The 56,496-nt window shown below is 66.7% G+C and carries 54 protein-coding genes and 2 tRNA genes (2 of these 56 running past the window's edge); 31 read left to right on the forward strand and 25 right to left on the reverse strand.

Annotation, left to right across the window (positions count from 1 at the left end):
- From ABIB54_RS07970 to ABIB54_RS08005, 8 genes are all read right to left on the reverse strand, one after another.
- Positions 1-14: the 5' portion of an alpha/beta fold hydrolase gene (locus ABIB54_RS07970; RefSeq protein WP_354574979.1), read on the reverse strand. Its footprint begins 793 nt before the window's first position; the window shows 14 of its 807 coding nt (coding positions 1-14); its start codon is at positions 12-14; its stop codon lies off the left edge, out of view.
- A gap of 49 nt (positions 15-63) precedes the next feature.
- Entirely contained in the window at positions 64-846 is a 783-nt protein-coding gene (locus ABIB54_RS07975; protein WP_354574980.1) for an ATP-binding cassette domain-containing protein, read from the reverse strand.
- A complete protein-coding gene (locus ABIB54_RS07980) occupies positions 843-1,715 on the reverse strand; it encodes an ABC transporter ATP-binding protein (protein WP_354574981.1) in 873 nt (290 codons plus the stop codon). The genes ABIB54_RS07975 and ABIB54_RS07980 overlap by 4 nt, the downstream gene beginning before the upstream one ends.
- Positions 1,712-2,587, reverse strand: coding sequence for an ABC transporter permease (locus tag ABIB54_RS07985; protein ID WP_354574982.1), 876 nt, complete (start codon positions 2,585-2,587; stop codon positions 1,712-1,714). The genes ABIB54_RS07980 and ABIB54_RS07985 overlap by 4 nt, the downstream gene beginning before the upstream one ends.
- Complete coding sequence (locus tag ABIB54_RS07990; protein WP_354574983.1) at positions 2,584-3,543, reverse strand: ABC transporter permease; 960 nt, start codon at positions 3,541-3,543, stop codon at positions 2,584-2,586. The genes ABIB54_RS07985 and ABIB54_RS07990 overlap by 4 nt, the downstream gene beginning before the upstream one ends.
- A complete protein-coding gene (locus ABIB54_RS07995; protein ID WP_354574984.1) occupies positions 3,540-4,340 on the reverse strand; it encodes a FadR/GntR family transcriptional regulator in 801 nt (266 codons plus the stop codon). The genes ABIB54_RS07990 and ABIB54_RS07995 overlap by 4 nt, the downstream gene beginning before the upstream one ends.
- Complete coding sequence (locus ABIB54_RS08000; protein ID WP_354574985.1) at positions 4,337-5,608, reverse strand: M20/M25/M40 family metallo-hydrolase; 1,272 nt, start codon at positions 5,606-5,608, stop codon at positions 4,337-4,339. Before ABIB54_RS08000 ends, ABIB54_RS07995 begins: the two co-directional genes overlap by 4 nt.
- A 598-nt stretch (positions 5,609-6,206) precedes the next feature.
- Positions 6,207-6,277: transfer RNA gene (locus ABIB54_RS08005), tRNA-Gly, on the reverse strand.
- Positions 6,278-6,436: 159 nt separating this feature from the next.
- On the opposite strand from ABIB54_RS08005, the gene ABIB54_RS08010 reads away from it, so the two are divergent.
- The 3 genes from ABIB54_RS08010 to ABIB54_RS08020 all read left to right on the forward strand — a co-directional run bounded on the left by ABIB54_RS08010 (position 6,437) and on the right by ABIB54_RS08020 (position 8,973).
- Positions 6,437-6,510, forward strand: a tRNA-Pro gene (locus tag ABIB54_RS08010).
- A gap of 69 nt (positions 6,511-6,579) precedes the next feature.
- A complete protein-coding gene (gene tig / locus ABIB54_RS08015; RefSeq protein WP_354574986.1) occupies positions 6,580-7,995 on the forward strand; it encodes a trigger factor in 1,416 nt (471 codons plus the stop codon).
- A gap of 63 nt (positions 7,996-8,058) precedes the next feature.
- Entirely contained in the window at positions 8,059-8,973 is a 915-nt protein-coding gene (locus tag ABIB54_RS08020; RefSeq protein WP_354574987.1) for a hypothetical protein, read from the forward strand.
- Here ABIB54_RS08020 and ABIB54_RS08025 read toward each other — a convergent pair.
- Positions 8,907-9,548 (reverse strand): amino acid deaminase, encoded by a 642-nt coding sequence (locus tag ABIB54_RS08025; protein WP_354574988.1) that lies wholly within the window; start codon positions 9,546-9,548, stop codon positions 8,907-8,909. The two genes, ABIB54_RS08020 and ABIB54_RS08025, sit on opposite strands and share 67 nt — an antisense overlap.
- Before the next feature lie 128 nt (positions 9,549-9,676).
- On the opposite strand from ABIB54_RS08025, the gene ABIB54_RS08030 reads away from it, so the two are divergent.
- Genes ABIB54_RS08030 through ABIB54_RS08055 form a run of 6 tightly spaced genes read left to right on the forward strand, consistent with a single transcriptional unit; the run spans position 9,677 to position 14,629 of the window.
- Complete coding sequence (locus ABIB54_RS08030; RefSeq protein ID WP_354574990.1) at positions 9,677-10,420, forward strand: HAD family hydrolase; 744 nt, start codon at positions 9,677-9,679, stop codon at positions 10,418-10,420.
- Positions 10,417-11,403, forward strand: coding sequence for a phosphate/phosphite/phosphonate ABC transporter substrate-binding protein (phnD, locus tag ABIB54_RS08035; RefSeq protein WP_502917103.1), 987 nt, complete (start codon positions 10,417-10,419; stop codon positions 11,401-11,403). The genes ABIB54_RS08030 and phnD overlap by 4 nt, the downstream gene beginning before the upstream one ends.
- Positions 11,404-11,405: 2 nt before the next feature.
- Positions 11,406-12,188 (forward strand): phosphonate ABC transporter ATP-binding protein, encoded by a 783-nt coding sequence (gene phnC / locus ABIB54_RS08040; protein ID WP_502917104.1) that lies wholly within the window; start codon positions 11,406-11,408, stop codon positions 12,186-12,188.
- Positions 12,185-12,979, forward strand: a complete 795-nt coding sequence (phnE, locus tag ABIB54_RS08045; RefSeq protein ID WP_354574992.1) for a phosphonate ABC transporter, permease protein PhnE — start codon at positions 12,185-12,187, stop codon at positions 12,977-12,979. Before phnC ends, phnE (ABIB54_RS08045) begins: the two co-directional genes overlap by 4 nt.
- Complete coding sequence (gene phnE / locus ABIB54_RS08050) at positions 12,976-13,788, forward strand: phosphonate ABC transporter, permease protein PhnE (protein ID WP_354574993.1); 813 nt, start codon at positions 12,976-12,978, stop codon at positions 13,786-13,788. The genes phnE (ABIB54_RS08045) and phnE (ABIB54_RS08050) overlap by 4 nt, the downstream gene beginning before the upstream one ends.
- Entirely contained in the window at positions 13,772-14,629 is an 858-nt protein-coding gene (locus ABIB54_RS08055) for a MurR/RpiR family transcriptional regulator (RefSeq protein ID WP_354574994.1), read from the forward strand. Before phnE (ABIB54_RS08050) ends, ABIB54_RS08055 begins: the two co-directional genes overlap by 17 nt.
- A gap of 141 nt (positions 14,630-14,770) precedes the next feature.
- Here the strand turns inward: ABIB54_RS08055 and ABIB54_RS08060 are convergent, their stop codons facing one another.
- Complete coding sequence (locus tag ABIB54_RS08060) at positions 14,771-15,559, reverse strand: SDR family NAD(P)-dependent oxidoreductase (protein WP_354574995.1); 789 nt, start codon at positions 15,557-15,559, stop codon at positions 14,771-14,773.
- A 78-nt stretch (positions 15,560-15,637) separates the two neighbouring features.
- On the opposite strand from ABIB54_RS08060, the gene ABIB54_RS08065 reads away from it, so the two are divergent.
- From ABIB54_RS08065 to ABIB54_RS08075, 3 genes are all read left to right on the forward strand, one after another.
- Positions 15,638-16,234, forward strand: coding sequence for a TetR/AcrR family transcriptional regulator (locus ABIB54_RS08065; RefSeq protein ID WP_354574996.1), 597 nt, complete (start codon positions 15,638-15,640; stop codon positions 16,232-16,234).
- A gap of 93 nt (positions 16,235-16,327) precedes the next feature.
- A complete protein-coding gene (locus ABIB54_RS08070) occupies positions 16,328-16,927 on the forward strand; it encodes an ATP-dependent Clp protease proteolytic subunit (protein WP_354574997.1) in 600 nt (199 codons plus the stop codon).
- A gap of 16 nt (positions 16,928-16,943) precedes the next feature.
- Positions 16,944-17,609 (forward strand): ATP-dependent Clp protease proteolytic subunit, encoded by a 666-nt coding sequence (locus ABIB54_RS08075; protein WP_354574998.1) that lies wholly within the window; start codon positions 16,944-16,946, stop codon positions 17,607-17,609.
- A gap of 79 nt (positions 17,610-17,688) precedes the next feature.
- Here ABIB54_RS08075 and ABIB54_RS08080 read toward each other — a convergent pair whose 3' ends face one another.
- From ABIB54_RS08080 to ABIB54_RS08090, 3 genes are all read right to left on the reverse strand, one after another.
- Positions 17,689-18,333: a copper resistance CopC family protein gene (locus ABIB54_RS08080; protein WP_354574999.1), complete on the reverse strand. Its 645-nt coding sequence runs from the start codon at positions 18,331-18,333 to the stop codon at positions 17,689-17,691.
- A 3-nt stretch (positions 18,334-18,336) separates the two neighbouring features.
- Positions 18,337-19,071 (reverse strand): YcnI family copper-binding membrane protein, encoded by a 735-nt coding sequence (locus ABIB54_RS08085; RefSeq protein ID WP_354575000.1) that lies wholly within the window; start codon positions 19,069-19,071, stop codon positions 18,337-18,339.
- Positions 19,072-19,177: 106 nt separating this feature from the next.
- A complete protein-coding gene (locus ABIB54_RS08090; RefSeq protein ID WP_354575001.1) occupies positions 19,178-19,798 on the reverse strand; it encodes a hypothetical protein in 621 nt (206 codons plus the stop codon).
- Positions 19,799-20,031: 233 nt separating this feature from the next.
- Here ABIB54_RS08090 and clpX point away from each other — a divergent pair, with 233 nt between their 5' ends.
- Entirely contained in the window at positions 20,032-21,309 is a 1,278-nt protein-coding gene (gene clpX, locus ABIB54_RS08095) for an ATP-dependent Clp protease ATP-binding subunit ClpX (RefSeq protein WP_354575002.1), read from the forward strand.
- Positions 21,310-21,564: 255 nt separating this feature from the next.
- Positions 21,565-22,707: a benzoate/H(+) symporter BenE family transporter gene (locus ABIB54_RS08100; RefSeq protein ID WP_354575059.1), complete on the forward strand. Its 1,143-nt coding sequence runs from the start codon at positions 21,565-21,567 to the stop codon at positions 22,705-22,707.
- 63 nt (positions 22,708-22,770) lie between these two features.
- Here the strand turns inward: ABIB54_RS08100 and ABIB54_RS08105 are convergent, their stop codons facing one another.
- A complete protein-coding gene (locus tag ABIB54_RS08105; protein WP_354575003.1) occupies positions 22,771-24,810 on the reverse strand; it encodes a M3 family metallopeptidase in 2,040 nt (679 codons plus the stop codon).
- 99 nt (positions 24,811-24,909) lie between these two features.
- On the opposite strand from ABIB54_RS08105, the gene ABIB54_RS08110 reads away from it, so the two are divergent.
- Positions 24,910-25,527 carry an ArsR/SmtB family transcription factor gene (locus tag ABIB54_RS08110; protein ID WP_354575004.1) on the forward strand — a complete coding sequence of 206 codons (618 nt, stop codon included), beginning with the start codon at positions 24,910-24,912 and terminating at the stop codon, positions 25,525-25,527.
- A gap of 67 nt (positions 25,528-25,594) precedes the next feature.
- On the forward strand, positions 25,595-25,843 hold the full coding sequence (locus ABIB54_RS08115; RefSeq protein ID WP_354575005.1) for a hypothetical protein: 249 nt from the start codon (positions 25,595-25,597) through the stop codon (positions 25,841-25,843).
- A gap of 90 nt (positions 25,844-25,933) precedes the next feature.
- On the opposite strand, the gene ABIB54_RS08120 is transcribed toward ABIB54_RS08115, so the two are convergent.
- Both ABIB54_RS08120 and valS read right to left on the reverse strand, forming a co-directional pair.
- The gene (locus tag ABIB54_RS08120) at positions 25,934-26,161 is read right to left on the reverse strand and encodes a hypothetical protein (protein ID WP_354575006.1); all 228 of its coding nucleotides are present in this window, start codon (positions 26,159-26,161) and stop codon (positions 25,934-25,936) included.
- A gap of 2 nt (positions 26,162-26,163) precedes the next feature.
- Positions 26,164-28,740, reverse strand: a complete 2,577-nt coding sequence (gene valS / locus ABIB54_RS08125) for a valine--tRNA ligase (protein WP_354575007.1) — start codon at positions 28,738-28,740, stop codon at positions 26,164-26,166.
- Between the two features lie 197 nt (positions 28,741-28,937).
- Between valS and ABIB54_RS08130 the strand changes: the two genes are divergently transcribed.
- Positions 28,938-30,170: an amidohydrolase gene (locus ABIB54_RS08130; RefSeq protein WP_354575008.1), complete on the forward strand. Its 1,233-nt coding sequence runs from the start codon at positions 28,938-28,940 to the stop codon at positions 30,168-30,170.
- Here the strand turns inward: ABIB54_RS08130 and ABIB54_RS08135 are convergent.
- From ABIB54_RS08135 to ABIB54_RS08155, 5 genes are read right to left on the reverse strand one after another with little or no spacing between them, the layout of a single operon-like run.
- Entirely contained in the window at positions 30,157-31,803 is a 1,647-nt protein-coding gene (locus ABIB54_RS08135) for a glycoside hydrolase family 13 protein (RefSeq protein WP_354575010.1), read from the reverse strand. The genes ABIB54_RS08130 and ABIB54_RS08135 overlap by 14 nt on opposite strands.
- Before the next feature lie 52 nt (positions 31,804-31,855).
- Entirely contained in the window at positions 31,856-33,421 is a 1,566-nt protein-coding gene (locus ABIB54_RS08140) for a dipeptide ABC transporter ATP-binding protein (RefSeq protein WP_354575012.1), read from the reverse strand.
- The gene (locus tag ABIB54_RS08145; protein WP_354575013.1) at positions 33,418-34,215 is read right to left on the reverse strand and encodes an ABC transporter permease; all 798 of its coding nucleotides are present in this window, start codon (positions 34,213-34,215) and stop codon (positions 33,418-33,420) included. The genes ABIB54_RS08140 and ABIB54_RS08145 overlap by 4 nt, the downstream gene beginning before the upstream one ends.
- The gene (locus ABIB54_RS08150) at positions 34,212-35,186 is read right to left on the reverse strand and encodes an ABC transporter permease (RefSeq protein WP_502917105.1); all 975 of its coding nucleotides are present in this window, start codon (positions 35,184-35,186) and stop codon (positions 34,212-34,214) included. The genes ABIB54_RS08145 and ABIB54_RS08150 overlap by 4 nt, the downstream gene beginning before the upstream one ends.
- Positions 35,171-36,802, reverse strand: a complete 1,632-nt coding sequence (locus tag ABIB54_RS08155; RefSeq protein ID WP_354575014.1) for an ABC transporter substrate-binding protein — start codon at positions 36,800-36,802, stop codon at positions 35,171-35,173. Before ABIB54_RS08155 ends, ABIB54_RS08150 begins: the two co-directional genes overlap by 16 nt.
- Before the next feature lie 64 nt (positions 36,803-36,866).
- Here ABIB54_RS08155 and ABIB54_RS08160 point away from each other — a divergent pair, with 64 nt between their 5' ends.
- Together ABIB54_RS08160 and ABIB54_RS08165 are read left to right on the forward strand one after the other, a co-directional pair.
- Entirely contained in the window at positions 36,867-37,481 is a 615-nt protein-coding gene (locus ABIB54_RS08160) for a TetR/AcrR family transcriptional regulator (protein WP_354575015.1), read from the forward strand.
- Positions 37,482-37,630: 149 nt separating this feature from the next.
- Positions 37,631-37,906 (forward strand): DUF5652 family protein, encoded by a 276-nt coding sequence (locus ABIB54_RS08165; RefSeq protein ID WP_354575016.1) that lies wholly within the window; start codon positions 37,631-37,633, stop codon positions 37,904-37,906.
- A gap of 3 nt (positions 37,907-37,909) precedes the next feature.
- Here the strand turns inward: ABIB54_RS08165 and ABIB54_RS08170 are convergent, their stop codons facing one another.
- On the reverse strand, positions 37,910-38,860 hold the full coding sequence (locus tag ABIB54_RS08170; protein WP_354575017.1) for a cation diffusion facilitator family transporter: 951 nt from the start codon (positions 38,858-38,860) through the stop codon (positions 37,910-37,912).
- A 244-nt stretch (positions 38,861-39,104) separates the two neighbouring features.
- Here ABIB54_RS08170 and ileS point away from each other — a divergent pair, with 244 nt between their 5' ends.
- The 4 genes from ileS to ndk are packed head-to-tail and all read left to right on the forward strand — an operon-like array spanning position 39,105 to position 44,718.
- Positions 39,105-42,503, forward strand: a complete 3,399-nt coding sequence (gene ileS, locus ABIB54_RS08175) for an isoleucine--tRNA ligase (protein ID WP_354575019.1) — start codon at positions 39,105-39,107, stop codon at positions 42,501-42,503.
- The gene (locus tag ABIB54_RS08180; protein ID WP_354575021.1) at positions 42,496-43,887 is read left to right on the forward strand and encodes a bifunctional folylpolyglutamate synthase/dihydrofolate synthase; all 1,392 of its coding nucleotides are present in this window, start codon (positions 42,496-42,498) and stop codon (positions 43,885-43,887) included. The genes ileS and ABIB54_RS08180 overlap by 8 nt, the downstream gene beginning before the upstream one ends.
- The gene (locus ABIB54_RS08185) at positions 43,884-44,294 is read left to right on the forward strand and encodes a DUF4233 domain-containing protein (RefSeq protein WP_354575022.1); all 411 of its coding nucleotides are present in this window, start codon (positions 43,884-43,886) and stop codon (positions 44,292-44,294) included. Before ABIB54_RS08180 ends, ABIB54_RS08185 begins: the two co-directional genes overlap by 4 nt.
- Positions 44,295-44,301: 7 nt before the next feature.
- The gene (gene ndk, locus ABIB54_RS08190; RefSeq protein ID WP_354575023.1) at positions 44,302-44,718 is read left to right on the forward strand and encodes a nucleoside-diphosphate kinase; all 417 of its coding nucleotides are present in this window, start codon (positions 44,302-44,304) and stop codon (positions 44,716-44,718) included.
- 88 nt (positions 44,719-44,806) lie between these two features.
- On the opposite strand, the gene ABIB54_RS08195 is transcribed toward ndk, so the two are convergent.
- Together ABIB54_RS08195 and ABIB54_RS08200 are read right to left on the reverse strand one after the other, a co-directional pair.
- Complete coding sequence (locus tag ABIB54_RS08195; RefSeq protein WP_354575024.1) at positions 44,807-45,697, reverse strand: DsbA family protein; 891 nt, start codon at positions 45,695-45,697, stop codon at positions 44,807-44,809.
- A 104-nt stretch (positions 45,698-45,801) separates the two neighbouring features.
- Positions 45,802-46,803, reverse strand: coding sequence for a vitamin K epoxide reductase family protein (locus tag ABIB54_RS08200; RefSeq protein WP_354575025.1), 1,002 nt, complete (start codon positions 46,801-46,803; stop codon positions 45,802-45,804).
- 420 nt (positions 46,804-47,223) lie between these two features.
- Between ABIB54_RS08200 and ABIB54_RS08205 the strand changes: the two genes are divergently transcribed.
- The 4 genes from ABIB54_RS08205 (at position 47,224) to ABIB54_RS08220 (ending at position 53,192) form a co-directional block, all read left to right on the forward strand.
- A complete protein-coding gene (locus ABIB54_RS08205) occupies positions 47,224-49,944 on the forward strand; it encodes an Rne/Rng family ribonuclease (protein ID WP_354575026.1) in 2,721 nt (906 codons plus the stop codon).
- A 99-nt stretch (positions 49,945-50,043) separates the two neighbouring features.
- A complete protein-coding gene (locus ABIB54_RS08210) occupies positions 50,044-51,015 on the forward strand; it encodes a permease (RefSeq protein ID WP_354575027.1) in 972 nt (323 codons plus the stop codon).
- Positions 51,008-51,787 carry a TIGR03943 family putative permease subunit gene (locus ABIB54_RS08215; RefSeq protein WP_354575028.1) on the forward strand — a complete coding sequence of 260 codons (780 nt, stop codon included), beginning with the start codon at positions 51,008-51,010 and terminating at the stop codon, positions 51,785-51,787. Before ABIB54_RS08210 ends, ABIB54_RS08215 begins: the two co-directional genes overlap by 8 nt.
- Complete coding sequence (locus ABIB54_RS08220; protein ID WP_354575029.1) at positions 51,768-53,192, forward strand: hypothetical protein; 1,425 nt, start codon at positions 51,768-51,770, stop codon at positions 53,190-53,192. Before ABIB54_RS08215 ends, ABIB54_RS08220 begins: the two co-directional genes overlap by 20 nt.
- Before the next feature lie 104 nt (positions 53,193-53,296).
- On the opposite strand, the gene ABIB54_RS08225 is transcribed toward ABIB54_RS08220, so the two are convergent.
- Complete coding sequence (locus tag ABIB54_RS08225) at positions 53,297-53,569, reverse strand: DUF4031 domain-containing protein (protein WP_354575030.1); 273 nt, start codon at positions 53,567-53,569, stop codon at positions 53,297-53,299.
- Between the two features lie 105 nt (positions 53,570-53,674).
- On the opposite strand from ABIB54_RS08225, the gene ABIB54_RS08230 reads away from it, so the two are divergent.
- From ABIB54_RS08230 to obgE, 4 genes are all read left to right on the forward strand, one after another.
- Positions 53,675-54,238, forward strand: a complete 564-nt coding sequence (locus ABIB54_RS08230) for a hypothetical protein (RefSeq protein ID WP_354575031.1) — start codon at positions 53,675-53,677, stop codon at positions 54,236-54,238.
- 143 nt (positions 54,239-54,381) lie between these two features.
- Positions 54,382-54,690 (forward strand): 50S ribosomal protein L21, encoded by a 309-nt coding sequence (gene rplU, locus ABIB54_RS08235; RefSeq protein ID WP_185200925.1) that lies wholly within the window; start codon positions 54,382-54,384, stop codon positions 54,688-54,690.
- Positions 54,691-54,707: 17 nt separating this feature from the next.
- The gene (gene rpmA / locus ABIB54_RS08240; RefSeq protein WP_185200924.1) at positions 54,708-54,962 is read left to right on the forward strand and encodes a 50S ribosomal protein L27; all 255 of its coding nucleotides are present in this window, start codon (positions 54,708-54,710) and stop codon (positions 54,960-54,962) included.
- Between the two features lie 133 nt (positions 54,963-55,095).
- On the forward strand, positions 55,096-56,496 hold the 5' portion of the coding sequence (gene obgE, locus ABIB54_RS08245) for a GTPase ObgE (protein ID WP_354575032.1). The gene runs 156 nt beyond the window's last position; 1,401 of the gene's 1,557 nt are visible here — the first part of the coding sequence; its start codon is at positions 55,096-55,098; the stop codon falls past the right edge of the window.

The raw sequence follows: 56,496 nt of genomic DNA on the forward strand, positions 1-56,496 counted from the left end.
TGTGCTGTGGGCACGGTGCGCTCCTTCTGTTGGTGATATGCGTGTTCGTGGGCTCGGTCGGGGTCACTTCGGTCGGGGGATCGCGCCGATCAGCGCTCGGGTGTAGTCATGACTGGGCCGGTTCATGACCTGTTCCGTTTCACCGGTCTCGACGATGACGCCGTGATAGAGCACGGCGACCTCGTTGCTGATGTGCTCGACCACCCCGAGATCGTGTGAGATGAAGATGCAGGCGACGTGGAGGTCGTGTTGCAGGTCCATGAACAGGTTGAGGATCTGTGCTTGCACGCTCATGTCGAGGGCACTCACCGGCTCGTCGGCCACGATGAGTTCGGGCTCGCTCGCGAGAGCGGCCGCGATACTGACACGCTGACGCTGGCCGCCGGAGAGAGTGGTCGGCAGGCGGTCGGCTAGGGTCGTGCTGAGTCCGACCCGGTCGAACAGGTCGAGCACGCGTCGCTCCCGGGTGAGCGGTGTACCGATCCGAAAGCTGTCCAGAGATTCCCGCACGCTTCGCCCGATCGGCCACCGCGGATCGAGACTCCCGTAGGGATCCTGAAACACCGGCTGCACACGTCGGCGGAACGTCGAGCGGTCGGCCCGGGACATCGTGCTGAGTTCCTTCCCGTCGAAGCTGATGACTCCCTCGGACGGCGCGGTGAGGTCGAGGATGCAGCGACCGAGAGTGCTCTTTCCGCTTCCCGATTCCCCGACGAGACCGAGTGTCTGGCCACGCTCGAGCGTCAATGAGACACGGTCGAGTGCCACGGCATCGCGGCGACTCCAGGGAGGACCACCAGCGGGGAAAGACTTGCTCACGTTGTCAACCGTCAGAAGTGAGCTCATGAGCGGCCGTCCCTTCCGGGGAGTGAGTCATCACTTGTCGGCCCGTCGATGCTCCAGTCGTCGGAGATCACCGGAAGGCGGCTTCCGCGCGGAGCCCCAGCCGGGTTGGAGGCCAGGAGTGCTCGGGTGTAGGGGTGCCGGGGTGCGCTGAAGAGATCCGTCGTCTTCGCCACCTCGATGAGTTCCCCCCGGTACATCACCCCCACTCGATCACACACCTGGGCGACAACGCCGAGATCGTGAGTGATGAGAAGAACGGTGGTGCCGTGGGCGGTTCGCAGCGTGTCGATCAGGTTGAGGACCTGCGCCTGGATCGTCACGTCGAGTGCCGTGGTCGGTTCGTCCGCTATGAGCAGCTGCGGCCGGTTCGCCAAGGCGGCAGCGATGACTATTCGCTGCCGTTGGCCGCCGGACAGGCGGTGGGGAGCATCGGAATAGCGGGAGGCGGGGTCGGGGATTCCCACTTCGCCCATGAGCTGGATTGCCCGCGCCTTCGCTTCCCGCAGCGAAATGCGACTGTGCGCGCGAAGGGTCTCCGCGATCTGGTCACCGACCGGCCAGGTGGGATCGAGACTCGCCGAGGCATCCTGGAAGATCATCGCGACCTCGTTGCCGCGCAGGTTTCGGAGTTCGGCTGTGTCGAGGTGCGTGACCTCCCGCCCGTTCATGGAGATGCTTCCCGTTGTCTGGGCGATAGTCGGAAGCAGGCTCATCACGGCGTTCGCTAGGGTGCTCTTGCCGCTGCCGCTTTCGCCGACGATCCCGAAGATCTCGCCACGGTTGAGGGTGAGCGACACATCGCGCACGGCGGGTTCGGGTTGTGCGCCGAAGCGCACTGACACCTGGGAGAGCGCGAGGATGTCGGTCATTCGGCCACTCCTGCCGGATCGAAGGCGCGGCGAAGACCCTCGCCGAGAAGCGTGAATGCGAGCACCGCGATCACGATCGCGAGGCCGGGAAAGACCTCGACCCAGGGAGCCTGGATCAGGACGTCCCGACCGTCGGCCAGCATGCCTCCGAGCGACGGGGTAGGCGGCTGGGTTCCCAGGCCGAGAAAGCTGAGTCCCGCCTCGAGCTGAAGGGCGAACGCACTGAGAATCGACGCCTGCACGATGACCGGACCTATCGCATTCGGGGCCACATGGGTCCCGATGATTCGAAGGTGGCTCGCTCCCCGCGCCCGCGCTCCGGCCACATAGTCGTTGCGCGTCACGACGAGGGTGCTGCTTCGCATTACCCGAGCCAGGATGGGCAGGTAGATGACGGCGATAGCGAGGCCGGCAACCGTGCTTCCCGGGCCGAGGATCGCGATCAGCGTTATCGCCAGGAGCATGGCCGGCAGGACGAGGACCATGTCGAGGGTGCGCGAGATCGCGGTATCCACCCAGCTGCCGAAGTAGCCCGCGGCCAGTCCGAGCGGTACGGCCACGAGTGTGGCGACCAGGACCGCCGAAATCGAGACGAGGAGGCTGACGCGCAAACCGAAGAGAACCCGGCTGAGCACGTCTCGTCCGAGCACATCCGAGCCGAAGGGATGCTGGAGGTTGGGGGTGCCGAGCACCCTGCTCACCTCGACGGTTTCCGGATCGTGGGGCGCGAGGATCGGCGCCAGGATGGCGACGACGGCGAGCGCAGCCAGGATCAGGATGCCGGCGAGGATGAAACGGTTCGCCGTTCGACGTCGTCTGCGAGGTGGTCGCATCCGTGTCGAAGTCGTGCCGGGAACGAGGGCCGTGGTCATGTGGAGGCTCCGTCCGAGACACGCGGGTCGAGCCAGCCGACGATCAGGTCGGTGAGCAGGGAGACCACGATGAATGTCGTCGCGATGGCGAGAACGCCTACCTGCACGGTGGGGTAGTTCCGTTGGTTGATCGCGGTGACGATGAGTTTGCCGACACCGGGCAAGGCGAAGAGCGTCTCGATGATGATGGCCCCTCCGAGCAGCACGCCGAATTGGATTCCGATCACGGTGACGATGGCCGGGCCGGCGTTCCTGAGCGCATGCCCGAACACGATGCGGCCGGGACGGATCCCTTTCGCCCGGAGGAACAGCACGAACGGTTGGTCGAGGACGGTCGACACCGCAGCGCGGGTGGTGCGGAGGATGTAGGCTGCCTCGCCCACCGCGAGGGTCAGCACAGGCAGGATCATGTAGCGCAGATTGTCGAGGGGATTGTCGGTGAACGGCACATAGCCGGATGGGGGAAGCAGTGCGAGAGTGCCCGTGAACAGGAGCACGAGCATGATTCCGAGCCAGAAATCGGGGATGCTGACGCCGAGAATGACGAACCCCTCGGTGAGTCGGCGAACCCAACGCCCCCCGACGGCGGCGCGGACTCCGAGCGGCACGCCGATGGCGACGGCAAGAAGCATGGACAATCCCGCGAGTTCGAAGGTGACCGGCAGCCGCTGGGCGAGCAACTCGGCCAGGGAGGCATGGCTGACGATGTCGGTGCCGAGATCCCCGCGGAAAAGGGCTCCGATCCAGTTCACGTACTGCGCGAAGAGATTCTGGTCGAGCCCGAGCTGGTGACGAATCTCCGCGACATTCGCGGCCGTTGCCCGGAATCCGAGCATCGTGCGCACCGGGTCGCCTGGCACGAGCCGGATGATCAGGAAGACCACGATGCTCATGATGAAGAGCACCGGAATCGTGAGCAGTATTCTGCGCACGACGAAGGCGAGGCGGGAGGTCATCGCTCATCCCCCGTCTCGTTGTCTCGCTCCGCGCGCGCGATCAGGTCCCTGATGAGCGATTCGGAGAGCACGAAGTGAAGGGCCGCGATGTCGCCGGCGTCGTCGACCCTTCCCTCGATGACCGCTTGCACGAGGTCGTGGTGCTGGTGGATGGCTGTCTGTCGCACCGAGTCGGTGTAGGGCTCCGCGCCGAGGTTCAGGCTGATCTTCGTCCGAAGGTCCACCGACAGGTTCACCAACAGCTGATTGTGACTGGCCTCCGCGATCGCGCGGTGCAGCATCGAGTCGGCGTTGCGGGAGGCATCGTGGTTCGGGGCATCCTGGTATGCCCGAAGGGCCGCCTGAATCCTGATGTCGTCATCTTCCGTGTGCCGAAGAGCCGCCGTGCGGGCGATCAGCGGTTCGATCAGAGTGCGAGCGTCGAACAGCTCCTCGAACTCGGACCATTTCGGCACCAGATGGCGGCGAACGTGCTCGGCCGATGTCGGGCCCCAGGTGGAGAGAACGAAGTACCCGCCATTGCGTCCGCGGCGCACCTCGAGGTACCCCGTGTCGGTGAGCTGCCCCAATGCTTCGCGCACCGAGGTGCGCGACACTCCGAGCATCGACGCGAGTTCGCGTTCGGTCGGAAGCTGCTGTGCAGGCACATACAGTCCGAGAGCGATGGCGGTGATCAGCCGGTCGGCCACATCGTCGGCGACGTGCCGCGCCACGATGGGGCTTCCCCAGGCGAGGGTCGCGGCGGCGCTGTCATTCGCGGCGAGAAAAGCCTCTGGCCCCGCGCCGTGCGCGATCATGATTGCTCCTCTCGGGTGAAGCGGGTGAGGAGGAAGCGCGCCAGGGTGCGCGCGGCCGCCACGATGCTGTCGAGTTCCACAGACTCATCCACCCCGTGCATGTCGTGGGCGACTGCGCCGTAACACACGGCGGGAATCTCGAACCCGTTGAGGTAGGTGCGCGCATCGGTGGTGCTTCCGAGGGTGAATGCCGTCGGGAGTGTGCCGTGCGCGTCGAAGTGCGCGGCACTGAGGTCTCTCACCAGCGGCGAGTCTGTGGCGAGAAGGTATCCGTCCGCCCGGAAACCCGTGAGGGTCACCCGGGGAGGAAGCGCGAAGTCGCTTTCCGCCTCGACCAGCTCCGCGATGGCTCGGCGAACTTCCTTCTCTGCAGTGTCAGGAGTCCACGCTCGGGGGAACCCGACGCGAATGCTCAAGGTCGCCGTCGATGGCGCCGTCGAGGTCCAGTCACCGGAGTGCACCTTGCCGAGATTGACGTTGTAGGGGTTCTCGCCGATCGCCATGCTCGGTTCCGGCAGCGTGGACGCGAGCTGTTCCGACCACCTGGTGAGGCCGTGAAAGACCTTCATCCCCAGTTCGAGGGCGTTGGCGTTGAGGTTGGCCTCTTGGGCATGACCGGAGAGCGCGGTCACGTCGACATCGATCCAGAGCACTCCGACCCCGCCAACCATCAGTCCGAGATCAGTTGGTTCGAGCAGCACGACTTCGGCCGCGGTGATGTCGTGATCGATGATCGAATGAAGCGCTCCATTACCGGTGCACTCCTCCTCGATGACCGCGAGGAACCCTAGTCGCTGCTGGGAGAAGAGGGCCGGTGCGACCTCAGCGAGGGAGCGAAGGGCAAGGGAGCCGATCGCGAACCCGCTCTTCATGTCGCCGGTCCCCCTTCCGAAGAGGCGGCCACCCCGCCGCTCGGGTTCGAAGGGAGGCGAGGTCCACAGGTGGGGGGTCATTGCCGGCACGACATCCATGTGGCCGTTCAGCAGTAGTTTCAGGGGCCCGTGACCGGGCGTGCGGGCGAGCACCTGGTAACGCGCAGCCGCGTTGCTCGACTCGGGCTGGGTGATTCCCGCGCGCGGGTGAGAGAGAGGCGTGTTCGGGAACGCCAGTTTCTCCGAGCGCAGTCCGATGGCTTCCATCTCTAGGGCGAAGACGTCGAGTGCGCCCTGTTCGTGGCCCACCGTGCTCGGCGCGCGCACCAGGTCTTCCAGGAAGTGAAACGCGCGCTCGGAATTGCTCGCGATGACGTTATCGAGCTCGGTCAGCATGAATCCTCTTTAGGTCTAGAGTCCAGACCCTAATCCTTTTTCAGTCGACTCAGAAGTGCAATCTCGAGAAGTTCCGGATTTGTTACCTGCCGTGTTCTTCTGCGACACATGGCCGAAACATCAGGTGGAGAAACCACGCCCGGATACTCGCCTCGGGACCCGGAGAGCGATCAATCGATGACGGGCACGCCTTCGAATGGGCTCTTGCGATCGTCATCGCCGTCGTGGCGCACGACGAAGGGTGCGACGAATGCGCGCCTGTCGCAGCGGCAATCGAGGAGCTCGGGGGATACCCGATGGCGTCCGCTTCGCCGTTTACCTGTCGGTCGACAGCGATAGCAGGGCTGACGTTCCATCGAGGGAAGCCAGGGGCGACCGAAGCTGAGGGATGCGACGCACACAGCCCGGTGATGGCGGGTAAGCCCGCCGGATCAGGCTGGCGCCCCCGCCCGGCCCCTCGCTCAACAGCCATACGAGGCGAGCCGGCGCATCCGGTTCCTTCCGAGCGCGGAAAAGACCGGATGTGCCGTCTCGCCGCGATCGAAAGGGGCAGAGGTCGCGAGAGGACAGGACCGAGGGGCCGGGGCTCCTGAATGAGAGGGGATGACGGGAATCGAACCCGCGCCATCAGTTTGGAAAACTGAGGCTCTACCATTGAGCTACATCCCCATGGGCTGCCGGCCGAGGCCGATTGCGCGGTTACCACCTTATTACATGAGTGGGGATGCGAGAACCAGCTCGCAGGATCGGTGCGATAGGCTTGCCGAGGCCTATTTTCGGGCGCCTAGCGGCGTTCCTTCGCTGGGCCACCGGGCCCGACAGGCCCATCGGGATGTAGCTCAGCTTGGTAGAGTGCTCGGTTTGGGGCCGAGATGTCGCAGGTTCGACTCCTGTCATCCCGACATCACCCGCATGACCCCCAGTAGAACTGCCCAAGAATCACGCACACAAGAGCAAGCAGGAGAACCAACGTGAAGACCACGGTCGAGAAGCTGAGCCCGACACGAGTGAAGCTGAGCATTTCAGTCACTCCCGATGAGCTCAAGCCCAGCATTGATCACGCGTACAGCCACATCGCCGAGTCGGTCAACATCCCCGGCTTCCGCAAGGGCAAGGTTCCGCCGCCCATCATCGACCAGCGCGTCGGCCGCGACGAGGTGCTCAACCACGCCGTCAGCGATGGTCTCGACAAGTTCTACCGCCAGGCCATCGAGGAGCAGAAGATCCGTCCGCTCGGTCGCCCCGAAGCGGATGTCACCGGCCTGCCGAGCACGAAGGACTTCTCCGGCGACCTCGAGGTGACCGTCGAAGTCGACGTGCGCCCGGAGTTCACCGTTCCGAACCTGGACGGGATCACCCTCACCGTCGACGCGATCGAGGTCACGGATGAGGAGGTCGAGACCGAGCTGCAGAACCTGCTCTCGCGCTTCGGCACTCTCATCACGGTCGACCGCCCCGCGACCACCGGGGACTTCGCGCAGATCGACCTCGTCGCCACCATCGGCGGCAATGAGGTCGACACGGCCAACGCGATCTCGTACGAGGTCGGATCCGGCGACCTGATCGACGGCATCGACGAGGCCCTCGACGGTCTCAGCGCCGGCGAGACCACCGTCTTCGAGTCCAAGCTGCTCGGAGGCGACAACGAGGGCGAGTCCGCGGAGATCACCGTGAAGCTGCTCGCCGTGAAGGAGCGAGAGCTTCCCACAGCGGACGACGACTTCGCCCAGATCGCCAGCCAGTTCGACACCATCGGCGAGCTCAAGGACGACATCAAGGTGCAGGTGAGCCGCTCGAAGGTCTTCGGCCAGGGCACGCAGGCCCGCGACCAGGTCGTCGACAAGCTCCTCGAGTCCGTCGAGATCCCGGTTCCGCCGCAGCTCGTGCTCGACGAGGTGCACCGTCACCTCGAGAACGAGAACCGTCTCGAGGACGAGGTGCACCGTGCAGAGGTCACCGAGTCGAGCGAGAAGACCTTCCGCAGCCAGATCCTGCTCGACACGATCGCCGAGGCCGAAGAGGTCAAGGTGAGCCAGGATGAGCTCACGCAGTACCTGATCCAGGGTGCGGCCCAGTACAACATGGAGCCGGGCGAGTTCATCAAGGTGCTCGACTCCAACGGACAGATCCCCGGCATGATCGGTGAGGTCGCCCGCGGCAAGGCCCTTGCCATCGTGCTGTCGAAGGCGAAGGTCGTCGACTCCAACGGAGACGACGTCGACATGACCGAGTTCACGGCTCCCGTCACCGGATCCGGCGACGACGACGAGGACTTCGTCGAGGCGAGCGCCGGCTCAGACGAGCACGAGGGCCACAGCCACGGTGGCGCGAAGGACAGCCACGGCCGTTCAGCCAACAACGAGCACTACGGTCACGACCACAAGTAGTCGTGCCGATTGACCCCCCGCGTTCGACGGCGATCGCATCGCCGTCGAACCGGAGTTGAGACCATGCTCGATCTCGGCCTGCTCTTCGACGTGGACGGGCCTCTCGCGAGCCCGGTGAGCCGCAGCATCCGCATTCCCAGCATTCTCGACGACCTCGTGGCTCTGGCCGCCGCGGGGGTGCCGATCGCCTTCATCACGGGTCGATCCGACACCTTCATCCGCGACGAGGTGATCGCCCCGCTGCTGCGCGTCGGGCTCGCCACCGCCCTCGCCGCACCGGGGGCGCGCATGTTCGGTGTGTTCGAAAAGGGCGGCTCCTGGGCGCCCATCACGAGTGCCGGTATGGGCGAGGTCACCGTCGACGAGAGCGTCGCGCCGCCGGCCTCGATCGTCGACGGAGTGCGTTCACTGGTCGCCGACGGGTTCTCCGACACGATGTTCTTCGACGAGACGAAGAGGGCGATGATCTCCGTCGAGCAGCGCACCGATGTCTCGCCCGAGACCTACCTGCATGCCCAGGCGTGGTTCAACGACGCGAGCTTCGCCCTCGCCGCCGCGGCGGGCGTCGGTGTGAAGCTCGGTTCACGATCGGCCCCTGATGCCGCGGGCCGTGTGTCCTTCCGGCTGGAGTCCACCATCATCTCCACCGACATCGAATCGGTGCGGCTCGACAAGGACCGAGGGGCCGAACGTGCCCTCGAGTACTTCGCCGGCCTCGGACCGCTCCCCACGCTGTGGCGGTCGGTCGGGGACTCCCGCAGCGACTACCTGATGGCCGACCACCTGCATGGGGCGGGATACGACGTGGCTCACGTCGACGTGCGCCCCGCGGACGGCATCCTCGAGCGCCCCTACCGCGTCATCGTGGAGGGCGACGCGATCCACGATGAGGCTGGGGCCGCATTCCTCGGCTACTGGGTGCGGAGACTCGCCGCGAGCTCGGATCCCGGCGCAAGCGACACCGTCGCTGCGTTGTAGCGCAGCCGCGGCGCCTGCTGCTCGAGCGAGCGGCAGAAGGATGGGGACGCCGCGGCCAGTGGAAACGCCGTGATCGCGCGCATCCGTCCCGCTTCGCGAACTCCGTAGAGCAGCGCAGCAGCCGTGGCGTGGCCGACCACGACGGTGCGCACTGCGCTGGCGCCATCGATGGACTGCTGATCGAGCACCAGCAGTGCGTCGCCCGGTGGTTCGATGATGCGGGGGAGTACGGCGGCGGAGACGCGGGAGAGGAGAGTGCCAGTGCCGACCGGGAGGAATGCGTGCCGCGGGAGGCCGAGAGTGCTCGCGAGGGCGCCATCCAGCCACCGGTCACGCTTGAGTCCGTAGGGCGTCTGAACGGTCGAGAGCAGGTAACCGTAGACGTGGAGAAGGCCCGCGTTGCCGATCGGCCACGCGGCCTCGATCGCCGCGAGGTCGTGCAATCGCTCGAACTCGTCCCGCGCGATCACCGGCGCCGCGATGTTCTCGTCGATGACGGTCGACAGCCCCCAGTCGTCGAAGGCTGAGTTCGCGGCGTCCGCCCGAATCTGGTCATCGAGCGTCTCGCGGGTCACCTCTCCATCGTAGGGAGGGGTCACCCAGGATTTACACGCTGTTAACCTCCGCGTGGTCATTTCGTCGCTGTTGTGGTCCTACTGTGGACATTGCGTCCATGAGGGGACGAGGGAATGGGGAGATCCACGTGGCACAGCACGGGAAGGTCATGGTGTTCGACTTCGACGGCACAGTGTCGCTCGGGGACGGACCCGTGCGCTCCTACGCGCGCTTCGTCGCTGCCGGACTCGAGCGGGCCGAGCGCGACACGTTCCTCGCCGCCATCGAGGCTGGCCTCGCCGGCGACCTTCCGGACGGGATCGACCCCCTCGACGGGTACGATCTCGTTCGCCTTCTCGCCGCTCCCTTCGCGGTGACGGATGCCGCGCACTCTGCCGCGTACTCGAGCAGCCGTGGAGAGCTGGCGAGCGTTGCCGCCCCCATCCTCGCCCCTGTCGGTCTGGCCGCGTTCCTCGCGGCGGCACGCACGAAAGCCCGACTGGTTCTCGCGACGAATGCGCCAGAGACCCGCATCGCCGAAGCACTCGATTCGCTCGGACTCGCCGGGGCCTTCGACGAGGTGCACACGACCGTCGGCAAGCCGGCCGGGCTCGATTCGATCATCGACGGGCTGCTTGCCGATTCGACGGTCGAGGATGCCGCATCCGCCCTCGTGAGCGTCGGCGACGTCTGGACCAACGACCTCGATCCCGCCCACCGCCGCGGAGCGACGACAGCGCTCGTCGGGCCGCGGAGGGATGCCCGCGCGACGCCGACGCTGCACGCCGCTTCGCTCGAGGAGCTCTACCCCCCGCTCTCCGCCTGGCTCGAATCGCCACACCGCACCACCTCCACCGCATCCTCCACTCTCGAAACGAAGGTAGAAAAGTGATCTCCAGAACGGCACTCCTCCGCTCATCGGTCGCCCTGGCTGCAGTCGCAGTCACCGCGGTCACCCTCTCCGGATGCTCGGCCCCGGCCGGCTCCACCACCAACACCAGCGCGGCCAAGGATCCGACCTCCCTCACCCTCGCGCTGGTCCCGTCGCAGGACCAGGCCGGCCTGGTCGACACGGCGAAGCCGCTGACCGACATGCTCACCAAGGCGCTGAAGATGCCGGTGACCGGTGTCGTGTCCAAGGACTACCAGGCGGCGGTCGAGGCGATGGGCGCCGGCCAGGCGCAGATCGGGTTCCTGCCCTCACTGCAGCTGTGGCAGGCGAGCGACCGGTATGGAGCAACCGTCGTGCTGCAGACCGAGCGCAACGGCAACATCACCTACCCCGCCCAGTTCATGACCAACAACCCGGACAAGTACTGCACCGACACCCCGGTCGAGCGCGACGGCAAGCTGTTCTGCAACGGCGCCGACGCCCTCAAGGGACCGGCGGGGCTCTCTTCCATCAAGAAGGTCAGGGGAGCCAAGGTCGCCGTGCTCGGCCCCGGGTCGCCGGCCGGCTACATCTACCCGATTCTCGCGCTGAAGAATGCCGGACTCAACACCGACACCGACATCCAGCAGATCCCCGTCACGGCCAACGATGCCTCTGTTCTCGCCGTCTACAACGGTGACGCCGAGGTCGGTTTCAGCTTCTGGGATGCTCGTGACATCGTGAAGAGCGACAAGCCGGACGTGGGAAAGAAGGTGGTGGTGTTCGCGCTCACCGACGAGATCCCGAACGATGGCGTCGCGCTCACCAAGGACCTCTCGCCCCAGCTTCAGGACAAGATCACGAAGGCGCTCGCTGACTACTCGAACACCCCGGACGGATCGAAGGTGCTCACCTCCATCTACTCCATCACCAAGCTCGCCCCGGCAAACCCCAAGACCCTCACCGTGGTCGCGGACGCCGCCAAGAAGCTCGGACTGCAGTAACCATGGGTACCGTGCCGTTCTCCATCCACGCGCGGGATGTCACGGTGCGGTACCCGAACGGCGTCGTGGCGCTCGACGGCATCTCCCTCGATATCGACGCGGGGGAGATGGTGTCGGTCGTCGGGCTCTCCGGCTCGGGCAAGAGCAGCCTCATCCGCACCATCAACGGGCTCGTTCCGGTCACTTCGGGCACTCTCGAGGTGGGAGGGCGTCAGCTCGAGGCCCTGCGCGGGCGGGAGCTGCGGGCGCTTCGCGGCGACATCGGCATGATCTTCCAGGGCTTCAACCTCGCGAAGAGGGCGAGCGTGCTCAACAACGTGCTCGTCGGGCGCCTCGCCCACACCCCGAGTTGGCGCACCTTCCTCGGCGCATACCGGCCGGAGGACAAGCAGATCGCGTATGAGGCACTCGATCGGGTCGGCATCCTCGCCAAGGTCTGGGACCGGGCCTCAACACTCTCCGGCGGCCAGCAGCAGCGCGTCGCGATCGCTCGAGCGCTCTCGCAGCAGCCGCGGCTCGTGCTCGCCGACGAACCGGTGGCGAGCCTCGATCCACCGACGGCCCACGGGGTGATGGGCGACCTGCGCCGCATCAACCAGGAACTCGGCATCACGGTCATCACGAACCTCCACCTCGTGGATCTTGCGCGGCAGTACGGCACCCGGCTCATCGGGCTGCGGGCCGGCGAGGTCGTCTACGACGGTGCCGTAGCGGATGCCACGGACGCGGTGTTCGAGAAGATCTACGGTCGCTCGATCGAGAACAGGGACGTGCTCGGCGCATGAGTGCGCTCGATCTTCCACCACGTCCGCGAGGTCGTTGGAAGCCGTGGGCGGCTCTCGCCGTCATCCTGCTGATCACGGCCATCACGCTCAGTCCCCAGGTCGGTATCTCGTTCAGCCTCGACGCGATCGTGCGCAACTGGCAGAACGGGGCCTCCAAGATCATCGCGCTGCTTCAGCCCGACTGGTCCTTCTTCCCTCGCACGATCCCGCCCCTGCTCGAGACCCTCGAGATGGCGGTGATCGCCACCTTCGTGGCATCCCTCGTCTCATTTCCGCTCAGCCTCTGGGCGGCGCGCCTCACCAATCCGAATCGCTGGACCCGCGGCCTCCTGCGCACCCTGCTCAACGTCGTGCGGTCGATCCCCGACCTGCTCTACGCCTCCGTGCTCGTGGCGATGGTCGGGGTCGGGGCACTTCCCGGCATCATCGCCCTGCTTCTCTTCAACATCGGCATCATCGTGAAGATGGTCTCGGAGAACATCGAGGCGAATGATGCCGGCCCGCTGGAGGCCGGGCGCGCGGCGGGCGGCACCCAGTTTCAGATCAACCGGGCGATCGCGACGGCGGATGCCCTGCCCGCCTTCGTGAACCAGACCCTCTACGTGCTCGAACTCAACGTGCGGGCCTCCACCGTGCTGGGGCTCGTCGGCGCGGGCGGACTCGGGCTGCTCATCGACGCGGTGCGCACGTTCTACCGGTACGACCAGCTGTCCCTCATCATCCTGGAGATCCTCATCGTCGTGATCGTGATCGACACCTCGAGCGACGCGATCCGGAGGCGACTGGTATGAGCGCCTTCACCCTGCCACCCCAGCCGTCGCGACGAGGACGACTGGCGATCGGAATCGTCGTCACCCTGGTGGTCGTCGTCGCCTTCTGGTCGATCAACATCAACTGGGGCAGGCTCGGCAGCCTCCCCGGCGAGATCCTGCGTTACCTCTGGCTGATGTTCTCCGCACCGGACTGGACGAAGCTGCCGGAGGCCCTGCTGCAGACCTGGCGGTCGGTGGAGATGGCCTGGGTCGGCACCGTGCTCGGCCTGGTCATCGCCTTGCCGCTGAGCTTCCTGTCCGCCCGCGGGTTCTCACCGACCCCCGTGCGCTGGGGACTTCGGGTGCTGTTCGGAGTGATCAGAGCGGTGCCGGAGATCATCATCGCGATCGTGATCCTCTCTGTGACCGGTCTCACGCCGCTCACCGGTGCGCTCGCCCTGACCGTCAACAGCATCGGCACCCTCGGCAAGTGGGGCTACGAATCGATCGAGGGCGTGGATCCCGGTCCCATCGAGGCGGTTCGAGCGGCGGGCGGTTCGGGTATCGACGTCATCCGCTGGGGCGTCTGGCCGAGTGTGACCCCAGAATTCATCTCCTTCTGGCTCTACCGTTTCGAGATCAATGTGCGGGCATCCGCCGTTCTCGGACTCATCGGGGTCGGCGGCATCGGCGACATGCTCACGAGCTACACGCAGTACCGCCTCTGGCCGGTGGTCGGAGTGCTGCTCATCGTGGTCGTGGTCGTTACGATGAGCATCGACGCCGTGTCCGGCGCCATCCGCCGCAGGATCACCGAGGGAGCCACCGTTCGTGAGCTGGACCGGTAACGACGACGCCGCGGCGACCACGCGCATCGCGACGGTGCTCAACTCGCTGCAACCCAGCGAACGCCGGGTTGTCGACCACATCATCGGCGACCTCGACGGCGTGGTGGAGATGACCGCGCAGGATCTGGCCGATCGCACGGGAGTCGCCCGCTCCACGGTGATTCGCACCTGCCAGACACTCGGCTATCGCGGCTTCCCGCAACTGCGGGTCGCCCTCACCAGGGAGCTCGCCCAGTCGGGCCAGCCGGAGGACTTCGGCGAGTCGGCGCTCGGCCGGATCCGGGCGGAGATCGCGGCTCTCGCGGCATCCCTTCCCCAGATCGCGAGTGTGCTGAGTGAGGCGGATGTCGAGGCCGCCGTTGTCACGCTGCTGTCGGCGACTCGGCTGCTCGCCCTCGCCAACGGGCTCTCGTCGCCGCTCGCGTCCGACCTGTCGATGCGGCTCACCGCGATCGGGCGTCCAACGGAATTCGTCGCCGACCCCATCGGCCAGCAGATCGCCGCCCGCCAGCTCTCGCCGGCGGATGCCGCGATCATCCTCAGCGGCAGTGGCGCCAACGAATCGAGCCTCAAGGCCGCCCGTGCCGTGAAGCTCACCGGCGCGAAGCTCGTCGTCATCACCTCCTTCGCCACCTCGCCGCTCGGCTCGCTGGCCGATGTCGCCCTCGTGGTCGCCCCGGCCAGCGGGTCGTTCCGCCATGAGCTCGAGCACACCTCGCGAGTGCCCCACGTCATCCTGCTCGAATCCCTCGTGGAGGTGATCGCGGCGCGGCTCGGCGATCGCGCCCGCACCGCGCGCTCGACGGTGCTCACCATCCTCAGCGACAACCTGAGCGACTGACACCGCTCGGGGTGGGCCTCCCGAGATCTCAAAACGCAGGAGATTCGCCACCGGAAGCCCCTTTCGTCGCCATTCGGCCCCTTTCGTGGCGGATCTCCTGCGTTTTGGGAACCCGGGCGGGGGATATCGGGCCCGCCGGGGTCAGGCGCGCGCGGTGATCCGGCCGGTGACGGTGGCGAGACCGCGGCGGGAGAGCAGCCGGGTGAGGATGGTCGTGGCGCGGTTGGCCGCGCCGCTGATGACACTCGGCGGCGGGTTGCGCCGATCCAGCGTCCTGAGGGCAAGTCCCACGACCTGGCTGGGGGTCTGGAAGGCGCCGACCCGGGCATCCGCTCCCGCGACGTCGAAGAATTCGGTCCGGGTAGCGCCCGGGGACAGAGCGAGTACCTTCAGGCCGGAGCCTTTCGACTCGTACCAGAGCGCTTCGGTGAAGCTCAGCACGAATGCCTTGGTCGCTCCGTAGACGGCCATCAACGGCACTGGCTGGTAGGCGCCGGTGCTCGCGATGTTCACGAGGGCACCGCGGCCGGAGGCGAGCAGCCGCGGGTAGAACCGGCGGGTGAGGTCCACAAGTGCGCCGACGTTGAGGTCGATCTCCTCGGCGATACGGGCCGGATCTTCGTGCTCGAAGCGGTTGCGCGTCGCGAAGCCCGCGTTGTTCACGAGGGAGTCGATCGTGAGGCCGAGCGAGTCGATCCGCTCGGCCAGCTGGGTCGCCGCGGCGGGGCGGGAGAGATCCGCGGCGAGGACAGTGACAGCGACGCCGTGCTCCGAGCGCAATTCGGCGGCGAGCGTCTCGAGCCGGTCGAGCCGTCGCGCGACGAGCACGAGGTCGGCTCCGCGGGCGGCGAGCTGGCGGGCGAACTCCTCGCCGAGTCCGGAGCTCGCCCCGGTGATGAGGGCGGTGGTGGTGCGATGGTCGATGGGCACGGGGGACCTTTCTGGATGAACGGGTGTTTACTCATGTAGGTTTACATATGTACACTCGAATGTCCAGTGAGAGAACCGATGACCAAACGCGAGCCGAACGCCCGGGGCGAAGGCGACCAGCTGCGGCGCGATCTCGTGGATGCCGCGAGCCGGCTCCTGCTCAGCCCGCAGTCGATCGCGCTTCCCAGTCTTCGCGCCGTCGCCCGCGCCTGCTCGGTGTCGCCCGCCGCGGTCTATCTTCATTTCGCGTCGCAGCAGGCGCTCATCTCCGCGGTGATCGATGCGCAGCTCGACCGGTTGAGCGAGCACATCCGGGCACGAATGGCCGGCCTCGAAGCGCCATCAGAGCGGCTGGATGCGCTCGCCGCCGGCTACGTGGAATGGGGGCTCGCCCACGCCGGTGGCTACCAGCTGCTGTTCGAGAGCGCCGACCGGCTCGAGATCCCGGAGCACTCCGACGACGATGATCGCTGGGATCTCATCCACAATGCCGCCGCGCTCGTGATCGCGGCCGGCGGGATCGGGCCGGACGAGGCATCCGTCGTCGCGTTCCGGCTCTGGGCCGCCCTGCACGGGATCGTGTCGCTGCGTCTCCACAAGTCCGACGTTCTCTGGCCGACCACGGTCGAGCACGAGACACGCCTCGTCGTCGCGCGACTGTCGCGCGGCGACTGACGCCGCGCGCTCTGCCCACGGCGAACACGGCAGTTTCGTCCCCGAGCCTCCGATAGATTCGTCACCAGCGACAAACTGAAATGGAGCGCAACAATGGCCCAACCGGCATTGGTCTCGAGCATCTTCGACCAACTCCTCAAGGACCGCATCATCTGGCTTGGCTCAGAGGTGCGTGACGACAACGCCAACGAGATCTGCGCGAAGATCCTGCTGCTGGCGGCGGAGGACCCGAAGCGTGACATCTTCCTCTACATCAACTCGCCCGGTGGATCGATCACCGCAGGCATGGCGATCTACGACACGATGAAGTTCGTGCCGAACGACATCGTCACCGTGGGCATCGGCATGGCGGCCTCGATGGGGCAGTTCCTGCTCTCCTCGGGCACCAAGGGCAAGCGGTACATCACCCCGAATGCGCGAGTGCTGTTGCACCAGCCGTCCGGTGGATTCGGTGGAACCTCCGCCGACATCCAGACGCAGGCCAACCTCATCCTCGACATGAAGAAGCGGATGGCGGAGCTCACCGCAGAACAGACGGGCAAGACGCCCGAGCAGATCATCATCGACGGCGACCGGGACAACTGGTTCACCGCACAGCAGGCCCTCGAGTACGGCTTCGTCGACCACCTGCGGGAGTTCGCCTCCGAGGTCATCGGCGGCGGCGGCACCGACGAGTCCGTTACCAAGAAGTAGAGACAGGCACAGAGACATGGAATTCAACAACAACATGCCGACCGGGCTCGCCGGCCCGACGGCCGAGGCCCGCTACATCCTCCCCACCTTCGAGGAGCGCACGGCCTACGGCTACAAGCGCCAGGACCCCTACGCGAAGCTCTTCGAGGACCGCATCATCTTCCTCGGTGTGCAGATCGACGACGCCTCGGCCGATGACGTGATGGCCCAGCTGCTCGTGCTCGAGAGCCAGGACCCCGACCGCGACATCGTGATGTACATCAACTCACCCGGTGGCTCGTTCACCGCGATGACGGCGATCTACGACACGATGCAGTACGTGCGCCCGCAGATCCAGACCGTGGTGCTCGGCCAGGCGGCGTCTGCCGCCGCGGTCATCCTCGCGGCCGGAACCCCGGGAAAGCGCCTCGCGCTGCCGAACGCCCGCATCCTGATCCACCAGCCGTCCACGGGCGACTCCGGTCGTGGCCAGGCTTCGGACATCGAGATCCAGGCCCGCGAGATCCTTCGCATGCGTTCCTGGCTCGAGGAGACGCTGTCGCGTCACTCGAACCGCACCATGGAGCAGGTCAACAAGGACATCGACCGCGACAACATCCTGAGCGGAGAAGAGGCGCTGGCTTACGGCCTCGTCGACCAGGTGCTGACCTCGCGCAAGAACATCCCGGCGATCACCAAGTAGGCATCGCCCCGCAGGACAGGCGTCACACCACGAAGGGCCCGGAGAAATCCGGGCCCTTCGTGGTGTGCCGCCTGTACCGCTAGGCGCTGGGCTCCTTCTGTCGACCCGTGCTCTTTCGACCCGTGGCCACGAGGGTGACGATCACCGCTGCGGCCACCGCGAGGAACGCGCCACCCACCCACAGCACGGTACTCAATGTGCCGGTGTCGACCGTGGCCGCTCCGGTGGTGCCGGATCCCGCCGCGGGCTTGGTGTTCACCGAGGCGGTGCCGTTGCAGTCCGGCACTGCCGCGGCGCCGGGTGAGGGCGTGAAACCGACGGGTGGCTGCCAGGTGAACCCATAACTGTCCGACACGGTGTGGCCATCGGTCGAGACTGCCTGCCAGGTCACGGTGTAGGTGCCGGCTGCGCCGAGGGATGCTGCCGTAGACATCTCCGGCCCCTCGACGCTCACGCACCCGTCGCCGTAGTACTTTCCGGCGCTGTCCGTCACCTGCAGGCCGAAGCCCGCGCCGTTGCCGTCGATGTTCAGCAGGATGTCGTTGGTCGTGATCACGAAATCCTTCGGCAGCGCGGTGAGCGTCTCACCTGCCTTCGGAGTGGATGACACCAGGTAGTTGTGCGCCTGGGCCGGGGTGACCGCGCCGACAACGGGCACCGCCGCTCCCAGCATCGCCGCGAGTGCGACGAGCATCACCAGGGGGAGCCGGGAGCGACGTGCCATGGTTTAGACCGTACCCTTGCGTCGCAGGGTGACGACGGAGAGCACCACAGCCACCGCCCCGACGACGAGGCCGCCGATGCCGAGCACGCGAGCGAGAGTGTCGCTCGACGATGCCGATGACGATGCCGATGACGATGATGCGGCCGTGGTTGCCGCATCGTGCGATGCCGGCGGAGCCGAGACGGCATCCGCATCGTGCTCGGCCACCGGCTTGTCATTCACGAAGAGCACGGGGGACGGGAGGTCCGCGCCCTCAGCGGTTCCGGCCCACTTGACCACCGATCCGTCGCTGTACGTCTGCAGCGTGTTGAGCACGATCTTGCCGGTGTCGGGCACGGCCCCGACGGAGAGCGTGAACTCGCGGATCTCCCGCGGCTTGATCTCCGAACCGGGTTGCGCGGTCCAGATGACCTTCGTGACGGCCTCGGTGATCGTCGTCTTAGCCACCTTCACCGGCTTCGGAAGAGTTTCGGTCACCAACTCGGTGTCCCACCCGGGCACCGCCAGGTAACTCACGCTCGGGAATGGTGTCGCGGCCGGGATATCGACCTCGACCTTCGTCGTCGCCGCGGTCGCGGATTCCGTCGGCACGCGGAACGTGATGTCCGCATAGGTTCCCGCGGCGGCAGTGTTGGGCGTCACTTCCACGTGTGCGCTGGCGGCCAGCGGCGCGGCGAGGGCGAGCAGCGCTCCGGCGCCGACGGCGACGGTCGCGGAGATCAGGGTTCTCTTGTTCATGTCATTCCTTGGGTTCGTGACACCCGAATCCGCCGGAGCATCGCTCACGGGAAGTTCGGAACGGGCATCGAAAATGGTGGCCGCGCGGGCTGTGCCCGGCGGAAATTCAGAGACTGGCTGCGATTGCCGGTGGTCCGCGGTGTCGGTGGATCGAGAAGACGAGCGCGCGGGGAGTCGCCACGACATCCCGTGCCGCGCCGAGTGATCGGATGCCGGTCGGCGTCTCGACCGGCAGCACGGCATCCACGATTCGTGAGATGCAGAGCCGGGCGAGCCGCGCCAACGCCCAGAAGGCCCGCTCCCCGGAACTCAGGGCCGCGATGGTGACGATCGAGCCGATCGCGTGACCGATCCACATCGCCACGTCGGCATCCGCACTCATCGTGGGGCTCGCGGATGTCGCGGAGCCGAGTTGCAGCACCATCGCGTCGCCGTGCTGCATGCCCGCTCCGGCCGGGGCCGTGCCACCGAGCGGAGCATCCGCGAGCAGGCTGAAGAGCCCGTGGAAGAGCAGTTGGCTCAGGCCGACGGCGATCGTGAGGCGAAGCAGCGACAGGGTCTTGCCGGCAAGCAGCACGCAGACGACGCCGGAGAAGGCGAGGCACAGGGCGAGGCCGGCTGTGGCCGGCAGCGTTCCACCGGCGAGGGCATGGGAGCACGCGGCGACACAGAGCGACACGATCGCAGCGATCCATCCGCGGGCGAATCGCGCCCATCTGGTGGTCATTCCTGCTCCCGGTCCGTCTGCCGTTCGGCTCCCGACAAGTCTAGATCGGCGGTGACACCCCCACGAACGAGGCGGCTCGCCGATGCCGAATTGCGTCATGGTGCGAACAGTGTCGTCTACTCGCGTTAGGCTCTGTATCTGACCCGCGGTCGTGTCAGACAACCCGCTGATTGCAGGGCTGCAGTCCCAGACAGCGGGGCACAGCACAGGCCGAGACCAGGAGGAGGCCGAGCATGGCTCGAATAGGTGAGAGCGCCGATCTGCTCAAGTGTTCCTTCTGTGGCAAGAGCCAGAAGCAGGTTCAGCAACTGATCGCCGGTCCGGGCGTGTACATCTGCGACGAGTGCGTCGAGCTGTGCAACGAGATCATTGAGGAGCGCCTGGCCGAAGCCGGCGAGGAGTCCTCCAGCGAGTTCGAGCTTCCGAAGCCCCGCGAGATCTTCAACTTCCTCGAGGAATACGTGATCGGGCAGGAGGCCGCGAAGAAGGCGCTCTCGGTCGCCGTCTACAACCACTACAAGCGCATCCGCTCCCGCAACACGATCACCTCGGCGGATGCGGTGATCGACGATGTGGAGATCGCCAAGTCGAACATCCTGCTCATCGGTCCGACCGGTTGCGGCAAGACCTACTTGGCCCAGACTCTCGCGAAGCGACTCAATGTGCCCTTCGCCGTTGCGGATGCGACGGCGCTGACCGAGGCCGGCTACGTCGGCGAAGACGTGGAGAACATCCTCCTCAAGCTGATCCAGGCTGCGGACTACGACGTGAAGCGCGCAGAGACCGGCATCATCTACATCGACGAGATCGACAAGATCGCCCGCAAGGCCGAGAACCCGTCCATCACGCGGGATGTCTCTGGCGAGGGCGTGCAGCAGGCCCTGCTCAAGATTCTCGAGGGCACGGTCGCCTCCGTTCCGCCACAGGGTGGCCGCAAGCATCCGCACCAGGAGTTCATCCAGGTCGACACCACCAACGTGCTCTTCATCGTGGCCGGCGCGTTCGCCGGGCTCGAGGAGATCATCTCCCAGCGCGCGGGCAAGAAGGGAATCGGCTTCGGCGCCCCGCTGCACAGCAAGGGCGACGATGTGAACCTGTTCGGCGAGGTGCTGCCGGAAGACCTGCACAAGTTCGGACTCATTCCCGAATTCATCGGCCGCCTCCCCGTTGTCGCGACAGTGACGCCGCTCGACCAGGTCGCGCTGATGGAGATCCTCACCAAGCCGAAGAACGCCCTGGTGCGCCAGTACCAGCGCATGTTCGACCTCGATGGCGTGATCCTCGATTTCGAGCAGGATGCCCTCGAAGCCATCGCCGACCTCGCCGTGCTGCGCCAGACCGGCGCTCGCGGCCTGCGCTCGATCATGGAAGAGGTGCTCGGGCCGATCATGTTCGACGTGCCGTCGAACGACGACATCGCCCGCGTGATCGTGACGAAGGCGGCGGTGCTCGAGAACGCGCTGCCGACGATCGTGAACCACAAGGCGCCACGCCAGGAGAAGTCGGCCTGATCCGATCGCGGTCGCTCGCCTCGGCCCACACACCGGGCGTCCACGGACACTCCGGACCGGCGCGCTCGCCCCGGTAGTCCGCGAACGCCCGGGGAGTGCCGCACTGCGTTGCCGGGCCACCGCACACCGCTCGCCAGCCACGGGCCACGGGTGCGGGATTGGCCGGGGACGCCGGCTCGCGCGCGCCCCTAGGCTGGGGGCATCATCCCCGACGAGAGAGCCCGATAGCCCATAGTCCAGCCGATCATCGCGGGGATCGTCGCCGCCATCACCGGGTTCTCGAGCTCGTTCGCCATCGTGCTCGCGGGGCTCGCCGCCGTCGGGGCCACCGAATCGCAATCGGCCTCGGGCCTGCTGGCGATCTGTGTCGTGCAGGGGCTGCTCTCGATCGTGCTGAGCGCCGTCTACCGCGTTCCGGTGAAGTTCGCCTGGAGCACCCCGGGGGCCGCGCTGCTCGTCGCGACGGCGGGCGTGACCGGGCGGTTCGCCGAGGCGATCGCGGCCTTCATCGTCGCGGCGACCCTCATCGTGCTGGTCGGACTCTGGCCGGCCCTGGAGAGGCTCATCGGGCGGATCCCACGACCCGTATCCAGCGCCATGCTCGCCGGCATCCTGCTGCCGCTCTGCCTTGCCCCGGTGAAGGCCGCCGTCGCGATCCCGCTGCTCGCGATCCCGGTAATCCTGGTCTGGCTCCTGCTGTACCGGCTGTCCCCGCGCTGGGCGGTGCCCGCGGCGATAGTGCTGGCCGGGATTCTGCTCGCGGTCACCGCGGGGGACGGATGGCTCGCCGGTGCGCACCTCGCGCCGCAACTCGTCTTCGTGGCGCCGGTCTTCGATCCTCTCGTCGTCGTGAGTCTCGCGATCCCGCTGTTCATCGTCACGATGGCCGGACAGAACATTCCGGGCGCCGCCATTCTCAACAACTTCGGCTATCGTGCGCCGGTGCGCTCGGCGCTCGTCTCATCGGGGGTGATGTCCGGCGTCGGGGCACTCTTCGGGGGGATCACCGTCAACTTCGCGGCGCTCACGCAGGCGCTGACGGCCGGTCCGGAGGCATCCCCCGACCGGACGAAGCGCTGGATCGCTCCCGTCGCGGCCGGGGTCACCTACATCGCGCTCGGCATGCTCGCCGGGGTCGCGACGGCTTTCGTTTCCGCGTCGCCGCCCCTGCTGATCGAGGCTGTGGCGGGGCTCGCGCTGCTCAGCGCGCTGATCGGTGCGGTCGTGGCTGCGGTGGAGGATGCGGCACACCGACTCGCGGCGATCCTCACCTTCCTGGTGACGGCATCCGGGATCGTCGTCGGGGGAGTCGGATCGGCCTTCTGGGGACTGCTGGTGGGGGCACTGGTGCTGCTCTGGCTGGGCTGGCGCAGAAGAGAGGCATCACCGCGCGCGTGAGTGACACCCGCGCTCTAACGTTCGGGCGCGGGCGCCCCTCTGGCGCGTTGTGGCTCTCTCGCCTCAGGCGCCGAGCAGGCCCCGGCGCTTCAGCAGAGGCTCGATCACGGCATCGCGACCGCGGAAGTCGCGGTAGGCCTCGAGCGGATCCTTCGATCCGCCGACACCGAGCAGCCGGTCGCGGAAGCGGTCGCCGTTCGCCCGCGTGAGTCCGCCGTTCTCGGTGAACCAGTCGACGGTGTCGGCATCCAGCACCTCGCTCCAGATGTAGGAGTAGTAACCCGCGTCGTAGCCGCCGGAGAAGGTGTGGGCGAAGTACGCGCTCGAATACCGGGTGGGTACGGCCGGGTTGTCGAGACCCGCGGCCGCGAGAGCCTCGGCCTCGAACTCGGCGACATCGTCGACGGTATCGTCCGCCGAGAGTCGGTGCCAGGCCTGGTCGAGCATCGCCGCGGCGAGATACTCGCTGGTCTTGAAACCCTCGTTGAAGGCGGACGACGCCTGGATCTTCTCCACGAACGCCGCAGGCATCGGCTCACCGGTCTGGTAGTGCACGGCGTAGTTCGCCAGGATCTCGGGCCAGAGCATCCACATCTCGTTCACCTGGCTCGGGAACTCCACGAAGTCGCGGAACACGTTGGTACCGGCGAACTTGGGGTAGGTCACCCGCGCGAACAACCCGTGAAGGGCGTGCCCGAACTCGTGGAAGAAGGTGTTCACCTCGTCGTAGGTGAGCAGGGTGGGTTCTCCCGCGGCGGGTTTCGGAACGTTGAGGTTGTTCACCACTGTCACCGGCTGGTCGAGCAGGGCATTCTGGGAGATGAGCGGGTTCATCCACGCGCCGCCGCGCTTCGAGTCGCGGGTGTAGAGGTCGAGCACGTACAGACCCACGGGGGTGCCGTCGTCGTTGTGCACCTCGAAGACGCGGGCGTCCGGATGGTACGCCTGGAGGTCTTCTCGCTCGGTGAAGGTCACCCCGTAGACCTGGTTCGCGGCGAAGAACACGCCGTCCTGCAGCACCCGCTCGGCTTCGAAGTAGGGACGCATCTGCGCGGTGTCCACGTCGTACGTGGCGATACGCACCTTCTCGGTGTAGAACGCCCAGTCGGCGGCCGTGATCGGCGCGCCATCCGTCACCTGGAGCTGCAGGTCGTCCTGCTCGGCGCGGGCGTTGCGGGCCGCAACGGGCGCGAGTCGTCCGAGCATCGCGGCGACGGCCTCGGGGGTCTTCGCGGTCTCGTCGGCGGTCACGTAGGCGGCGTGGTTTCCGAAGCCGAGCAGTCTCGCCCGCTGGGCACGCAGGTGGGTGATCTCGAGCACCAGCTCGCGGTTGTCGTTGGCACCTAGGCGGCTGCCGCGCGCGCGGGAGGCTTCCATGATCCGCGCCCGCACGGCCGGCTTGGTGAGGGCATCGAGGTAGGGATGACCGGTCGGCAGCACCAGGGTGACGAGGTACTTGCCCTCGAGGCCGCGGTCCTTTGCGGCTTCCGCTGCCGCGGAGATCTCGCCGGCCTCGAGGCCATCGAGGTCTGCGAGATCGTCGATCACGACGGCCAGCTCGTTGGTGTCGGCCAAGAGATTCTTCTCGAAGCGGGTCGTGAGGGTCGAGAGCTTCTGATTGAACTCGCGCAGCTTCGCCTTCTCGGCCTCGTCGAGCCCGGCACCGGCAAGGGTGAACTCGGCGTAGTACCGCTCCACCAGGTACCGGGATTCGGGGTCGAGATCGAGCTGCTCGAGTTGGTCGTGCAGGGTCTTGATGCGCCAGTACAGCTGCGCATCCAGCCTGATGGCGTCGGAGTGGGCCGCGAGCAGGGGAGCGATCTCTTCTTCGAGGTCGTTCGTGAAGTCGGTGCTGTCGGCCGAACTCTTGTTGAAGAAGACCGTTGCGACGCGTTCGAGGGTCTGGCCGGACTTCTCGAGGGCGATCATCGTGTTCTCGAATGTCGGCATGTCGCGGCGACTGGTGATGGCGGAGATCTCGGCGAGCTGCTCCTCGAAGCCGCGCTCGAAGGCCGGGCGGTAGTGGTCATCGGTGATGTCCGCGAAGGGCGGGAGACCGTAGGGGAGGGTGCTGGGCGCGAAGAAGGGATTCTGTTCAACCATGCCTCCAGCCTAGGGTGGCGGAGTGCAAAGGAACAATTGCAAAGAAACTCTTGCAAAGAAAGTCTTGCAAAGAAAGCTTTGCACTGGTAACTTCTCCCCATGGACGAACACGAACAGGAGCGGAGCATCCCCGAGCGGCGGGAGATCGACCTCGACTCGCTCAAGGGACTCGCTCATCCCTTGAGGGTGCGAATCGTCGACGTGCTGTCGACCCACGGCAGCCTCACCGCGAGTGGGCTGGCCGAGCGTTTAGGGGAGTCGAGCGGTGCGACCAGCTACCACCTTCGCCAGCTCGAGCGGCATGGTTTCGTGCGTGAGGTCACGGGCAAGGGCACCGGTCGGGAGCGTTGGTGGGAGCGGGTGCCCGGAGGCATCACGATCTCGGACCGTGCCATCACCGACACGCCCACCGGGCGTGCGGCCTCGAGCCTGGTGCTCACGCAGTGGGAGCGCAATCGGTCGCAACTGGTGCTCGACTTCGCCCACCGCGGCTGGGAGGTCCTTCCACACGAATGGACCGATCCGACCGTCTTCAGCTCCTCGAACCTGCGGCTCACCGCGGACCAGCTGGCGGAGGTCAGCGGCGCAATAGAGCGATGTCTCGAGGACATCGTCGAGAGATTCCGCGGAAAGGATGCGCCGGGCGCACGCCCCGTGCTCATCCACTTCGATGCTTTCCCGATCGTCGACGGTGTGGCAACACCACCGGAAGACTGACCGGATTTCGGCCCCGAAAATGTCGGTGGCCGAGCCTAGATTTGCTCTGACGAGGAGGTGAAAAACAATGACATCAGCAGTCGCACTCCAGCACTCCAGCGCGCTTCCCTCCGCCCGTCGCGGCTCTCGCCGCGCGCAGCCCCGAGGCTTCGACCGGTTCGTGATCCGGGTCAGCGTGGCGATGCTCCGGTGGGCGCGCACACGCGCGGACCGCTCGATCGTGCCCCATGACGAGGCCGTGCTGCGAAACCGCAACGCCCTCGATCGCGACGCGCGCGAGACGGCGTCCCCGCTCGGCCCGATTCGACTCGTCTAGGAGCGACGCCCCCGCACAGCGACTTCTCCGCCGAGAGCCGGTCTCGTCCTGGGAGCCGAGCCCCTGTTGGCCGCGTTCGCCCGCCGAGGATCAGTCCGTCGACGCGACGATGAAGACCTCGCCACCGGAATAGCGGATGACCGTGCCATCATCGAGCTCGACGACGGGGTTTCCCTCCAGCCAGGTGAGCGTCCAGCGCAGCAGGCTGGTGTCGATCCCTTCGAGGTCGGCCTCGATCGACGTCACGGCGTCGATGACGAGTTGGGGGAGGCGGGCCGGTGCCTCGGCACCGACCGCCCAGCGAGTTCCCATCTGCATGATCAGTTCTCCACAAGTGTCGGGGTGAGCACGACATCGCTCACCGTGATCTCGGCTGCCTCGACGAAGTCGATGGTGGCGATGCGTCCCACGTCGCGAAGATCGTCGAGGGCGAGTTGTAGCGTGGCCGGCCCGCTGATGGTGGCGGAGGTGACATCCGCCTTCTGCGATGCCTTCGCATCGGTCTTCGCGCGTCGGATGCCGATGAGCGCCTCGCCGACGAGGGCCAGGAGCCCGGTGGGCGTGGCTTCGGTCGGCGCGGTTGGCCACTCGGAGACATGCACCGAGCCGTCGTGGGTCCACGACCACACCTCTTCGGTGGCGAAGGGGATGAACGGTGCGAACAGTCTCAGCATCACCTCGAGTGCCGAGCGAAGCGCGGTGACGGCGGAGGCCTGGCCTTCCGGCGAGTCGGTCGAGTAGACCCGTTCCTTCACGAGCTCGAGGTAGTCGTCACAGAAGGTCCAGAAGAACTTCTCGGTCACCTCGAGGGCCTTGGCGTGGTCGAAAGCGTCGAAGGCCGCGGTCGCCGTCGCCACGACAGTCGAGAGCTCGGCGAGCATGTCGATGTCGAGGGGGTGCGTGACCGAGTCGGTGAGGCCCTCCGCGGGTGCCGGGAAGCCATAGACGAACTTGGCGGCATTCAGCACCTTGATCGCCAGGCGTCGACCGATCTTGATCTGCTTGGGGTTCTGCGGATCGAAAGCCGCGTCAGTGCCCAGCCGGCTCGATGCGGCCCAGTAGCGCACCGCATCCGATCCGTGCTCGTCGAGCATGCCGGAGGGGGTCACGACGTTGCCCTTTGACTTCGACATCTTCTTGCGGTCGGGGTCCACGATGAAGCCGGAGATCCCGGCGTTCTTCCACGGCACGCTGTGGTTCTCGAGCTCCGCGCGCAGCATGGTGGAGAACAGCCAGGTGCGGATGATGTCCTGGCCCTGGCTGCGCAGCGAGTAGGGGAACACGAGGTCGAAGAGCTCGGGATCCCGTTCCCAGCCGCCCGCGATCTGCGGCGTGAGGGAGGAGGTGGCCCAGGTGTCCATGATGTCGACCTCGCCGATGAAGCCTCCGGGGACGCCGCGCTGGCTCTCGTCGAATCCGGGGGCGGGGGCGGATGCCGGGTCGACCGGCAGCGCGTCTTCGCCGGGAACGATCACGGCACCCTTCTCGCCCTCGGCATCCAGCTCGTACCAGACCGGGATCGGCACGCCGAAGAAGCGCTGGCGGGAGATGAGCCAGTCGCCAGTGAGGCCGTTGACCCAGTTGTCGTAACGCACCCGCATGAAGTCGGGCACGAAGTTGACCTCCTGGCCGCGCTCAAGCATGGTGTCGCGCAGCGTCTCGTCTCGAGCACCGTTGCGGATGTACCACTGCCGGGTCGACACGATCTCGAGGGGCTTGTCACCCTTCTCGAAGAACTTGACCTGGTGCATGATCGGCTTCGGGTCGCCGATCATCTCGCCGCTGGCCCTCAGCAGCTCCACGCTCTTCGCCTTGGCGCTGAAGACCGTCTTGCCGGCCAGCTCTGCGTAGGCCGCGAGCGCACCCTCGCCCATGATCGCCTCCGGCGCCTCCGCCACAATGCGTCCGTCGCGACCGATGATCGTGCGGTTGGGAAGGTCGAGTTCGCGCCACCACACGACGTCGGTCACGTCTCCGAAGGTGCAGACCATCGCGATGCCCGATCCCTTGTCTTTCTGGGCGAGGTGGTGGGCGCGCACGGGCACCTCGACGCCGAACAGGGGAGTCTTCACGGTGGTGCCGAACAGGTGCTGGTAGCGCTCGTCATCCGGATGTGCCACCAGCGCCACGCAGGCCGCGAGGAGCTCGGGGCGTGTGGTCTCGATGAAGACCTCGGTGTCCGCGGCGTGGAAGGCGAGGCGATGGTACGCCGCCGGCTGCTCCTTGTCTTCGAGCTCGGCCTGGGCTACGGCGGTTCGGAACGTCACGTCCCACAGGGTCGGGGCATCCGCCTGGTAGGCCTCGCCGCGGGCCAGGTTGCGCAGGAACGCGCGCTGCGCGGCGGTCTGGGCCTCGTCGCCGATGGTGCGGTAGCTCTGGGTCCAGTCCACGCTGAGTCCCAGCTTGCGCCAGACGTCCTCGAACTGCGTCTCGTCCTCTGCGGTCAGTCTCTCGCACAGTTCGATGAAGTTGCGTCGCGCGATCGGCAGCTGGTCTGCGGCCTTGGATGACGCGTTCTCTCCGCCTTCGAGCGGCGGGGTGAACCCGGAATCGTAGGGCAGCGTCGGGTCGCAACGCACACCGTAATAGTTCTGCACGCGGCGCTCGGTGGGCAGGCCGTTGTCATCCCAGCCCATCGGGTAGAAGAGATTCTTGCCCCGCATGCGCTGGTAGCGCGCGATGAGGTCCATGTGCGTGTAGCTGAAGACGTGCCCGATATGCAGGCTCCCGGATGCCGTTGGCGGCGGGGTATCGATGGAGAAGACGTTGTCTTTGGTCGCGTTGGCCCGGTCGAACCGGTGAGTGCCGGCGGACTCCCAGGCGGCATCCCACTTCGCTTCGAGCCCTTCGAGGGCGGGCTTGTCGGGAATCTGATCAGCACGGTTGGCGGACGCCATGTCGTTCTCCGGTTCGATATATGCGGCACCGAGTCGGTGAAGAGGTGCCTGAGTGTGTGAGTGAGGCAATTCTACAGGCGGCTCACCAGGCGGCGGCCATCGCGAGCCGGTGGCGCCTGCCCGGTGCTGGGCCGGGCCGGGCAGGGCCGGGCCGAAAGACCCTCGACTTGCGGGAACGCCGGGAATAGCCTTCCGCCATGAGCATCGACCTCGATTCCATCTACCGCGATGTGCACTCCCATCCCGAACTCAGCCACGCAGAGCACCGGACGGCGACAGTCGTGGCCACTCACCTCGCTCGCATGGGACTGGCGGTGACCACCGGTGTCGGAGTGACCGGCGTTGTCGGCGTACTGGAGAACGGCGAGGGACCCGTCGTGCATCTGCGCGCCGACATGGATGCCCTCCCGGTTCGCGAGGAGACGGGCCTCGACTATGCGAGCACCGCGACCGTGGTCGATGGCTCGGGCTCCGAGGTCCCCGTGATGCACGCCTGCGGGCACGACATGCATGTCACCTGCCTTCTCGGCGCGGTCGAGCAGCTCGTGCAGCGTCGCGTGGAGTGGTCGGGCACCCTCGTCGCCGTGTTCCAGCCGGCGGAGGAGACCCTCGCCGGAGCTCTCTCGATGGTCTCGGACGACTATGTCGGTCGCTTTCCGCGGGCCAGCGTGGTGCTCGGACAACACGTCGTTCCCCTCCCGGTGGGAATCGTGGCCCTCCACGCCGGCCCGACCATGGCCGGCACCGACAGCCTCGAGATCGTGTTCACCGGCGTGGGCGGACACGGGTCACGACCGCACACCACTATCGACCCGGTGGTCGCGGCCTCCGCGGCGGTGCTGCGCCTGCAGACGATCGTGTCTCGAGAGTGCGACCCTGCCGAACTCGCCGTCGTCACCGTCGGCAGCTTTCACGCGGGCTCCAAGAGCAACATCATTCCGGCGACTGCGACCCTCGGCGTCAACGTGCGTACGGTGACGACCGAATCGCGCACCCGGGTGCTCGATTCCATCGAGCGGATGGTCAACGCCGAGGCATCCGCGTCGGGCATGCGCGTCGAGCCCGTGATCACGGTGGTCGAGCGGGGGCCAGCGACGGTGAACGATTCGGCCGGCACCGAACGCCTGCGGCGGCGGTTCATCTCAGAGTTCGGAGACGCGGCGGTGATCGATCCCGGCGTTCTCACCGGCAGCGAGGACGTGGGAGAACTGGCGAGGGCCGCGGGCGCGCCCCTCGTGTTCTGGTTCTTCGGCGGGGTCGACCCCGCTGTGTTCGCGGCGGCAGCCGCATCCGGCACTGTCGATCGCGACATCCCGGGGAATCACTCGCCGCTCTTCGCCCCGGTGCCCGAACCGACGATCGCGAACGGGGTGCGAAACCTCACCGTCGCCGCGCTCGAATGGTTCAGCCCCGTGGTCAGCCCAGCCTGACGACCCGCGCCTCCCAGGGGCGCAGCTCTGCCGCCACATCCGTCACGTCCGGGTAGTTGCCGATCACCAGCTCACCCGCGACAGGCAGCGGCAGCTCGAGCACTTCCGAAGAGAAGTTGCCCACGACAAGAAAGGTCTCGCCGTCGAGCGAGCGGGTGAAGGCGTACAGGGTCGGATGCTCCGGCTCGAGCATCACGAAGTCGCCGAGCGCCACGACCGGCGACTCGTGCCGCAGCGCGATGAGTCGTCGGTAGAACTCGAAGATCGACCGGGAGCCGGCGGCTCGATCCGCCGCGACGTTGATAGTGCTGTGATTGGGTGTGATCTCGAGCCAGGGGGTGCCGGTCGTGAAGCCCGCGAGCGCCGTCGCATCCCACTGAACGGGCGTGCGCGCGTTGTCGCGGCTGCGGAAGGCGAGCGAGGCGAGCACCTCGGCGGGGGAGGCTCCGGATGCCACTTCTTCGTCGTAGTAGTTGAGCGACTCGATGTCGTGGTACTGCTCGATGGTGGTGAAGCCGGCGTTCGTCATGCCGATCTCGTCACCCTGGTAGACGTAGGGCGTTCCGCGGTGCAGGTGAAGGATGGCGGCGAGCAGGGTGGCCGACTCGAACCGGAACTGCCCGTCATCGCCGAACCGGGAGACGGATCGCGGCTGGTCGTGGTTGCCGAAGTAGAGGCTGTTCCAGCCCGATTCGGCGAGACCGGACTGCCAACGCCCGAGAGAACGCTTGAGATCCACGAGCTCGAGCGGCACGTTGTCGAACTTCGTGCGCGGTCCGTGGTCGAGACCCACATGCTCGAATTGGAATACCATGTCGAGCTCGAGCCGGTCGGAACTGGTGAACCGGATGGCGTCATCCACCGTCGCACCGGGTGTCTCGCCGACCGTGATGAGGTCGGCATCCCGCCCGGCGAAGACCTCGCGGTTCATCTCCTGCAGGTAGTCGTGCACCTGATCGCCCATCACGAAGCCGGGGCTGTCGCCCACGAGGTCGGACTGCACCTTCGCGATGAGGTTGATCACGTCCATGCGGAAGCCGTCGACGCCTCGGTCAAGCCACCAGTTCATCATCTCGTAGACGGCGGACCTCACCTCGCGGTTCTCCCAGTTGAGATCGGGCTGCTTCACCGCGAAGAGGTGCAGGTAGTACTGGCCGGTCGCGGCGTCGAGTTTCCACGCCGGTCCGCCGAACATGCTGCGCCAGAGGTTGGGCTCGCGGCCGTCCACACCGTCGCGCCAGACGTACCAGTCGCGCTTCGGGTTGGTCAGTGAGCCACGGGACTCCTCGAACCAGGCGTGCTCGTCGCTCGTGTGGTTCACCACGAGGTCCATCACGATCTTGATGCCGCGGGCGTGCGCCTCGGCCAGCAGGAGGTCGAACTCCGCGAGCGACCCGAAGAGCGGGTCGATGTCCCGGTAGTCGCTGATGTCGTAGCCGTTGTCGGCCTGGGGAGAGCGGTAGATGGGGGAGAGCCACACGACATCCACGCCGAGCTCCTGGAGGTAGTCGAGCTTGCCGCGGATGCCGCCGAGGTCGCCGATACCGTCTCCGGTGGAGTCCGCGAAGCTGCGCGGGTAGATCTGGTAGACGACGGCGGAGGTCCACCAGGCCGGCGCGATATCGATGCTCACCCGATCAAGTCTTTCACGCGTGACCTCTGCGCCCGTGCGGGCGAGATTCCCGTCAGTCGGTCATCGGCAGGCGCGGCGCGGAGGCGAGCAGCTCCCTCGTGTAGTCATCCCGCGGCGACCCGAACACCGACTCGGTCGCGCCGGCCTCGACGATCCGGCCGTGCCTCATCACCAGCACGTCGTCGCTCATGTGCCGAACAACGCCGAGATCGTGCGTGATGAACAGGTAGCTGAGGCCGAGCGAGCGTTGCAGGTCGTCGAGCAGGTCGAGAACCTGTGCCTGCACCGACACGTCGAGGCTCGACACCGGCTCGTCGCAGATCAGGATGTCCGGACGTGGCGCGATGGCACGCGCGATCGCGACGCGCTGCTGCTGGCCGCCGGAGAGATGCCGCGGGCGGCGGGCGGCCAGCGCTGGGGTGAGCCCGACCGACTTCAGTAGGGCGGGCACGCCCTCCGTGCCGCCGAGGGCGTCCGCGAGGATGCGCCCGACCGTCCAGCGCGGATCGAAGGAGCTGACGGCGTCCTGGTAGATCGCGCCGATACGCGCGCGACGGGCTCGTCTCGCGGACTCCGGCACACCGCTCCACGGCTCGCCCAGCAGGGAGACGTGCCCGGTATCCGGTCGCTCGAGGGCGAGCACCAGGCGGGCCAGGGTGGTCTTGCCCGACCCGGATTCGCCGACGATTCCGAGGGTGCGCCCGCGCTGCAGGGAGAAGCTGACGTCGTCGACGGCCTGAAGGGTGTCGAATCGCCGGGAGAGGCCAGTCGCGGCGAGCACCACGACGGGCTCCACGATGGACTCCATCGGCATTTCGAGAGCCCGCGGCTCTTCCGTGAGGCGGGAGAAACGAGGCCGTCCGGCTGGCACGGCCGCGATCAGCCTTCGGGTGTACGGATGCTGCGGGGCCGAGAGCACCGAGTGGGTCGGGCCGCTCTCGACCACGCGTCCCTCGCTCATCACGAGTACCTGGGAGGCCAGCCGGCTCACCACGGCGAGGTCGTGACTGATCAGCAGGACCGCGGCTCCCTCGTCTCGCAGCCGTTCGAGCAGATCGAGGATTCCGGCCTGCACTGTGGTGTCGAGCGCGGTGGTCGGTTCATCGGCGATGAGCAGCCAGGGCTGCAGCGCGATCGCCGAGGCGATGACAGCTCGTTGACGAAGCCCTCCGGAGAGCTCATCCGGACGCTGGGATGCGCGCAGCGCTGGGTTCGGCATGCCCACCTGCGCGAGGAGTTCGAGCACACGGGCCTGACGCTCGGCGGGGGAGAGCGCTGAATGCAGCCGAAGCGGGTCTGCGATCTCCCGTCCGACCGGTCGCAGCGGATCGAGGGCCACCAGCGCCCCCTGCGAGATGAAGCCGATGTCCCGCCCGCGCAGGCGCTGCAGCCGCCGGGGGGAGGCATCCGCGATGTCGGTCGCGTCGAAGCGCAGTGTCGACGCGGTGACTGTGCCGCCGGTGAGGCCGAGCAGCGCCCGCGCGGTGACGCTCTTGCCCGAGCCGGATTCGCCGACGATGGCGACGCACTGCCCCGGTTCGATGTCGAAGGAGACGCCCGAGACGACGGGCGCCCCGAAACTCACGGCGAGGTCACGCACGCTCACGAGAGGAGTCATGGTCGCCGGCTCCGTTCCTGCAGTCCGCGTCCGACCAGCGTCGTGGCAACCGCGCTGATCAGGATGAACAGTCCCGGAAAGAATGTCATCCACCAGGAGGAGGCGAGGTAGGTGCGACCCGCCGAGAGCATCGCCCCCCACTCGGCCGCGGGCGGCACCGCACCGAGCCCCAGGTAGCTGAGCGAGGAGGCCCAGACGATCGACTGGCCGATGCCAAGGGTGACAAGCACGAAGAGCGATCCGGCCACGTTGGGCAGCACGTGCTGCCAGAGGAGGAACCACCAGCCGCGCCCGAGGACGGTCGCCGATTCGAGGTAGGGAGCCCGGCGCACCACGAGCACCCGACTGCGGATGATGCGGGCATAGCCCGGCGCGGTGGCGAGCCCCACGGCGATGGTCGAAGTGACGACCCCGGGTCCGTAGACGACGATGAAGAGCAGCGCGAGAAGCAGCCCGGGGAAGGCGAACAGCACCTCGAGAAAGCGGGTGGTGCCGAAGTCGAGCCAGCGCGGACCGAGCCCGGCGAGCAGCCCGAAGACGAGCGCGAGCCCGACGCCGATGGCCGTGGCGGAGACGCCGATCAGGAGGGAGGCTCCGGCGCCGTGGATGATGCGCGTATAGATGTCCCTGCCGGATTCGTCGGTGCCGAAGAGGTGGCCGACCGACGGGGCTCGGAAGCTCTGGGCGGGATGGATGGCCAGCGGATCGGCCGGTGCGAGGAGCCCTGGCGCCAGGGCCGCGAGGAGCAGGAAGAGGAGCGCCCCGACTCCGATCCAGGGCAGGATGCGTCTCATCGAGCACGCAACCGAGGGTCGACCAGGCGGTCGGCGAAGTCTGTCAGTGTCGTGACAAGCATGTAGCCGAGGGCGACGACCAGCACGACGCCAAGAACGAGCGGAACATCCCGTTGCTGCACCGCCGAGAGCAGGCTGCGACCGAGTCCGGGCCGGGCGAAGATCGTCTCGACGACGACGGCCCCGCTGATGAGGGAACCGAAGGCCCAGCCGGCCAGCCCGATCGCGGGGATCGCCGCGTGACGAAGCGCATGGCGCCAGAACACTCCGCCGGGTCCCTCGCCGCGAGCCCGGGCGGCGAGGACGAAAGGCGAGCCCATCGCATCGAGGATCGATTCGCGCATCACCTGCGCGAGGAATCCGGACAGGGGCAGGGCGAGGGTGAGAACGGGCAGCACGAGTCCGAGCGGCCCGGGCACGCTCACCGGCGGCAGCCAGCCGAGAGTGGTCGAGAACAGCAGGATCAGGCTGATCGCCAGCCAGAAGTGCGGCACCGCAGCGGCGACGACCTCGAGCACCCAGCTGACGGCGGATGCCGCCCGCCCGCCCTGGGCGGACCAGGCCGCGAGCGCGAGGGCGATCATCGCCGCAACGATCAACGCCACCACAGCCAGCACAAGGGTGCCGCCGAGGTTCTCGCCGACGACGGCGATCACCGGCCGTTTGAGCGCGTAGGACGTGCCGAGATCGCCCCGAAGCATCCGGCCGAGGTAGAGGAGGTATTGAACGAACAGCGGTTGGTCGAGACCGTAGTCGGCACGAGCCTGGGCGAGGGCCGCCGCGCTCGCCTGGGAACCGGGCCCGCCGAGCACCGCCTCCGCTGGATCACCGGGAATCAGCCGGATCGCGAAGAAGGCGACCGTGGCAACGGCCCAGAGCACGAAGGCGACACCGCCGGCCCGCAGCAGCGCCCAGGGTGCCCAGCGCCTGCGCCTCCCCGCCCCCGGTAGTGCCGCTACCGGGAGAGCCACGAGTCGTACATCGTGGGGGTCGATACCGTCGGCATCGCCCGCAGGCCCTTCACCAGGGAGCGGTGCAGGTAGTGGTTCTGCTGGTCGTAGAGCGGCAGGATGTAGAAGCCCTTCAGCACGATCTGCTGCGCCCGCTTGTACAGGGACAGGCGTTCGGCTTCGTCGGAGGAGACGGCGGCCTTCTCGAGCAGCGCGTCGAGCGCCGGGTCCTTCACCTGCGAGTGGTTGGCGAAGTAGCCGCTCGGCGCGGGGATGGTGCCGGCGGAGTCGAACAGGATGCGCAAGACATCCGGGCCCACCTTCGTGTAGGGGGCGCTCACGAGGTTGTACTGGTTCTTGCCGAGAGCGCCGTACCAGCTGGAGAGGTCGAGGGGCTCGAGGTCGACCTTGAACCCGGCCTGCTTCGATGTCGCCTGCAACTGCTCGAACAGCGACTGCTCGGCGGGGATCGACTGGTTGGTGCTCACCGGAAAGGAGACTTCGAGCACGGCGCCGCCTTTGGTGCGGTATCCGTCGGCGTTCTTGGTGGACCAGCCCGCCTCATCCAGAAGCCGGGCTGCGGCCTTCTGGTCGTAGTCGAAGAGTGAGGGATCGGAGAATCCGGCCTTCTCCACGCTCGACAGTGGAGAGTAGGAGCGCTTCGCGGTGCCGAAGAAGAGGCTCTTGACGGCATCGTTCACGTCGGCGGAGCGAATGAAGGCCTCGCGCACCTTCGCATCGTCGAACGGCGCGATGCTCGAGTTCAATTCGATGCGATTGGATGCCCCGGGCCGGGGAGCGTCGATGGCGACCAGATCGTTGCTCTTCTTCGCGGCGACGAGGGTGTCCGGTTGCACATTGTCGATCACGTCGACGGTACCGGCCTGCAGCGCGGCGTAGCGCGAGGCGGAGTCGGGCAGGAATCGCCAGTCGATCGCCTTCAGGTAGGCGCGGCCGGTGTGGGCGGCATCCGCCGGGGGAGAGGTGTAGTCGTCGTTGCGGACGAGGCTGATCGACTGCTGATGCGTCCACTTCTTCACGACGAACGGTCCGGTGCCGACGGGCCACTCGCAGTTCACGGCCTGGCTGCGCTTCAACGCAGTGGCGGACTCGATCGCGAGCCAGGGCTGGGAGAGCGAGTCGAGCAGTGCACTGTCGGGCGTCGAGAGGGTGAAGCGCACGACATCCGCCGACACCGCGGTCACCGCGGTCACCTTCTGGAGGGCCAGGTAGCCGGTGGATGATCCGGTGGCCGGGTCCTGCACGTGCGCGACATTCGCCGCGATCGCGTCGGGGGTGAGGGCGGTGCCGTCGGTGAACTTCACGTTCTTCTTGAGGGTGAAGTCCCAACTCAGTCCGTCGGACGACTCCGACCACGTGGTGGCGAGCCAGGGGATGATGTCGCCCGCGGTGTTCTTGGAGACGAGGGATTCCAGGTACTGGGTGGCAACGAGCGCCTGCGGATAGTTGCCCCCGACGTGGGGATCGAGGCAGTCCGGCTCCGCATCACCGGAGGCGTAGACGAGTGTGCCGCCGGAGACCGGTGTCGTGCTCGTCGGCGCCGGGGCGGCGCTGCAGCCACTCGCGATGAGCGCGACTGCGAGAATGGAGATGACGGGGGCGACGGCACGTTTCACGACGGAGACTCTTTCGGTTCTATTATTGGACTCAGTACAACATTACGCCCCAGCGGAGGAACACATGGTCCAGGGCACACCGAACGCCGTCGGTCGCCCGCGCACCTCATCCCGTGCCGTCATCGAGGATGCCGCGGCCGAGCTGTTCCTCGAGAACACCTACGCGCTCACGACGATCGAACAGATCACGCAGCGGGCCGGTGTGAGCCGCAACACCTTCTTCAATTACTTCGCCGCCAAGAGCGACGTGCTCTGGGTGGAGTTGGATGCCGCGATCGACCGCCTCACGCTCGAGCTGCAGGCGGTCCCGGAGGGTCGCCCCGCGCTCGCCGAGATGCGCGCGGCGACACTGCGTGTGGTTGCCGAGATCGGCGTGGACCGCGTGCCCCTCGCCCTGACCCAGGACGATGTGATGGGCACTGCCGAGGAGACGCGGGTATCCGGTCTCGCCCGTCTCGCCCGCCGATCCGACCTGATCGCGGTGTTCCTGGCCCGGCATCTGAACCGCGACCCGGAGGATCTGCTCGTGCTCAGCGCCGCGAACGCGCTGTCCGGAGCGATCTCCGCCGCCTGGACCGTCTGGGCTCGAGACGGCATCGGCCGCCGACCGCTCGCCGAGTACATGTCCGAGGCCTTCGACGTCGTCTCGGCCGGCCTCACCGCGTCGCTGGTCGAGTAGGTCGTGGCCCGCAGAGCGCAATCCGGGCGTCTGCGGACAAACCGGGCCGGCAGGCCGACCCGGTTTGTCCGCAATGGCCCGTTTTTCGGGGAGGCGACCGGGACGTTTGGCCCTGTACCCGAGCGCGTCGGCGGCGCAGACTGGCAGGCATGTCGAATTGGATGGAACACAAGAAGCCGGAGCCCGCGCAGCTCGCCCTGATCTCGCTGCTCGCGGCCTGGACCCTCGCCTGGAAGGGCGCCTCGCTCTGGCACGCCGCCAAGGACGACAGCAAGCCGTGGTTCGCCGTGTTGCTGCTGAGCAACACCATGGGCCTGCTCGACGCGCTGTACATCTTCCGGGTCAGTCGCACCCGGAGACTCGCGGTGGAGGACGCCCGGCGCGACGACGACTATCCGCAGCAGACACACTCCATCGAGGACTGAGCCTCAGGCCAGCTCGAGCGACGGCTCGTCGGGGGTCGAGAGCGAGAGCAGGGCCTCTTCGATGTGCTCGTTCTGGCGCAGCGACTCTTCGATGCGGCGAAGCGAATAGGCCACATGGGTCTCGGTGTCGTCGCCGACGATGTCCACCGACGCCACGAGAAACACGGTGCCCGGTCCGACGAACTCCAGATGGAGGTAGGTCACTCGCTCGATCTCCGGCCGCTCGAGCAGTCCGCCGAGCACGTCGTTGCGCAGCCCGTCATCCGGATTCTCACCGATGAGGAACCGACGGTTACGGTCGATCAACACGATCGCGACCCCGCCGAGAAGCACCCCGACCAGAATCGAACCGAGGGCATCGAACGCCGCGAGTCCCGTGACCTGATGCAACAGGATGCCCAGGAACGCGAGTGCGAGACCGATGAGTGCCGCGGCATCCTCGGCGAAGACGGCCCGCAGGGTGGCATTCGAGCTGGTGAGAGCGTAAGCCCCCGTGCTGATCCCGCGACGCTTACCGCCGGCCCTGGCCTGGCGGAAGGCCTGGGTGAACGAGATCCCCTCAAGCACGAAGGCGACAGCGAGCACGATGTACGCGATGCCGAAGTTCGTGGCATCCTCCGGCATCATGAGCTCCTGGATGCCGTGCCAGATCGAGACGACGGCTCCGGCGGTGAAGATGCCGAAGGCCGCGAACATCGACCAGACGTAGGCCTCGCGACCGAAGCCGAGCGGATGCCGGTCGTCGCGCTGTTTCATCGATCGTCGATCCGCGATGAGCAGGAAGATCTCGTTGCCGAAGTCCGCCCAGGAGTGTGCCGTCTCCGCGACCATGGACGCGGATCCCGTGATCACCGAGGCGACGGTCTTCGCGATGGCGACCAGCAGGTTGGCACCGAGCGCGATCACGACCGTGAGCGATCCGCCGGCGGCTGCGGGGGGAACGGGATCTGTCACCGATTCAGTCTGTCACCTCACGTAGAATTGTCTGCAACGACATCGATCCGGCAATCACCGGGGAGTCTTCGGAAGAGCGGCGGCCACCCACGGGCGGCAGCCGGGTAGAACCGAACGGGTCTGGCCCGTCATCGCCAATGAACAAGCGGCCGCCCCTCACGGGAAGGCAAGCGGGGTGGTACCGCGCGATCCGAAACCATCGGGATCGCGTCCTCGTCCAGTTGAACGTGTGACCTGGAGAGACATGACTTACCCCCTCAGCGACGGCTCGGATGCCGGCGACGCCGGCCTGACCGCTTCCCCGGACTTCCCGGCGATCGAGAACGGAATCCTCGCCTTCTGGAAGAGGGATGACACCTTCCAGGCTTCCATCGACCAGCGCGAGGGATGCTCCGAGTGGGTCTTCTACGACGGTCCGCCATTCGCCAACGGCCTGCCGCACTACGGGCACCTGCTCACCGGCTACGCGAAGGACCTCTTCCCGCGCTACCAGACCATGCGCGGCAAGCTCGTGCACCGTCGGTTCGGCTGGGACACCCACGGTCTTCCCGCAGAGCTCGAGGCGATGCGGCAGCTCGGCATCACCGAGAAGCACCAGATCGAAGAGATGGGCATCGCCACCTTCAACGAGAAGGCGCGCGAGTCGGTGCTCGAGTACACCCGCGAGTGGGAGGACTACGTCACTCGCCAGGCACGATGGGTCGACTTCGAGAACGACTACAAGACCCTCGACATCACCTTCATGGAGTCGGTCATCTGGGCCTTCAAACAGCTCTACGACAAGGGTCTGGCCTACGAGGGATTCCGCGTGCTTCCGTATTGCTGGCACGATGAGACGCCGCTGTCGAACCACGAGTTGCGCATGGATGACGACGTCTATCGCATGCGGCAGGACCAGTCCGTCACCGTGACCTTCCCGCTCGACGGCGCGAAGGCGGAGTCGCTCGGGCTCACCGGGGTCAAGGCGCTCGCCTGGACGACGACACCGTGGACGCTGCCGACCAACCTCGCCCTGGCCGTGGGGCCCGCCATTTCGTATGCAATCGTGCCGAGTGGTCCGCTCGGGGCATCCGATGGTTCTGCGGAGGGCGTTGCGGAGTTCCTGCTCGCTGCCGACACCGTCGCTGCCTACGCGAAGGACCTCGGCTACGGCTCGCCCGAGGCCGCCGTCGAAGCTATCGAGAGAACGCTGCTCGGTTCCGAGCTCGGCGGGGTCACCTATGCCCGCCTCTGGGACTACTACGCGGATGTCGAGACCTGGGGCACCGGCAACGCCTGGCAGGTCCTCGTTGCCGACTACGTCGCCACCGGTGAGGGCACCGGCATCGTGCACCAGGCGCCCGCCTACGGCGAAGACGACCAGATCACGTGCGCCGCTGCCGATATCCCGGTGATCATCTCCGTCGACGACGGCGGCAAATTCCTGTCCCAGATCTCGGATGTCGCGGGCCTGCAGGTCTTCGATGCCAACAAGCCGCTCGTGCAGAAGCTGCGCGCCGACGGCCGCCTGCTTCGGGTGGCGAGCTATGAGCACAGCTATCCGCACTGCTGGCGCTGCAAGAACCCGCTCATCTACAAGGCGGTGTCGAGCTGGTTCGTGAGCGTCACGAAGTTCCGTGACCGCATGGTGGAGCTCAACGAGCAGATCAACTGGGTGCCCGACAACGTGAAGGACGGCCAGTTCGGCAAGTGGCTGTCGAACGCCCGGGACTGGTCGATCTCTCGCAACCGCTACTGGGGATCGCCGATCCCGATCTGGAAGAGCGACGACCCGGAGTACCCGCGCGTCGACGTGTATGGATCGCTCGACGAGCTCGAGGCGGACTTCGGCGTGCGTCCCACCGACCTGCACCGCCCGTTCATCGACGAGCTCACCCGGCCGAACCCCGACGACCCCACCGGCAGGTCGACCATGCGGCGCATCGAAGACGTGCTCGACGTGTGGTTCGATTCCGGATCGATGCCGTTCGCGCAGGTGCACTATCCCTTCGAGAACGCCGAGTTCTTCGAGGAACACAACCCCGCGGACTTCATCGTCGAGTACATCGGCCAGACCCGCGGCTGGTTCTACATGCTCCACGTGCTGTCGACGGCTCTCTTCGACCGGCCGGCCTTCCGCAACGTGATCAGCCACGGCATCGTTCTCGGCAGTGACGGGCAGAAGATGTCAAAGTCGCTGCGCAACTATCCGGATGTCTCCGAGGTCTTCGACCGGGACGGCGCGGATGCGATGCGTTGGTACCTCATGTCGTCGTCGGTGATCCGCGGCGGCAACCTCGTGGTCACGGAAGAGGGCATCCGTGAGGGAGTGCGCCAGCTGATGCTGCCGCTGTGGAACAGCTACTACTTCTTCACGCTGTACGCCAACGCCGCGAAACCTGCTGGTCGAGTAGCGAGCGCCAACGAGCGTGTCCCGACCGATGAAGCGGGTCTCGACACGGGCGCGGAGCGCCCTACTCGACCAGCGCAGGCCGGCTACACGGCCACGCTCCGCACCGACTCGAGCGACGTGCTCGACCGGTATCTGCTCGCCAAGACCCGCCAGGTGATCGGGGATGTCACCGCCCACCTCGACAACCTCGACAGCCCGCTCGCCGCGAACTCGCTTCGCGACTTCGGCGACGTGCTCACCAACTGGTACGTGCGGCGCAGCCGCGGTCGCTTCTGGAGTGGCGACAGCGCTGAGGCCTTCGACACGCTCTACACGGTGCTCGAAACCCTCACCCGCTTGGCGGCACCGTTGCTTCCGCTCATCAGTGAGAAGATCTGGAAGGGACTCACCGGCGGTCGCAGCGTGCACCTCACCGACTGGCCGGATGCCGCGTCGTTCCCGGAGGACGATGCTCTCGTCGCCACGATGGACCGCGTCCGCGAGATCGCGTCCTCCGGGCTCGGTCTCCGCAAGGCGACCGGGTTGCGCGTGCGGCTTCCCCTCGCGGAGCTCACCGTCGTCGCCGAGAACTCGGCAGACCTGCGGTCCTTCGCCGACATCCTGCGCGACGAGCTCAACGTCAAGGCGGTGGTGGTGCGCGAGCTCGGGGAGGACAGCCTCGGCGAGTTCGGCATCCAGCGCAAGCTCACGGTCAACTCCCGCGCAGCCGGACCCCGCATCGGCAAGCAGGTGCAGCAGGTGATCCAGGCGGCCAAGGCCGGAGACTGGACCTCCAACGGCGAGAACGTCATGGTCGGCGGCATCGAGTTGCTCCCCACCGAGTTCGAACTGCAGTTGCAGGCGGCGGATGACGCGCAGGCGATCACCTTCCTGCCCGGCGGCGGCTTCGTGCTGCTCGACACGGTGACCACGTGGGAGCTCGAGGCGGAAGGGCTCGCCCGCGACCTCATCCGTGGAGTGCAGGACACCCGCAAGGCCGCCGGCTTCCAGGTTAGCGACCGCATCGACCTCACCCTCTACTTCGAGTCCTCGTCAGAGCGGGCCGGAGTCGAACCCTTCGAAGCCACCATCGCCGAAGAGACCCTCGCCCTGGCGATCAAGGCCGTAGAGACCGACGGGAGCGTGGAGGCGTACGCTGCCCAGCACGGTCACGCCGGAGCCTTCCGTTCCCTCATCCGGGCCGGGCAGTACGCGAACAGCGGCGACGTGCTCGTCGAAGTCACGATCCATGGAGCAGCAACCGATGTCTAAGAACCCCCTGTCCGAAGATCCAGAACTGGGAGACGACGCGCTCTTCCAGAAGGATGCCGACGCCGTCTACCAGGAGCTGCTCGCTCGCATCGGCGAGGGGCACCCGCAACCGCGCCTGGCCGCAACACGACGCGTGGTCGAGCTGCTCGGTGATCCGCAGCGCTCGTACCCGATCATCCACATCACCGGAACGAACGGCAAGACCTCCACGAGCCGCATCATCGAGAGCATCCTGCGTGCCTACGGACTGCGCACCGGGCTCTTCTCGAGCCCGCATCTCGTGCGCGTGAACGAGCGGATCCTCGTCGACGGCGAGCCGATCACCAACGAGGCCTTCGTCGCCAACTACCGCGACATCAAGCCATACCTCGAGATGGTGGATGCCGAGCTCCGCGCCGTGGGTGACGCTCCGCTGGCCTTCTTCGAGGCCTTCACCGCGCTCGCCTACGCGAGCTTCGCCGATGCCCCGGTGGATGTCGCGGTGATCGAGGTCGGACTGGGCGGCGAGTGGGATTCGACGAATGTGGGCGACGGCCAGGTGGCGGTGTTCACCCCGATCTCGCTCGACCACACCGCACGCCTCGGCAACACCGTTGCGCTCATCGCGGCGACGAAGGCTGGCATCATCAAGCCCGCGGCGGCCGTCGTGACCGCGACCCAGCCGGAGACCGCCCTTGCCGAGCTCGAGCGGGCGAGCGAGCTGATGGAGGCGAGCCTCGCCGTGCAGGGCACCGCATTCGAACTGCTGTCGAACACCGTCGCGGTCGGCGGCCAGGTCATCTCGGTGCGCGGGCTCGCGGGCACCTACGACGAGCTCTTCCTTCCGCTCTTCGGCGATCACCAGGCGCAGAACGCCGCCGTCGCGATCGCCGCCGTCGAGTCGTTCCTCGGCGGGGGCGAGCAGACGCTGGTGGGCGATGTGCTCGCCGAGGGCATCGCGACGGCGTCCTCACCGGGACGCCTGCAGGTCATCGGCATCGAGCCGACCGTGATCATCGATGCCGCGCACAACCCGGATGGGGCGCGATCTCTCGCCGCGGCACTCGGCACCTATTTCACCTTCGACGAGGTGGCCATCGTGCTCGGGGTGCTCGACGACAAGGACGCCCGCTCGATCGTGGCGGCCCTCGCTCCGGTGGCGGAGGTCATCCTCGTCACGGCCTCGAGCTCCGAGCGCGCCGTGCCCGTCGATGATCTCGCGGAGATCGTGCGCGAAGTCGCCCCCGACACCTCCGTCGACGACTACGACACCCCGGGCGAAGCGATAGCGGCTGCCCGGGCCTGGGCAGAGAAGGCCCCCCGCCGTGGCGTCGTCATCACCGGGTCGATCACTCTCATCGGCGACGCCCTGGTGCTCGCGGCGGCAGAGGGGTGGAAGCGATGACGGAGGCGGATGGCGCACGCCCGCCTCGCACTCGGGTGCGGCGCGAGCGTTCCGCGAGCGAATCGCTGCTCTCCATCGCACTCCTCCTCGAGGCCGTGCTTGTCTTCTTCGTGGTGATGGTGGCCTTCGGCCTCCAGGTTCTCGCGACCCCGGTGGTGTTCGGCGGGGGAGCGGTGCTCGTCGTACTGCTGCTCGTCGCCGGCAGGCTCGCCGGCCGAGCCATCGGGGTCTGGCTGGGCTGGGCACTCCAGGTCGCGCTCATCGCCCTCGGCATCCTGCTGCCGCTGATGTATTTCATCGGCGCGATCTTCGCGGCGATCTGGATCTACTGCTTCGTCACCGGCCGGCGTCTCGACCGCCGCAAGGCCGCCTATCTGCTCGACAACTCGTCCACCCCCAACAATTAGGAGCCCCATGAGCACCGAAGAAACCCTCGTCCTGGTCAAGCCGGATGGCGTGTCCCGCAACCTCACCGGCGAGATCCTGCGCCGCATCGAAGCGAAGGGCTACCAGCTCGTCGATATCAAGCTCGTGCAGGCGAGCCGTGAACTGCTAGCGAAGCACTACGAGGAGCACGTCGGAAAGCCCTTCTACGAACCGCTCATCGAGTTCATGGAGAGTGGCGCCATCGTCGCGCTGCGAGTCACCGGCGAGCGGGTGATCGAAGGCTTCCGATCCCTCGCCGGCACGACGGATCCCACCGCCGCGGCCCCCGGCACGATCCGCGGTGATCTCGGACGCGACTGGGGGCTCCGCGTGCAGCAGAACCTGGTGCACGGGTCCGACTCGCCCGAATCCGCGGAGCGCGAGCTCGCCCTCTGGTTCGACTGAGACCTCGTCGACCCGCACGACACGACTTCGCACGATTCCGGGCATCCGGAGCGGGCGAAGTCGTGCCTGGGGCTGTACCGCCTCGCGCCTAGGGCGTGGGGGTCGAGCTGGGTGACGGGGTGATTCCGGCGGCGCTCGCCGCGAAGGAGATGAAGTCTCCCGTGCCATCCCAGCGCTTTCCATTGACGACCACCGTCGGGGTCGAGAATCCGCCCGCCGAGGGGTTTACGAGCGAGGCCGTGCCCGTCGTGACCTGCGTGGTATTGCTCACCCATGACTTGAACTTCTCGCTATCGATGCAGCTGTTCACAGCGGGGTCGCTGATTCCCGCCTCTGCCACGAGCGCCTTGATCTCTGGGTCGGTGAGTCCAGAGGTTCCCTCGGTGGGCTGCTTGTCATAGAAGACCGTCTGGGCATCGAGGAACTTCGTCGGGTCGTAGTTCGCAATGCAGGCGGCCGCATTGGCGGCGCGGCTCGCATAGCGGCTGGTCTGGTAGTTGCGGTCGAGAATCGAGACGGGATGCACCTCGAGGGTGGCCGATCCGCTCGCGACGAGCTGCTGGATCTGAGCGGAGTAGGTGGCTTCGAATGACTTGCAGGCCGGGCAGGCCCAGTCAACGTAGGTGACGATGTGGGCGAGCCCGTCGGAGGCAGTGGTCTTCGTCGCCTTCGGCTTGCCGTCTGCCGAGGCCGCTGCGGTGGTCGTTGGGGTGGCCACACCGCCTTTGCCGGTGAAGAGGATGCCGCTGCTCGCCATGTTCTTCGGGCCGGGAGCCCCGGGTGCGGCGGGCTGCACGACTATCGCGACCACGATCGCGATGACCGCGAGGATGGCGACACCGATGCCGCCCTGCAGCAGGATCTTGTTGCGACGCTGGCGCCTCTTCTCGGCCTCGCGTTCGATGCGCGCGGTCTCGCGGGCGGCCTCCCGTCGATCCTTCTTGCCCTGCGGGGAGTTCGAGGTGCCGGAAGCAGCCATGTGTCGGTAACCAACGTTCTGTGAGATGGACGAAAATCTGGGCAGAAATTACGGGGTGAAGCTGGGACGAATCATGGGGGAGGCTGAATGTTCACTGGCGGAGCTCAGAGTCGATGGATGACGTCGAGCTGAACCTGCGCGAGGGCGGCGACCACCACGTAGCTCACGAGGGTGATGAGCGGGACGTACCCGTATGCCGCAGCGCCGAGATCGCGAAGACGTGCCGAAACGGGAATGTGCCCGGACTTCAGGTTGAAGAAGGTAATCAGCCAGAACGAGGGGATCACCACCGACCAGGTGGCCATGCACCACGGGCAGAGCGTGCCGAGCATGAAGATGCTCTCCGTGATCAGGAAGATCACGAAGACGAGGGCGAGAGTGATTCCCACATTGAGCGCGATCCAGAACCAGCGCGCGAAGGTCACGCCGCTGATGATGAGCACGGCGATCATGAACATGGCCATCCACCCGCCCACGCCGATGAGCGGATTCGGGAAGCCGAACAGCGAGCCCTGCCACGAGGAGAGATTCTTGCCGCACTGCACGAGGACGCTCACGTTGCACGAGGGCGCGACGCCGGGAGTGGTGAAGGTGCCGACCTTGTCGACGGTGAGGCGGAAGGCCGCGAAGAACCCGGCGACGGATGCCACGGCAAGGAACATCCCGAGCTCGAGGGGTCTCCCGTCCCGACGGAGTCGTGGCACGGCCAGCGCGAAGACGAGGGCCATGAGCACGAGCTGCGCTGCGAGAAGCCAGGACACGGCGAGGTGCGGAACTACCGCGAGATACAGGGCCCAGACCTGGAAGAGCACTCCGACGGCGAAGATCGTGGCAATGGCGCGCCACCAGCCGGCGGAGATGCGTGCACCGGAGAATTGCGCGGCACCGACCGTGAGAGCGATCACGAAGAGGGCCATCGAGAAGGGCGATGACGGGTATCCGAGTTCGTTGTCGGCCCCGAGCAGCTTGGGGATACCGCTCGCCGACTCGATGCCGACGAAGGCGATCACCGTGCTGGCGAAAGAGACGAGAACTCCGGCGGCGCCGGTCGCGGTGAGGAGGAGAGTGCCACGGGGGGAGGGAGTCGCCGGTGGGGTCGTGGTCACCCTGAGGATTATTGCATGAGCCAAATGCGGCGTAACTGGCAAGGCATGCGATAATTTGGAGATGTCATTCGAGCCGCGCTCGATATGACGCCAAAGAATGCTTACCGGGCACTGTGTGACGAAACCTGAGGGTTGCCGAACGCAACACCGGGCCGCGCTGAATCGGCTTTGATCCGCCCAAGGATCGATCCCCATCGAGAGCGTGTCGGATAGCGAGTTCCGAACAGAATCACCAAGACAAGCGAACGAGACCAGAGCCAGCCCCAGCGTGTCACAGCGACCGGGGGCCGGGGTTCGGTGTCAGAGCGAAGAATTAGCGGCACATCGACCGAGGCCAGAACCGCCGGAGTCGAAAACCGCGACGAGAGAGTACCCGACGGGTCGCGCGGCTTCCCGTACCGGGCTAGGAGTGCACCAGCGATGGTGGAGACAACTACAAACAACAACGACGGTTCGGCTCAGAACGAACCGAAAAAGCGTTCACGCCTCTTCGGATCGCGCCGGGCATCCAAGGCCACAGCGGCTCCGGAACCGACGGCGGCCGCACCGTCCGTGAAAGCTCCGGAGCCGGCAGCGGCTCCGGAACCCGTGGCAGCGGTCCGTCAGCAGGCGGCATCCGCAACTCCGCAGGTCGGTGACGCCCCGACCAAGGCGACGAAGGCCGAGCAGCCCGAGGCCGCATCTGGTGCTGGCACCGCGGCGGCCACCTCCGAGGCCCCCGCCAAGCGCGCTCCGGCCCGCCGGCCCGCGGCGAAGCAGGATGCCGCGAAGTCCGACGATTCGATCGCCGAGACGGTGACCGAGCCGAACGCCGCGGCGGCGAAGAAGGCGCCGATCGCGCGCCCGACCACCTCCCTGCTCTTCCAGGCTCCCGACCTGCCGGTGCTCCCACCGCGGTCGGACCGGGACGACGACTTCGACGACGAGCCCCGAGACAACAACAGGGGGTCGCGGAACTCTCGCAACAGCCGAAACGATCGCACCTCTGATCGCAACGACGATCGAAACTCTGACCGCGACCAGCGGGACGACGACGGCGAGCAGACGACGGTTCGCCGCCGTTCACGCCGTCGCGCCGGGGATGAAGACCGCGACTCGAACGGTGGCAACTCGGGCAACTCCAACCCGACCAACACTGTCGTCAAGGTGCGCACTCCGCGCCCGGCGCCGGAACTCAGCAACGAACCGACCAAGGTCCGCGGCTCCACGCGGCTCGAAGCGAAGAAGCAGCGCCGCCGCGACGGCCGTGACGCCGGCCGCCGTCGCCCGGTCATCACCGAGGCGGAGTTCCTGGCCCGCCGCGAGAGCGTCGACCGCAAGATGGTCGTGCGCTCCAAGTTCAACCGCATCCAGATCGGTGTGCTCGAAGACGGCGTACTGGTGGAGCACTATGTCGCCAAGGCGGCGGATGCCAGCCTGATCGGCAACGTCTACCTCGGTCGCGTGCAGAACGTGCTGCCGAGCATGGAGGCGGCCTTCGTCGACATCGGGCGCGGCCGCAACGCCGTGCTCTACTCCGGCGAGGTCGACTGGGAGGCCGCGGCGGAGAACTCCGCCGATGGCAAGAGCCAGGCCCGTCGCATCGAGCTCGCCCTCAAGCCGGGCGACAAGGTGCTTGTGCAGGTGACGAAGGATCCGGTCGGCCACAAGGGCGCCCGCCTCACCAGCCAGGTCAGCCTGCCCGGTCGCTACCTCGTGTACGTGCCGAACGGCTCGATGAACGGCATCAGCCGCAAGCTCCCCGATACCGAGCGCGCTCGTCTCAAGAAGATCCTCAAAGAGGTGCTCCCCGAGAACGTCGGTGTCATCGTGCGCACCGCTGCCGAAGGTGCGACCGACGAGCAGCTCACCCTCGACGTCAACCGTCTCACCGCGCAGTGGGCAGCGATCAGCGCCACCCTGGAAACGGTGCAGGCGCCGGCCCTGCTGCACAGCGAGCCGGACCTCCTGGTCAAGATCGTGCGAGATGTCTTCAACGAGGACTTCCACGAGCTGGTCATCGATGGCGAGGACGCCGAAGCCACCATCAAGACCTACCTCTCGCAGGTGGCCCCCGATCTCGTGGACCGGCTGAAGACCTATGAGGGCACCGTCGACTCGTTCGACGAGTACCGCATCACCGAGCAGATCGAGAAGGCACTCGACCGCAAGGTGTGGTTGCCTTCCGGCGGTTCGCTCGTCATCGACCGCACCGAGGCGATGACCGTCGTGGACGTCAACACCGGCAAGTTCGTCGGCTCGGGCGGAAACCTCGAAGAGACCGTGACGAAGAACAACCTCGAGTCGGCCGAAGAGATCGTGCGCCAGCTGCGCCTGCGCGACATCGGCGGCATCATCGTCGTCGACTTCATCGACATGGTGCTCGAGTCGAACCGCGACCTCGTGTTGCGTCGGCTCGTCGAGTGCCTGAGCCGCGACCGCACAAAGCACCAGGTCGCCGAGGTCACCTCACTCGGCCTGGTGCAGATGACGCGCAAGAAGCTCGGGCTCGGCCTCATCGAGTCGTTCAGCGAACCCTGCGAGTTCTGCGCGGGACGCGGCATCATCATCCATCACGACCCGGTAGTGCGTCACCGCCAGTCCGCCCAGCCCGAGACGCCCCGTCGCGGACGCGGCAAAGGCGGCAACGGCAACGGCGGCACCGAGTCCGGGCGGTCGAACGGCTCGTCGAACAACGGTTCATCGGCCTCGCAGAAGCCCAACGGGGGAACCCACGCCATCACCGATGACGTGAAGAACGCCCTCGCCCAGATCGCTGCCTCCACGATCGCGCACGCTCATGTCGACGAGCCCACCGCCGTCGTCTCCGACGCTCCGGCCGAGGATGTCGCGGCATCCGCGGTCGCCGTCGAGGCCGCTCCGGTGGCTACTGTCGAATCGCCCCAGGTCGAGGCCGTGACGATCGCGGCGGCCGAGGCTGCCGTCGAGATCCTGGACATCCCGGTGAAGAAGAACTCGCGGGGACCGCGACGCATCTCCACCCACGATGCCGAACAGATCCTCGATTCGGTGCTGGATGCCCTTCCGGAACCGAAGCAGCCGGGGCAGGGGCGCTCACGCGTCTCTCGCCGCGCCTCCAGCGCCGGTACCGTTCGAACCTCCGAGCAGTCCGAGCAGTCCGAGGGTTCCGCGCCAGAGTAGCGAGCCGGGGTGGCGCCGACATCGTCACGTCGTAGGATTCCGCAGGTGGGCATCCGGGTAGCAGAGCGCGAGCGAAGCCGTATTCGGAGGCCCACCAGCGTGGGACTGAGCGTGGGACTCCTCGGCATCGTCGCGGTGTTCCTCGTCCGCGCGCTGACTCCGGCTCTCGGGCCGTGGTCGCTTCCCCTTCGCCTGCAGGATCTCCTCACGCTGTCGATCAGCGTGATCATCGAGTCCCTGCCGTTCGTGATTCTGGGAATCGCGCTGTCGATCCTGGTGCAGGTCTGGGTTCCGGATCGCTGGATCATGCGTATTCTTCCGCGCAATGCTTTCCTGCGGCGGGCCGTGATCTCCTTCCTCGGCATATTCCTCCCGGTCTGCGAGTGCGGCAACGTGCCGCTCGCGCGCGGACTGATGGTGAAGGGATTCACCGTCTCCGAGTCGATGACCTTTCTCCTCGCGGCGCCGATCGTCAATCCGATCACCATTCTCACGACCGGGCAAGCCTTCGGTTTCGACAGCTGGATCTTCGCGGCACGCTTGGTGGGCGGATTCGTGATCGCCAACGTGATCGGGTGGCTCTTTTCGAAGCATCCCGACCAGGACAGCCTGCTCACCGACCGCTTCGCCCTCGAATGCCGGCTGCCCGACCCGCACGCGCACGCCCAGACCCGCTGGCAGAAGAGCGTGGAGCTCTTCGTCCGCGAGAGCGCTGTGATCATGCCGGCACTGTTCATCGGATCCCTCATCGCCGGCCTCGTGCAGGTGGCGGTGCCCCGGGCGGTGCTGCTGAGTCTCGGGAGCAATCCGCTCTGGTCGATCATCGCGATGATGGTGCTCGCGTTCGTGATCTCCGTCTGCTCGAACGTCGACTCGTTCTTCATCCTTCCGTTCGCGAGCACCTTCATGCCCGGTTCCATCGCAGTGTTCCTCGTCTTCGGACCGATCATCGACATCAAGATGCTCACCCTCATGCGCACGACCTTCCGAGCGAAGGTGCTGGTGCAACTCACCGTGATCGTGGGCCTGCTGAGCGCCCTGATCGGATTGGTCGTGAATTATCTTGCCTAGGTTCACCCGGTGGCAGGGCCTCGCCCTGTGCGTCGCCGCGCTCGTCTCCACGGTGTGGCTCGCCGTGACCAACCAGCTCATCCTCTACATCCACCCGCGGTACATCGTGTTCACCGTGATCATGGCTGGCGTGGGGCTGGTGCTCGTCGTGGCGAGCTTCTGGAAGTCGGCGAAGTCTGACGACCACGACCACGACACCGATCACGATCACGATCACGAGGAGCCGAGCCCCCGGGGCTACCGCAGAGCGATCTCGACCGCCGGCACCGTGGTCACCCTCGTGGTCGCTGTCGCCCTCGTGGTTGTACCGCCCGCGACCCTGACCACGGCCACCGCAGACCAGCGGGTGATCAACAGCACCCAGGTGGGCTCCGGCACGAAGACCGTGGACGCCGCAGCATCCGCTCCCGCCGGCGCGTTCGCGCGCTTCACCGTGCTCGACTGGTCTTCACTGCTGCGCCAGACGACCGACGCGGGCTTCTACCGCGACAAGACGGCGAACGTCGTCGGCTTCATCACCACGGACACGGATGACCCGCAGAACGTCTTCTACGTCTCCCGTTTCGTGATCACCTGCTGTGCCGTGGACGCGCAGCCGGTGGGGGTGCCGGTATTCCTGCCCCACTGGCAGGACCGCTTCGCCGCCGACCAGTGGGTGAGGGTGAGCGGATCCTTCGAGACCACCCCGAGCACGAAGAGCCAGCAGTCCATCGCGCTGGTGCCCACCGCGACGACGAAAGTGACTCAGCCGAGTGAGCCATACCTCTACTGACGGTGCGGATGCTGCCGACGGGGCGGCCGGGCCGTTCCGCCGCGCCCTCGCGGGAACCGTCATCGCTCTGCTGATCCTCGTTGCGGGATTCGCCGTCCTCAACTACCTTCAGGGGCCGAAGTTGTCGAGCGGACGCATCGATGCCGATCGTGTGGTCGCTCAGTCCGGACAGCAGCTGCGGCTTTTCGCCAACCAGAGCATCCTCGCCGTTGCGAAGAAGCACGTGTCGGTGAGTCCGGCGGCCCCGTTCACGGTGAGCACCTCCGGAGCCGTGATCGCGGTGCAGTTCACGGAACGCCTCCGCTATGGCACCAGATACTCGGTGCGGGTGTCGGATGTCGCCAACGCGTTCCAGCCACGGGTGTCGACCTTCGACTATGCGTTCACCACGGCTCCCGCCGAGATCTACTATCTCGATCGTGCCGACCCGGCGACCGGGGCCGGGCAGGCTGATTCGATCATCCGAACCGGGCTGCGCGGCAGTGAGCGCACCGTGGTCTACTCGGCGCCGCGCATCCAGCAATTCGTGGTCTTCGCCCAGGCGATCGCGGTCACCACCCTCGCCGACGACGGCACCAGTTCGCTCTCGCTCGTGGGGCTCTCGAGCAAACTGGTGGAGCAGATCGTGCTGCCCTCGCGGGGCACCATCGACGAGATGCAGGGCGAGGCGGATGCGGGACTGCTCGGCTTCGCCTTCACCAGCGTGGGCCCCGCGATCTCGCGCCAGTACAACTCCGTGCTCATGCGCATCGATCTCACGGGAGCGCACACGGTGATCCCGGTGCCCGACCTCGCTGGCATGCCGCTCGGAGTGTTGGACTGGGGCTTTCTCGGCGGCACGACGAGCATCGTCGCCCAGGGCGAGGACCAGACGGTACTGCTGATCGATGCCGCCAAGGCCGGACCGCCCGTTCCTCTCGGCCAGTACACCGGTCTCGGGCGGAGTTCCCCCGACGGCAACACGATCGTCGTGAGCGACGTCTTCGGCAAGATCGCCTACTCTCTCGCGGACGGGAAGGAAACGCGCATCCCGTCGCTGCCCATCGCCGGGGCATCCACCTACGGCGGCGCTGTCGTGCTGCTCGGGCGCGGTACCGCCCGGGTGCAGCAGGTGGCCGTGTTCGATTCGGCGACGGGCGGCAGGTTCCAGAGCTATCTGCTCTACGAGAATGGCACGACCGCGCGGGTGCTCTACCAGTCGAAGGACGATGCCGGCAGCATCGAAGACTTCAGCATCTCGCCGAACGGCCAGTTCGTGGCGGTGAACGTGATCCCGGACTACGCGAACAGCGTCTCGGACGGCTACCCGGTCGACGCGCAGTCCACCTCGATCTCGACTGTCTTCATCGACATCGCAAGTGGAGCCGTCGTGCGCAGCGTCGAGGGCTTCGATGAAAGCTGGTAGCCCCTCTCGCCTGGCACCGCCGCGGTTGTGGATCGCAGCGGCGGGCTGTGGATGACGGGCCGTGGATGACGGGCCGTGCAGCGCGCGAGGCGGGCCTTGGTCGGCTACAGGCCGCGACGATCTCGCTGGGATACCCGCAGCCCGCTGTCCCTCAGTCGCTCCACGAGCTGCCGGATGCTCACCGGTTGCGCCCCCGCGGCCACCAGCTCGCGATACCGGCCCTCAGGCACGTCGTAGTGATCCAGATCGAAGCCGCGCCGGGGGATGCCCATCCGGCTGGCGAAGTCGTGCAATTCCTCGAGAGAACTGTCACTCACCAGGTGAGACCAGAGCATGTCGTGCGCCGGCCACCTAGGCTGGTCGATCAGGATGGTCATTGGCCGATTCTAAACAGCGCCGTTCGTCAGTAGCGCCGTCAACTGCGCCGATTCACAACGGCGCCGTTTCTCCCCTAGAAGATCTCACCAGGAAGGATGAGCGGGATGACTTCACTAGCCCATCGCGTCGTGCGCCAACACGGCTTCCTCGTCGCCCTCGTCTCCGCCCTCGTCGTGCTGGCCGTCAGCCTGATTCAGAACGTGTTGAACGCCCTGATCGGCCAACTCACCTTCCTCGGCTCGAGCACGGTGCCGGCCTGGCAGTGGTGGGCGGGATATGCCACACAGTTCGCCACCGTCGCCGTGCCCCTGTCCGTCGGGGTGTTCCTCAGCTTCTGGTTCATTGCGCCGATCGGCCCCGAACTGCATGTCGTCCATGTGATCACGCGCTCGGTTCTCGCGGCGGCCGTCGGAGGGATCCTGGTCTTCGTTGTGATGCTCGCCACGAACGGATTCTCCCTGGTGACGAACGGGCTGATGGGTCAGATCCGTCTCCCCGCCGACGCGGGGGAGCGCGTGTTGCAGGCGCTCGGGTTCTCCGCGGCGACCGCAGGGCAGCAGTTTTTGAGCGTCGCACCGCTCGTCATCCTCGTGGGAGTGCTGCTGCGCCTGTGGCTGGAACGGCATCCGTCCGAGCACGAGATCGTCGGCATCGTCGACACGGCCTGAACACAGCTCGCAGCGTTTGACCCCGGTCGCGATAATCGACTATTGTTGACCTTCGGTGTGTGCTGGGCTAAGCCCGCAACCGAATGCACACCAAGACTTCTGCCGAAATCATCGGCAACAGTTCATAGAGTTAGGGTTCCCAAGTGGTTTACGCAGTTGTGCGCGCCGGTGGTCGGCAGGAAAAGATCGAGGTCGGCAGCATTGTCGTTCTCGACCGCATCAAGGCCGACAAAGACGGCAACGTCGAGCTCGTGCCGGTCTTGCTGGTCGATGGCGACACCATCACGCATGACGCCTCGGCTCTCGCGAAGGTGAAGGTGACCGCTGAGGTCGTCGGCGACCTCCGCGGCCCGAAGATCGTCATCCAGAAGTTCAAGAACAAGACCGGGTACAAGAAGCGCCAGGGCCACCGCCAGGAGCTCACCCGCATCAAGATCACCAGCATTAAGTAACTAGGGGCTGAAAACTCATGGCACACAAAAAGGGCGCAAGCTCCACCCGTAACGGTCGCGATTCCAACGCACAGCGCCTCGGCGTCAAGCGTTTCGGCGGCCAGGTCGTCAGCGCAGGCGAGATCATCGTTCGCCAGCGCGGCACTCACTTCCACCCCGGCGTCAACGTCGGCCGTGGCGGGGACGACACCCTGTTCGCCCTCTCGGCCGGTGCGGTCGAGTTCGGCGCCAAGGGCGGCCGCAAGGTCGTCAACATCGTGGTCGCCGCTTAAGCGGCTGGTCTCGGTACGGTCGCGGCGCGGCCTACTCGACCACCGATTTACTCGGGGTCGGCACATTCAGTGGGTTCGAGCGAGCTTCGGCTCGCTCTTGCCTGTTAAGCAGCACTAAGCGAAGGGATGCGTTGTGGCTACCTTCGTTGACCAGGTAACACTCCACCTCAGTGCCGGCGACGGTGGTGATGGCTGCGTCTCGGTGAAGCGCGAGAAGTTCAAGCCCCTCGCCGGACCGGATGGCGGCAACGGCGGCGACGGCGGCGACATCGTGCTGGTCAGCGAGATCGGCGTGACGACCCTCCTCGGCTTTCATCGCGCACCCCACCGCAAGTCCGAAAAGGGCGGCCAGGGCATGGGCGACAACCGCAGCGGCTCGGATGGCGCGGAGATCGAACTCGCCGTCCCGCTCGGCACCGTCGTCAAAGACGCCGAGGGCAACGAACTCATCGACTTCACCGAACCGGGCATGCGCTACGTGGTGGCTCCCGGGGGTCAGGGCGGACTCGGCAACGCCGCCCTCGCGTCCACCAAGCGCAAGGCTCCGGGTTTCGCGCTTCTCGGCATCCCCGGCTGGGAAGGCGACGTCTTCCTCGAACTCAAGGTGGTGGCGGATGTCGCGCTGGTCGGGTACCCCTCGGCCGGCAAGTCCAGCCTCGTCGCCGCCATCTCGGCCGCGAAGCCGAAGATCGCGGACTACCCCTTCACCACGCTGCATCCGAACCTCGGTGTCGTGGAGTCCGGTGACACGCGCTACACCGTTGCCGACGTGCCCGGTCTCATCGAGGGCGCGAGCGAAGGCAAGGGGCTCGGCCTCGAATTCCTGCGCCACGTCGAGCGCTGCTCCGCCTTGCTGCACGTGCTGGACTGCGCGACCCTCGAGCCCGGTCGCGATCCGATCAGCGACCTCGACGTGATCCTGGGTGAACTCGCCGCCTACCCGGTGCCCGAAGGCCAGCTTCCGCTGCTCGAGCGCCCGCAACTCATCGCGTTGAACAAGGTGGATGTGCCAGAGGGCCGGGATCTCGCCGACCTCGTGCGCCCCGACCTCGAGGCCCGGGGATATCGCGTGTTCGAAATCTCCGCGGTCAGCCGTGAGGGCCTGCGCGAGCTGTCGTTCGCCCTCGGCGAGCTGGTCGATGCCGAACGTGCCAAGAAAGCTGCAGTGCCGGTGAAACAGCGGATCGTTCTCCGCCCCCGAGCCAGCGGTGATGCGGGATTCACGGTCAAGGTCGAGGGCGGTTCGGGCGGCAACATCTATCGTGTCGTCGGCGGCAAGCCGGAACGCTGGGTCGCTCAGACCGACTTCAACAACGAAGAGGCCATCGGCTTCCTCGCGGACCGCCTCGCCAAGTCCGGCGTGGAGAACGAGCTGTTCAAGGCCGGGGCCGTCGCCGGCTCGACCGTGATCATCGGACCGGTCACCTTCGACTGGGAGCCGACCCTCACCTCCACCGCGGAACTGCTGACCGCTCCGCGAGGCACCGATCCGCGACTCGTGCAGAACGATCGCCCGACGTCGAAGACCCGTCGC

Origin of the sequence: Frigoribacterium sp. UYMn621 (genome assembly GCF_040549525.1) — a bacterium.
GTDB lineage: Bacteria > Actinomycetota > Actinomycetes > Actinomycetales > Microbacteriaceae > Lacisediminihabitans.

Coding starts and splice junctions, on each gene's coding strand:
- ABIB54_RS08065 (WP_354574996.1), top strand. CDS start 15,638: ATGACCAAACGCGAGCCGAACGCCCGGGGCGAAGGCGACCAGCTGCGG.
- ABIB54_RS08140 (WP_354575012.1), bottom strand. CDS start 33,421: ATGACTCCTCTCGTGAGCGTGCGTGACCTCGCCGTGAGTTTCGGGGCG.
- ndk (WP_354575023.1), top strand. CDS start 44,302: ATGAGCACCGAAGAAACCCTCGTCCTGGTCAAGCCGGATGGCGTGTCC.
- ABIB54_RS08165 (WP_354575016.1), top strand. CDS start 37,631: ATGTCGAATTGGATGGAACACAAGAAGCCGGAGCCCGCGCAGCTCGCC.
- ABIB54_RS07975 (WP_354574980.1), bottom strand. CDS start 846: ATGAGCTCACTTCTGACGGTTGACAACGTGAGCAAGTCTTTCCCCGCT.
- ABIB54_RS08160 (WP_354575015.1), top strand. CDS start 36,867: ATGGTCCAGGGCACACCGAACGCCGTCGGTCGCCCGCGCACCTCATCC.
- ABIB54_RS08110 (WP_354575004.1), top strand. CDS start 24,910: ATGGACGAACACGAACAGGAGCGGAGCATCCCCGAGCGGCGGGAGATC.
- phnE (WP_354574993.1), top strand. CDS start 12,976: ATGAGCGCCTTCACCCTGCCACCCCAGCCGTCGCGACGAGGACGACTG.
- ileS (WP_354575019.1), top strand. CDS start 39,105: ATGACTTACCCCCTCAGCGACGGCTCGGATGCCGGCGACGCCGGCCTG.
- ABIB54_RS07985 (WP_354574982.1), bottom strand. CDS start 2,587: ATGACCACGGCCCTCGTTCCCGGCACGACTTCGACACGGATGCGACCA.
- ABIB54_RS08105 (WP_354575003.1), bottom strand. CDS start 24,810: ATGGTTGAACAGAATCCCTTCTTCGCGCCCAGCACCCTCCCCTACGGT.
- phnC (WP_502917104.1), top strand. CDS start 11,406: ATGGGTACCGTGCCGTTCTCCATCCACGCGCGGGATGTCACGGTGCGG.
- ABIB54_RS08145 (WP_354575013.1), bottom strand. CDS start 34,215: ATGAGACGCATCCTGCCCTGGATCGGAGTCGGGGCGCTCCTCTTCCTG.
- ABIB54_RS08115 (WP_354575005.1), top strand. CDS start 25,595: ATGACATCAGCAGTCGCACTCCAGCACTCCAGCGCGCTTCCCTCCGCC.
- ABIB54_RS08130 (WP_354575008.1), top strand. CDS start 28,938: ATGAGCATCGACCTCGATTCCATCTACCGCGATGTGCACTCCCATCCC.
- ABIB54_RS08085 (WP_354575000.1), bottom strand. CDS start 19,071: ATGAACAAGAGAACCCTGATCTCCGCGACCGTCGCCGTCGGCGCCGGA.
- valS (WP_354575007.1), bottom strand. CDS start 28,740: ATGGCGTCCGCCAACCGTGCTGATCAGATTCCCGACAAGCCCGCCCTC.
- ABIB54_RS08000 (WP_354574985.1), bottom strand. CDS start 5,608: ATGCTGACCGAGCTCGATAACGTCATCGCGAGCAATTCCGAGCGCGCG.
- ABIB54_RS08070 (WP_354574997.1), top strand. CDS start 16,328: ATGGCCCAACCGGCATTGGTCTCGAGCATCTTCGACCAACTCCTCAAG.
- ABIB54_RS08180 (WP_354575021.1), top strand. CDS start 42,496: ATGTCTAAGAACCCCCTGTCCGAAGATCCAGAACTGGGAGACGACGCG.
- phnE (WP_354574992.1), top strand. CDS start 12,185: ATGAGTGCGCTCGATCTTCCACCACGTCCGCGAGGTCGTTGGAAGCCG.
- ABIB54_RS07990 (WP_354574983.1), bottom strand. CDS start 3,543: ATGACCTCCCGCCTCGCCTTCGTCGTGCGCAGAATACTGCTCACGATT.
- ABIB54_RS08225 (WP_354575030.1), bottom strand. CDS start 53,569: ATGACCATCCTGATCGACCAGCCTAGGTGGCCGGCGCACGACATGCTC.
- ABIB54_RS08090 (WP_354575001.1), bottom strand. CDS start 19,798: ATGACCACCAGATGGGCGCGATTCGCCCGCGGATGGATCGCTGCGATC.
- ABIB54_RS08205 (WP_354575026.1), top strand. CDS start 47,224: ATGGTGGAGACAACTACAAACAACAACGACGGTTCGGCTCAGAACGAA.
- ABIB54_RS08185 (WP_354575022.1), top strand. CDS start 43,884: ATGACGGAGGCGGATGGCGCACGCCCGCCTCGCACTCGGGTGCGGCGC.
- ABIB54_RS07995 (WP_354574984.1), bottom strand. CDS start 4,340: ATGATCGCGCACGGCGCGGGGCCAGAGGCTTTTCTCGCCGCGAATGAC.
- ABIB54_RS08195 (WP_354575024.1), bottom strand. CDS start 45,697: ATGGCTGCTTCCGGCACCTCGAACTCCCCGCAGGGCAAGAAGGATCGA.
- ABIB54_RS08080 (WP_354574999.1), bottom strand. CDS start 18,333: ATGGCACGTCGCTCCCGGCTCCCCCTGGTGATGCTCGTCGCACTCGCG.
- ABIB54_RS08120 (WP_354575006.1), bottom strand. CDS start 26,161: ATGCAGATGGGAACTCGCTGGGCGGTCGGTGCCGAGGCACCGGCCCGC.
- clpX (WP_354575002.1), top strand. CDS start 20,032: ATGGCTCGAATAGGTGAGAGCGCCGATCTGCTCAAGTGTTCCTTCTGT.
- ABIB54_RS08075 (WP_354574998.1), top strand. CDS start 16,944: ATGGAATTCAACAACAACATGCCGACCGGGCTCGCCGGCCCGACGGCC.
- ABIB54_RS08020 (WP_354574987.1), top strand. CDS start 8,059: ATGCTCGATCTCGGCCTGCTCTTCGACGTGGACGGGCCTCTCGCGAGC.
- rpmA (WP_185200924.1), top strand. CDS start 54,708: ATGGCACACAAAAAGGGCGCAAGCTCCACCCGTAACGGTCGCGATTCC.
- ABIB54_RS08230 (WP_354575031.1), top strand. CDS start 53,675: ATGACTTCACTAGCCCATCGCGTCGTGCGCCAACACGGCTTCCTCGTC.
- ABIB54_RS07980 (WP_354574981.1), bottom strand. CDS start 1,715: ATGACCGACATCCTCGCGCTCTCCCAGGTGTCAGTGCGCTTCGGCGCA.